Source organism: Streptomyces sp. WMMC500, from assembly GCF_027497195.1.
Classification (GTDB): domain Bacteria; phylum Actinomycetota; class Actinomycetes; order Streptomycetales; family Streptomycetaceae; genus Streptomyces.
On sequence record NZ_CP114905.1, the window covers coordinates 4,278,462 to 4,335,610 of the forward strand.

General features: G+C 73.1%; 49 protein-coding genes and 3 pseudogenes (2 of these 52 cut by a window edge). 19 read left to right on the top strand and 33 right to left on the bottom strand.

The window, feature by feature from the left end; genetic code table 11:
* Positions 1–176, bottom strand: the 5' end (the start) of a protein-coding gene (locus O7599_RS18260; RefSeq protein WP_281623222.1) for a hypothetical protein. 271 nt of this gene lie to the left of the window's left edge; 176 of the gene's 447 nt are visible here — the first part of the coding sequence; it begins with the start codon at positions 174–176; the stop codon falls past the left edge of the window.
* Positions 177–810: 634 nt separating this feature from the next.
* Here O7599_RS18260 and O7599_RS18265 point away from each other — a divergent pair.
* Positions 811–1,242: pseudogene (locus O7599_RS18265) on the top strand (transposase family protein); the annotation flags it as partial.
* 612 nt (positions 1,243–1,854) lie between these two features.
* Here the strand turns inward: O7599_RS18265 and O7599_RS18270 are convergent.
* A complete protein-coding gene (locus O7599_RS18270; RefSeq protein ID WP_281623223.1) occupies positions 1,855–2,532 on the bottom strand; it encodes a hypothetical protein in 678 nt (225 codons plus the stop codon).
* 144 nt (positions 2,533–2,676) lie between these two features.
* Here O7599_RS18270 and O7599_RS18275 point away from each other — a divergent pair.
* Positions 2,677–3,180, top strand: a pseudogene (locus tag O7599_RS18275) (DUF234 domain-containing protein); the annotation flags it as partial.
* Positions 3,181–3,265: 85 nt separating this feature from the next.
* Here the strand turns inward: O7599_RS18275 and O7599_RS18280 are convergent.
* The 4 genes from O7599_RS18280 to O7599_RS18295 all read right to left on the bottom strand — a co-directional run bounded on the left by O7599_RS18280 (position 3,266) and on the right by O7599_RS18295 (position 9,862).
* Positions 3,266–3,655 (bottom strand): VOC family protein, encoded by a 390-nt coding sequence (locus O7599_RS18280; RefSeq protein WP_281623224.1) that lies wholly within the window; start codon positions 3,653–3,655, stop codon positions 3,266–3,268.
* Between the two features lie 38 nt (positions 3,656–3,693).
* A complete protein-coding gene (locus tag O7599_RS18285; protein WP_281623225.1) occupies positions 3,694–3,990 on the bottom strand; it encodes an Imm53 family immunity protein in 297 nt (98 codons plus the stop codon).
* Positions 3,977–8,449: a DUF6531 domain-containing protein gene (locus tag O7599_RS18290; protein ID WP_281623226.1), complete on the bottom strand. Its 4,473-nt coding sequence runs from the start codon at positions 8,447–8,449 to the stop codon at positions 3,977–3,979. Before O7599_RS18290 ends, O7599_RS18285 begins: the two co-directional genes overlap by 14 nt.
* A gap of 297 nt (positions 8,450–8,746) precedes the next feature.
* Positions 8,747–9,862, bottom strand: a complete 1,116-nt coding sequence (locus tag O7599_RS18295) for a pentapeptide repeat-containing protein (RefSeq protein WP_281623227.1) — start codon at positions 9,860–9,862, stop codon at positions 8,747–8,749.
* Positions 9,863–10,482: 620 nt separating this feature from the next.
* Between O7599_RS18295 and kdpF the strand changes: the two genes are divergently transcribed.
* From kdpF to O7599_RS18325, 6 genes are all read left to right on the top strand, one after another.
* Positions 10,483–10,572, top strand: a complete 90-nt coding sequence (gene kdpF, locus O7599_RS18300) for a K(+)-transporting ATPase subunit F (RefSeq protein WP_281623228.1) — start codon at positions 10,483–10,485, stop codon at positions 10,570–10,572.
* Positions 10,572–12,233, top strand: a complete 1,662-nt coding sequence (gene kdpA / locus O7599_RS18305; protein WP_281623229.1) for a potassium-transporting ATPase subunit KdpA — start codon at positions 10,572–10,574, stop codon at positions 12,231–12,233. The genes kdpF and kdpA overlap by 1 nt, the downstream gene beginning before the upstream one ends.
* Complete coding sequence (gene kdpB, locus O7599_RS18310) at positions 12,230–14,299, top strand: potassium-transporting ATPase subunit KdpB (protein WP_281623230.1); 2,070 nt, start codon at positions 12,230–12,232, stop codon at positions 14,297–14,299. The genes kdpA and kdpB overlap by 4 nt, the downstream gene beginning before the upstream one ends.
* 49 nt (positions 14,300–14,348) lie before the next feature.
* Positions 14,349–14,945: a potassium-transporting ATPase subunit KdpC gene (gene kdpC / locus O7599_RS18315; RefSeq protein WP_281623231.1), complete on the top strand. Its 597-nt coding sequence runs from the start codon at positions 14,349–14,351 to the stop codon at positions 14,943–14,945.
* Between the two features lie 8 nt (positions 14,946–14,953).
* Positions 14,954–16,108, top strand: coding sequence for a universal stress protein (locus O7599_RS18320; protein WP_348652616.1), 1,155 nt, complete (start codon positions 14,954–14,956; stop codon positions 16,106–16,108).
* A 170-nt stretch (positions 16,109–16,278) separates the two neighbouring features.
* A complete protein-coding gene (locus tag O7599_RS18325; RefSeq protein ID WP_281623232.1) occupies positions 16,279–16,473 on the top strand; it encodes a hypothetical protein in 195 nt (64 codons plus the stop codon).
* 7 nt (positions 16,474–16,480) lie between these two features.
* Here O7599_RS18325 and O7599_RS18330 read toward each other — a convergent pair whose 3' ends face one another.
* The gene (locus O7599_RS18330) at positions 16,481–17,200 is read right to left on the bottom strand and encodes a TrkA family potassium uptake protein (protein WP_281623233.1); all 720 of its coding nucleotides are present in this window, start codon (positions 17,198–17,200) and stop codon (positions 16,481–16,483) included.
* Positions 17,201–17,209: 9 nt separating this feature from the next.
* Positions 17,210–18,583, bottom strand: a complete 1,374-nt coding sequence (locus tag O7599_RS18335; protein WP_348652617.1) for a potassium transporter TrkG — start codon at positions 18,581–18,583, stop codon at positions 17,210–17,212.
* 215 nt (positions 18,584–18,798) lie between these two features.
* Here O7599_RS18335 and O7599_RS36900 point away from each other — a divergent pair.
* Positions 18,799–18,909, top strand: a pseudogene (locus O7599_RS36900) (DUF1048 domain-containing protein); the annotation flags it as partial.
* 20 nt (positions 18,910–18,929) lie between these two features.
* On the opposite strand, the gene O7599_RS18345 reads toward O7599_RS36900, so the two are convergent.
* Positions 18,930–19,850: a hypothetical protein gene (locus O7599_RS18345; RefSeq protein WP_281623234.1), complete on the bottom strand. Its 921-nt coding sequence runs from the start codon at positions 19,848–19,850 to the stop codon at positions 18,930–18,932.
* Positions 19,847–20,251 (bottom strand): hypothetical protein, encoded by a 405-nt coding sequence (locus O7599_RS18350; protein ID WP_281623235.1) that lies wholly within the window; start codon positions 20,249–20,251, stop codon positions 19,847–19,849. The genes O7599_RS18345 and O7599_RS18350 overlap by 4 nt, the downstream gene beginning before the upstream one ends.
* 189 nt (positions 20,252–20,440) lie before the next feature.
* On the opposite strand from O7599_RS18350, the gene O7599_RS18355 reads away from it, so the two are divergent.
* The 3 genes from O7599_RS18355 to O7599_RS18365 all read left to right on the top strand — a co-directional run bounded on the left by O7599_RS18355 (position 20,441) and on the right by O7599_RS18365 (position 23,754).
* Complete coding sequence (locus tag O7599_RS18355; protein WP_281623236.1) at positions 20,441–20,863, top strand: tetratricopeptide repeat protein; 423 nt, start codon at positions 20,441–20,443, stop codon at positions 20,861–20,863.
* A gap of 6 nt (positions 20,864–20,869) precedes the next feature.
* A complete protein-coding gene (locus O7599_RS18360) occupies positions 20,870–21,583 on the top strand; it encodes a hypothetical protein (RefSeq protein WP_281623237.1) in 714 nt (237 codons plus the stop codon).
* An 827-nt stretch (positions 21,584–22,410) separates the two neighbouring features.
* A complete protein-coding gene (locus tag O7599_RS18365; protein ID WP_281623429.1) occupies positions 22,411–23,754 on the top strand; it encodes a CHAT domain-containing protein in 1,344 nt (447 codons plus the stop codon).
* A 21-nt stretch (positions 23,755–23,775) separates the two neighbouring features.
* Here O7599_RS18365 and O7599_RS18370 read toward each other — a convergent pair whose 3' ends face one another.
* From O7599_RS18370 to O7599_RS18410, 9 genes are all read right to left on the bottom strand, one after another.
* Positions 23,776–26,724: a glycoside hydrolase family 2 TIM barrel-domain containing protein gene (locus tag O7599_RS18370; RefSeq protein ID WP_281623238.1), complete on the bottom strand. Its 2,949-nt coding sequence runs from the start codon at positions 26,722–26,724 to the stop codon at positions 23,776–23,778.
* 140 nt (positions 26,725–26,864) lie between these two features.
* Positions 26,865–27,872: a LacI family DNA-binding transcriptional regulator gene (locus O7599_RS18375; protein ID WP_281623239.1), complete on the bottom strand. Its 1,008-nt coding sequence runs from the start codon at positions 27,870–27,872 to the stop codon at positions 26,865–26,867.
* A gap of 89 nt (positions 27,873–27,961) precedes the next feature.
* The gene (locus O7599_RS18380; RefSeq protein WP_281623240.1) at positions 27,962–30,022 is read right to left on the bottom strand and encodes an alpha-L-fucosidase; all 2,061 of its coding nucleotides are present in this window, start codon (positions 30,020–30,022) and stop codon (positions 27,962–27,964) included.
* Positions 30,023–30,031: 9 nt separating this feature from the next.
* Positions 30,032–31,594, bottom strand: a complete 1,563-nt coding sequence (locus O7599_RS18385; RefSeq protein WP_281616682.1) for a GxGYxYP domain-containing protein — start codon at positions 31,592–31,594, stop codon at positions 30,032–30,034.
* Between the two features lie 6 nt (positions 31,595–31,600).
* Positions 31,601–32,656 (bottom strand): ABC transporter ATP-binding protein, encoded by a 1,056-nt coding sequence (locus tag O7599_RS18390; protein WP_281616683.1) that lies wholly within the window; start codon positions 32,654–32,656, stop codon positions 31,601–31,603.
* A complete protein-coding gene (locus O7599_RS18395; RefSeq protein WP_281616684.1) occupies positions 32,640–33,779 on the bottom strand; it encodes an ABC transporter ATP-binding protein in 1,140 nt (379 codons plus the stop codon). The genes O7599_RS18390 and O7599_RS18395 overlap by 17 nt, the downstream gene beginning before the upstream one ends.
* Positions 33,769–34,686 carry an ABC transporter permease gene (locus tag O7599_RS18400; protein WP_281616685.1) on the bottom strand — a complete coding sequence of 306 codons (918 nt, stop codon included), beginning with the start codon at positions 34,684–34,686 and terminating at the stop codon, positions 33,769–33,771. The genes O7599_RS18395 and O7599_RS18400 overlap by 11 nt, the downstream gene beginning before the upstream one ends.
* 6 nt (positions 34,687–34,692) lie before the next feature.
* Complete coding sequence (locus O7599_RS18405) at positions 34,693–35,673, bottom strand: ABC transporter permease (RefSeq protein ID WP_281623430.1); 981 nt, start codon at positions 35,671–35,673, stop codon at positions 34,693–34,695.
* Positions 35,674–35,797: 124 nt separating this feature from the next.
* Positions 35,798–37,429, bottom strand: a complete 1,632-nt coding sequence (locus tag O7599_RS18410) for an ABC transporter substrate-binding protein (RefSeq protein ID WP_281616686.1) — start codon at positions 37,427–37,429, stop codon at positions 35,798–35,800.
* Positions 37,430–37,760: 331 nt separating this feature from the next.
* Between O7599_RS18410 and O7599_RS18415 the strand changes: the two genes are divergently transcribed.
* Complete coding sequence (locus O7599_RS18415; RefSeq protein WP_281616687.1) at positions 37,761–40,799, top strand: glycoside hydrolase family 38 C-terminal domain-containing protein; 3,039 nt, start codon at positions 37,761–37,763, stop codon at positions 40,797–40,799.
* On the opposite strand, the gene O7599_RS18420 is transcribed toward O7599_RS18415, so the two are convergent.
* On the bottom strand, positions 40,796–41,581 hold the full coding sequence (locus tag O7599_RS18420) for an AraC family transcriptional regulator (RefSeq protein ID WP_281616688.1): 786 nt from the start codon (positions 41,579–41,581) through the stop codon (positions 40,796–40,798). The genes O7599_RS18415 and O7599_RS18420 overlap by 4 nt on opposite strands.
* A gap of 70 nt (positions 41,582–41,651) precedes the next feature.
* Between O7599_RS18420 and O7599_RS18425 the strand changes: the two genes are divergently transcribed.
* The 3 genes from O7599_RS18425 to O7599_RS18435 all read left to right on the top strand — a co-directional run bounded on the left by O7599_RS18425 (position 41,652) and on the right by O7599_RS18435 (position 43,202).
* Positions 41,652–42,470, top strand: coding sequence for a phytanoyl-CoA dioxygenase family protein (locus O7599_RS18425; protein WP_281616689.1), 819 nt, complete (start codon positions 41,652–41,654; stop codon positions 42,468–42,470).
* Positions 42,467–42,739 carry a hypothetical protein gene (locus O7599_RS18430; RefSeq protein ID WP_281616690.1) on the top strand — a complete coding sequence of 91 codons (273 nt, stop codon included), beginning with the start codon at positions 42,467–42,469 and terminating at the stop codon, positions 42,737–42,739. Before O7599_RS18425 ends, O7599_RS18430 begins: the two co-directional genes overlap by 4 nt.
* Positions 42,740–42,848: 109 nt before the next feature.
* Complete coding sequence (locus O7599_RS18435; RefSeq protein ID WP_281616691.1) at positions 42,849–43,202, top strand: hypothetical protein; 354 nt, start codon at positions 42,849–42,851, stop codon at positions 43,200–43,202.
* Position 43,203: 1 nt separating this feature from the next.
* Here the strand turns inward: O7599_RS18435 and O7599_RS18440 are convergent, their stop codons facing one another.
* Both O7599_RS18440 and O7599_RS18445 read right to left on the bottom strand, forming a co-directional pair.
* Positions 43,204–43,854, bottom strand: a complete 651-nt coding sequence (locus tag O7599_RS18440) for a response regulator transcription factor (RefSeq protein WP_281616692.1) — start codon at positions 43,852–43,854, stop codon at positions 43,204–43,206.
* Positions 43,845–45,062: a histidine kinase gene (locus O7599_RS18445; protein ID WP_281616693.1), complete on the bottom strand. Its 1,218-nt coding sequence runs from the start codon at positions 45,060–45,062 to the stop codon at positions 43,845–43,847. The genes O7599_RS18440 and O7599_RS18445 overlap by 10 nt, the downstream gene beginning before the upstream one ends.
* Before the next feature lie 110 nt (positions 45,063–45,172).
* Between O7599_RS18445 and O7599_RS18450 the strand changes: the two genes are divergently transcribed.
* The gene (locus O7599_RS18450) at positions 45,173–46,420 is read left to right on the top strand and encodes a serine hydrolase domain-containing protein (protein ID WP_281616694.1); all 1,248 of its coding nucleotides are present in this window, start codon (positions 45,173–45,175) and stop codon (positions 46,418–46,420) included.
* Between the two features lie 74 nt (positions 46,421–46,494).
* Here the strand turns inward: O7599_RS18450 and O7599_RS18455 are convergent, their stop codons facing one another.
* Entirely contained in the window at positions 46,495–47,079 is a 585-nt protein-coding gene (locus tag O7599_RS18455; RefSeq protein WP_281616695.1) for a TerD family protein, read from the bottom strand.
* A gap of 150 nt (positions 47,080–47,229) precedes the next feature.
* Entirely contained in the window at positions 47,230–48,651 is a 1,422-nt protein-coding gene (locus O7599_RS18460) for a BTAD domain-containing putative transcriptional regulator (protein WP_281623431.1), read from the bottom strand.
* Positions 48,652–48,761: 110 nt separating this feature from the next.
* Between O7599_RS18460 and O7599_RS18465 the strand changes: the two genes are divergently transcribed.
* Complete coding sequence (locus O7599_RS18465; protein ID WP_281616696.1) at positions 48,762–49,292, top strand: hypothetical protein; 531 nt, start codon at positions 48,762–48,764, stop codon at positions 49,290–49,292.
* Positions 49,293–49,363: 71 nt separating this feature from the next.
* Here the strand turns inward: O7599_RS18465 and O7599_RS18470 are convergent, their stop codons facing one another.
* Complete coding sequence (locus O7599_RS18470) at positions 49,364–49,651, bottom strand: type II toxin-antitoxin system RelE/ParE family toxin (RefSeq protein ID WP_281616697.1); 288 nt, start codon at positions 49,649–49,651, stop codon at positions 49,364–49,366.
* A complete protein-coding gene (locus O7599_RS18475; protein WP_281616698.1) occupies positions 49,648–49,935 on the bottom strand; it encodes a type II toxin-antitoxin system Phd/YefM family antitoxin in 288 nt (95 codons plus the stop codon). Before O7599_RS18475 ends, O7599_RS18470 begins: the two co-directional genes overlap by 4 nt.
* Positions 49,936–50,218: 283 nt before the next feature.
* Here O7599_RS18475 and O7599_RS18480 point away from each other — a divergent pair, with 283 nt between their 5' ends.
* Positions 50,219–50,878: a hypothetical protein gene (locus tag O7599_RS18480; RefSeq protein WP_281616699.1), complete on the top strand. Its 660-nt coding sequence runs from the start codon at positions 50,219–50,221 to the stop codon at positions 50,876–50,878.
* Between the two features lie 81 nt (positions 50,879–50,959).
* On the opposite strand, the gene O7599_RS18485 is transcribed toward O7599_RS18480, so the two are convergent.
* From O7599_RS18485 to O7599_RS18515, 7 genes are all read right to left on the bottom strand, one after another.
* Entirely contained in the window at positions 50,960–52,111 is a 1,152-nt protein-coding gene (locus O7599_RS18485; RefSeq protein WP_281616700.1) for a BTAD domain-containing putative transcriptional regulator, read from the bottom strand.
* 110 nt (positions 52,112–52,221) lie between these two features.
* Positions 52,222–53,019, bottom strand: coding sequence for a trypsin-like peptidase domain-containing protein (locus O7599_RS18490; protein ID WP_281616701.1), 798 nt, complete (start codon positions 53,017–53,019; stop codon positions 52,222–52,224).
* On the bottom strand, positions 53,016–53,345 hold the full coding sequence (locus tag O7599_RS18495; RefSeq protein ID WP_281616702.1) for a CU044_2847 family protein: 330 nt from the start codon (positions 53,343–53,345) through the stop codon (positions 53,016–53,018). Before O7599_RS18495 ends, O7599_RS18490 begins: the two co-directional genes overlap by 4 nt.
* 1,014 nt (positions 53,346–54,359) lie before the next feature.
* Positions 54,360–54,902, bottom strand: coding sequence for a GNAT family N-acetyltransferase (locus O7599_RS18500; RefSeq protein WP_281616703.1), 543 nt, complete (start codon positions 54,900–54,902; stop codon positions 54,360–54,362).
* 81 nt (positions 54,903–54,983) lie between these two features.
* The gene (locus O7599_RS18505) at positions 54,984–56,009 is read right to left on the bottom strand and encodes an oligopeptide/dipeptide ABC transporter ATP-binding protein (protein WP_281616704.1); all 1,026 of its coding nucleotides are present in this window, start codon (positions 56,007–56,009) and stop codon (positions 54,984–54,986) included.
* A complete protein-coding gene (locus tag O7599_RS18510) occupies positions 56,006–57,025 on the bottom strand; it encodes an ABC transporter ATP-binding protein (RefSeq protein ID WP_281616705.1) in 1,020 nt (339 codons plus the stop codon). The genes O7599_RS18505 and O7599_RS18510 overlap by 4 nt, the downstream gene beginning before the upstream one ends.
* A gap of 17 nt (positions 57,026–57,042) precedes the next feature.
* On the bottom strand, positions 57,043–57,149 hold the 3' end of the coding sequence (locus O7599_RS18515; protein ID WP_281616706.1) for an ABC transporter permease. Its footprint extends 802 nt past the window's final position; only the last 107 of its 909 coding nucleotides appear in the window; its start codon lies off the right edge, out of view; the stop codon is at positions 57,043–57,045.

Below are 57,149 nucleotides of genomic sequence, written 5' to 3' on the forward strand. Positions count from 1 at the left end.
GGCTGGTGGTACGGGTACCCGTACTGGCCGGGGGTGTCGGTGAAGCTCTGGCCGTAGGCGGCGCTCGGGTGGAAGGTGAGGTCGGCCGGATTCACGTACACAGGGTTCTGCGGAACGTGAGGCAGCGCCGGCGCGGCGGGCGCGGCGATGGACATCTCGCTGAACTGCTGCGACATCGCTGTCTGCCACGCGGGCGGAGGCGGTGGCACGGCCCGGGACGGGCCCGCAACAGCCGTCCCAGGCGCGCCCGTCGCTGAGGGCTCTGCGGAAGAGCCCCTGAAAAGACCGGCGAGATTCCTGTCTAGGTCTTCACTGTTCTGCAGGTAGAGTTGACCGGTTGCTTCAGCGCCCTGCCGCTTGCGTTCAGTGGCAGCGGTGTGCCGGTTACGCTCCTGCTCGGCTTTAGACGCGAGTCGCTTCGCGCGCTGCTCGGACGTCTCCGTCTCATTCCGCCTAGCCCTCTGTCGCTGTTTCCGCTCCCTCTCATACCTGCGCCGCTCCTCAGCCCCCTCGGGGGTCTCCTCCTCCCTCTTCTTGGCCCGATGCTTCTGTGAAGACCTACGTGAAGTATCGCGTCGGGTCCGCGCCCGCCGCTCTTCGGCGGTCTCCTCAGGCTGTCCGTCAACCATGGCGTGCTTGTCCCCCTCGTTCCACAGATCTGATAAGCCGTTTGCTGTACGAGTACCAACGTGCCCAGCCATCAGCCGGTTCACCGGCAAAGGGCGAGGAAGCTGTCAACTGAACGTTTCTCATCCTGTGTCGAAGGGGTGAGAGTGGGGACGTGACGCGGCAGGGCCCCTGGTCCTTGCGCTGGTGATCTCACTCATCAACGTTTCGACACAGGAGCCCTGTTGGTTCTGTATCGAGCCATGCTCGATGTCCCGCCCTGGTCCATCTGCGTACGAACACCACGCTTGCCGGAGTCGCAGCCGGGTTCGACGTGTCGACCGCGACCGCCGGCCGCTACGTGGCCGAGACCGTCGAGCTGCTCGCCGAGCGCGCGCCCAGCCTGCATGAGGCCCTGCACGACCTGCCACCCGAGGATTTCGTCATCCTCGACGGCACGCTGATCGCCACCGACGGGTGGCCGCAGATGAGCCGTACTACTCCATGAAGCACCGCAGGCACGGGATGAATGTGCAGGTCCTGGCCGCCCTGGACGGGGCACCCCTGTGGCTCGCGCGGGCCCTCCCGGGACGCACACACGACCTGACGGCCGCCCGCGCGCACGGCGTGGTCCAACGCAGGCCGGAAATTGGAGAGGAGGAAGCTGTCGACCGAGTAGGCAACTGCCAGGTAGATGAGCAGCAGCGAGGCAGTGGCGGCCGGCATCCGCCAGTCGCCGGCCTCCAGGAGGGAGGCGAGGACGAATCCGGCCGCCCTGCCATGGTCTGGTCGTACGTGACGCTCACGGCGCCCTGCTCGGCACCCGCGCGCTCGCCGAGCACGTTGCATCCGGCCCCGGGCCAAGCCTCCGAGCGGGAGAACGATGTCTGTACCCGCGCCGTGGCGTGCCGGACGAGGTCGGTGGGGGAACCGCTGCGGAAGGCCGGTCCGGGTCAGTTCTGTCGTTTGAGTTCGCGCACGGCCGCTGGCAGTGCGAGGCACAGAGCGAAGGAGGTCGCGAAGCCGCCTCCCCCTGCCAGAACGACATCTGCGGTGCCAGCGCCTGATCGGAGTACCACATGGCTCACCAGGAGGCCGACCACCATGGAGCATGCAACGCACAGCGCCAGCCACAACTGCCACGTACGTCCGGAACGGGCTGTCGATTCGGGCATGGACTCGATCCTTTCGAGGGTCATGGGTGGGAGAAAGGGAGGGACGGCGGAAGAGGCCGGCGGTGGCAGGCCGTCACAGCGGCTCGACCGACCCGTGCAGCAGGTGTTCGGCGAGTTCGGCCCGCAGCCGGCCAAGTGCTGAGACGTACGAGGCGTACGCATCGGCGCGTCGGCCAAGCCCACGGAGAAGATCCACGCTCCGCCGCTGCTGCCCGATCGGCGGAAAGCGCACGGGAAGGTGCTTCAGAGCCGCAGAGCTCAACGAGGGGGCTGCCGTGGCCGCGGCACGGTGGGACATCCACTCGCGCGCGTAGCTGAGGCCCAGGTAAGCGTGGAGGTACAGGGGGTCGATCCCAGCATCCGGACGTACGCGCAGGCGCATCACGTTCGAACTGAGCAGCCATCCAGCCTGCGGACCGCACACCAGCGCGGGTTGTTGTTGCGCGCCCGTGCGCACGCAGACGATGTCGTTCGGGAGCAACCCGAACTTCTTCTTGAAGCGCTCGGCCGTCTCCGGCGGCACGCGGTTCCGGGGCTCGTCCGCGATCTTCCCTTCGCCGAGATCCTGCGGGAAGACAAGCGGAACGCCGGCGTCTGCCGTGCGTGTCTCTGCTGGCAGGCGGGCGTACGACGGACCGGGCTGGATCTCACACAGGGCACCGAGCACCGCCTTGTTCCAGCCGCCAGGTCCCGAACCCGTGTGGTAGCCGTGCCCCGTTTCCCTCGCCCGCTGCTCCAGCAGGCGGAGCATTTCGTCTGCTCCGCCACCGCCACGCCGGCTTCGTGCAACTCGGCCGGGACCGGAGCAGCACCGTAGCTTCCGCTCCCGAGGTAGTCGGCGGGGCGGAGCGAACACTCCCCGTCGGCAACGACTGCGCGGGCCACGACGACGGCCAAACCCAGCCGCGAGACCCGCTACCGCCTCATCGACCCGTACCTGCGTTTCTGGCTCTCCTTCATCGGCCCCGGCATCACGGCGGTCGAGCGCGGCCGTGGTGACCGCGTCCTCGACACCATCCGCGCAAGCTGGACGTCCTGGCGGGGCAGGGCCGTCGAGCCCGTCATCCGCGAAGCCTTGTGGCGGCTGGGCGCCGACGAAGGACAGCTCCCCGCGGGTACCGAGGCGATCGGCGGCTACTGGACCCGCACCAACGACCCGGAGATCGATCTCGTCGGCGCTGACCGCGCCCCCATCGCCAAGAAGATCACCCTCGTGGGTTCGGTCAAGTGGCTGGAGAGGAAGCCCTTCGACGACCGCGACCTCGCCCGCCTCCTCACGCACCGATCCCAGCTTCCCGGCGCCGACGACACCACCCCCTTGCTCGCCGTCACCCGCAGTGGCCGCACAGCCGACATCCCCGCCCTCACGCCCGAGGACCTCCATGCCGCCTGGGCCTGAATCCGTGACCGGCCCTGCCGCTACGTGCCGGTCTGGGCGGTAGTCCACCGAGTCGGCCCGTGAAGTCCTCGGCGACGGCGCGCCGTTACGGCTGACGGGGTGCGGGCTCGAAGAGTTCGACCGCATTGCCGGCGGGGTCGTCGAGCAGGATCTGCCGGCCGCCTCTGCCGGTGACGACGTCGTTGCGGAATACCGCCCCGGCCGTACGCAGCGCGGCCACCGTGGCGTCCAGGTCGTCGACCGTCAGTTGGATGCGGTTCCAGCCGCCCGGCTCGGGCCGCCGCCCGTCGGGCATGGCCTGCGCCGCGCCGCCCGGGCCCGTCGGGGCGGACAGCAGCAGGTACAGATCGCCGCGGGCCAGGGCGGCGAACCCCGGCGCGGGCCGTTGGTCGAGTGTGAAGCCCAGACGGGTGGTGTAGAAGTCGACCGCGTCGTCGACGTCGTCGACGATATAGCGGACGGATACGCGACTCATGGACGTCGGTCCTTCCCGGGGGTTCAGGTCCTGGCGGTTCAGGTCGAGAGGAAGTCCAGGGTCGCCCGGACCGCTCTCTCCAGGTCCTCGGGGCCGCACGCCACCCGCAGGATGCGGCCGTCCGCGGATCTGTGCAGCCAGGAACCGTCGATGCCTTCCTCCTGTTCGGGCGCAAGGGTGACGCCGTCCTTGCTCGTGCCGGGCAGGTCGACCTGGATAAGCCATCCGGGGTTGTCCAAGGTCTCGATCTTCACCCCGAACTCGTGCTCCCAGTCACCGTCGCACTGCTCTGCATACCAGGCCCCCAGCGCGCGCAGCAGATCACGGGTTTCCACCGGGGGTTATCTCCCAGGGTTCGGCCGGCCGGGCAGAGCCGTCCGGCAGGTTGACGTGGGGTGTGGGGACGACCTGACCCGTCTTCTTGTCGAAGTGCGGCTGGCCCTGCATGTCGGCACGTTTCACCATCTCCCACGGCGCCGGGTTCTTGGGGTTGGACTGGGGAGCCCACTCCGCGTAGTGAACCACGCGGCCGGTGGAGGCGTCGCGCCGGAACGTCGTGTGCGGGCCGGTCGCGTCAGGGTCCGGTCGCAGCCCCTTCTTGCGGCCCTTCCCCCCGTTGCCGGCCGGCGGGCTGTGCGCGGCGAGGCCGAGGGGGTCGGTCCAGGTGGTGGGGTTGTGGGGGTAGGTGTACGGGTTGGGGGCGGGGGTCAGGCCCAGGGGGTCGAGGGTGGCGTAGCGGCCGGTGGCCGGGTCGTAGTGGCGGAGGACGTTGTAGTGCCAGCCGGTTTCGGCGTCCGCGTACTGGCCGGGGAAGCGCAGCGGCATCTCGTGGGCGTCACCGCTCGTCGCCAGCGGCAGTCCCCAGAGCGTGGACCTCTGCCGCCACGCCGTCGCGCCGTCCTCGTCGACGAGTTCGGTGGGTGTGCCGACGAGGTCGGTGACGATGGCGTAGAACTCGCGGTCGATCTCGTCCTGGCCCGGGGTGTGCCGGGTCTGGGTGAGCGGCTGCAGTGCGCGGTGGTTCCAGGTCAGGGTGACCGGATCCGCGGACTCGCCGCCCGCGGTGGCCTGTTCGACGAGCGTGGATCCGTCCCAGGTGAAGTCGGTGCGTTCCGCCGCCGCGCCGGTGGTGTCGAGGCGCTCCTTGGCGACGCGGCGGCCGAATCCGTCGTAGTGGTAGCGCCAGGTGGCGCCGTCGGGGGTGACGACGTGGGTGAGGCGGTTGTCGGCGTCCCAGGTGTAGCGCCAGGTCTCGGGCCTCTTCGACAGCCGGCGGCGCTGCCGCAGGACGACGCGGCCGGCGGCGTCGTACTCGTAGCGGACACGTCCGGCGCGGGTGAGGAGGGTGCCCTGGAACGCGCGGTCGCCGACGGCGTCCGCGGCGTCCGCCACGGGCGGGACCGGCGGGTCGCCGGCGGTCGGCCAGTGGGCTTCGGTCTGGTTGCCGGCGGCGTCGTAGGTGTACGTCTCCCCGAAGGCGGCACCCCCGGCATCGGTGGCGGCGAGCACCCGGCCCAGGGCGTCGAGATCATACGTCCGGACGCCGGCGAAGCCGTCGTCGCGTGCGGTGAGGTGGCCGTCGGCGCGGTAGCGGTACTCGCGTACGGCGGCGGCCCGGCCCGCGGGCCCGTCGACCGTCTGGCGGGTGAGGCGGCCCGCCGGGTCCCACTGCTGGGTGTACGTCAGCCGGTCACCGACCCTGCGCGCGGTCTCGCGTCCGAGGGGGTCGTGGTCGAAGGTGAGGGTGCGCCCGTCGGTGGTGAGGGTGGCTGCGAGGCCGTCGGGGGTGTAGGTCCACGCGCTGTGGTGCCCGGAGGGTGTGGTGCGGGTCAGCAGCCGGTCGGCGGCGTCGTAGGTGAAGGTGAGCGTGCGGCCGTTGGTGGTCTCGGTGAGGAGGTTACCTAGCCGGTCGTAGGTGCGGGCGAGTTCGACGCCCGGGGTGAGGGCGCGGGTCACGCGGCCCAGCGCGTCGTGCTCGTAGCGGCTGACGCCCTGCTCCGAGGTCGTGGCCGTCACCCGCCCCAGGAGGTCGTAGTCGTGGGACAGCTTCTGTCCCGCGGCGTTGGTGCGGGTGCGTATCTGGTCGGCGGCGTCGTGGGTGTAGCGGGTGACGCGGCCGTCGAAGTCGGATTCCACTACCAGGCGGCCCGCTTCGTCGTAGTCGTAGTCCCAGGTGCGGCCGGCCGGATCGGTGACGCGGAGGAGGTTGAGCTCGGTGTCGCGGGTGTAGCGGTAGGTGGCGCCGTCCGGGTAGGTGGTGGAGGCGAGCTGGTCGAAGGCGCCGTACGTGTACGTGGTGGTGGCCCCGCCGGGCTCGTGCCTGGCGAGCAGGTTGCCCTCCGGGTCCCAGTCGAGCGTCTCCGCGCCGCCGAGCGGATCGGTGCGCTCAAGCAGACGTCCCTCCACCGACCACCGGCTTCGGGTACGCGCGCCGAGCGGATCGGTCAGCGTGACGGGCCGGCCGAAGGCGTCCCGCGTGAGGGTGGTGGTCTCCCCGACGGGATCGGTGACGGCGATCGGCAGGCCGGCCGCGTCGCACCGGACCCGGGTTTGCCCGCCGGCGGCGTCGGTGACCGAGGTCAGCCCGCCGTGCGCGTCGTAGCCGAAGCGGCTGCGGCGGCCCGCGGGGTCGAGGGTCGTGACGCGGTTGCCGCGGGCGTCGTAGGCGAACTCCCAGCGGGAGCCGTCGGCCTCCACCAGTTCCACGGGCAGGCGCAGCTCGTTGTAGACGGCCTGCTTCCGGCTGCCGTCGGGGAGCACCAGGGCGGCCAGGTCCCCCCTGGTGTCGTACTCGTAGCGTGTGGTGCGGCCGAGGGAGTCGGTGTAGGCGCTGAGCCGCTCGTCGAGGTCGTACTCGCGCCGGATGGTACGGCCGTGGGCGTCGGTCTGCGCGACGAGCTGGAAGCCGGCGTTGAACTCGTACACGGTGCTGTGGCCGCGCGAGTCGGTCGCGGTGGTGCGCAGATGCTCCGGTTCGTAACGGTAGGAGTACTCCAGGGCCCGGTCCGTTCCCGTGGAGAACACGCAGCGGCCGGCGTCGTCGTACTCGTAGCGGTACCAGGTCCCGTTGCGGTCCTCCCAGCGGGTCAGCCTCGCCTCCTCGTCGTAGGAGAAGAGCAGGGGCAGTCCGGAGGAGTTGAAGACCTTCTCCAGCAGGCCGTCGGCGTCGTAGTCGCAGGCGAGCAGCACCGGTTCCGCAGGGTCGGACAGCAGCCGCAGGGAGGTCACGCGGCCGTCGTAGACGGCGACACCGACGCGGTAGCCGCCGGAGTGCGCGAGCTCGTGGAGCTCGCCGTCGTCGCGGTAGCGGAAGTCGAGGCGGTTGCCGTTGCGGTCGATGACCGCCGAGACCGGCAGGTCGTTGCCGGGCCGGTTCGGGACCGGCGCGAAGAGGAGGACCCGTCCGGTCTCCGGCTGGTCCACGACGAGCGGTGTGCCCGGCCTGCCGTCCCATGTGAGGCCCCAGCGCGGTCCGGCGACGGGGAAGACGGCGGTCTCCCCGTCGGCGAGAGGCGTCGGGTAGACGAGGGTCATGCCGTCGGCGGTGAGGAGGTGCACCGCGTCGTCGGTGAGGAACAGCCGCTGATCCAGCGTGGACGCCCACGAGCTGCCGAAGCAGCGGCCCTCGGTGTACGTGGTGATGTGGTGGCGCTCAAGGACCAGGGGAAGCACCCCGGGCAGCTCGACGTCGGTGGCCGAGAGGGTCATCTCGCCGGTGGCGAGGTCGACGGGGTCGCCGCAGCCGTTGCGCTTGAACATCTGCACGGCCTTCTGGCGGAACGTCTTGCCCATGCCCTTCACGCCCGCGGACATGGCCTTCAGGCCGCCCTTGGCGACCGCCTTGAGGCCGCCGGCCATCTTGCCGAGCTTGGCGAGGGAGGTGATGCCCTTCAGGCCGGGGATGCAGTCCAGGGCCGCGAAGGCGACGTCCCAGAGGCTCGCCTGGCCGTTCATGTACTTGTAGAGGGTGTCGGCGAGGACGACGAGGGCGGCGGCCAGCACGACCCAGGCCAGCGGCCCGCCGATGATCAGGACAACGATCCCCAGGACCGCGACGATCACCTTGCAGACGTTGACTATCGTGTCCCAGTTGTCCTTGACCCAGTCGACCGCCTTCTCCCACCACTTCCGGTTCTGAATACCGGCGTCGGAGGCGTCTTCGAGCTTGTCCTTGGCTTCGGAGGCGGCGTCCTCGCGCATCTTCTTGGCGTCGGCGGCCATCTTCTTGGCGGCTTCGAGGCCGGCTTCGGCGTTGTCGACGGCCGACTGCGCGGAGGACTGGGCGGACTTGGCGTCGGTGGCGTTACGGGTGGCGGCCCGTACCTCGGACTCGTCGGGCTTCTCCCTGCCCTCCTTCTCGTCGTACTCCTCGGTCTTCGCCGTCGCCCGCTCGACCCACGAGTTCGCCGAATCCAGGCGGCCGGCGGCGGCGGTCAGGTCGTTCCGCGCCTCTCGTCCGTTGGCGAGGGCCCTGTCGGCGAGGGACTGGGCGCGCTCCAGCTTCGGCCAGTACGCGGCCAGCGCGTCACCTGCCAGGTCGTACGAGCGCTGGAGCTTCTTCAGGTTCTTGGGGACTTCCTCGAACTCGTCCTGGAAGGCCTTCGCCGTCTTCCCCGCCCACCGCAGCAGCGCGTCCTCGCCCGCCATGCCCTTGATCTGCCGCAGCGCATCGGCGACATCGTCGGCGAAGTCGTGCAGCTCACGCGCCAGTTGCTTGACCCGCTCCGGATCCCCCGGCACCGGATCCTCGTCCAGATCGAGCACATGCCAGTCCGTCGGGCGATTCCCCACCATTCGCCACCCCTCCATGCCACCAGGTCAGCGGTTGCACGAGCATCGGGACAGGCTACTTCGCCACGGCCGTCAGTGGCGGGACGCGTGGGCGAAGCGGTGGGCGAGGGTGTGGAACGCCTCCTTCGGTTCCCAGTGCCAGGGGGACGCCGGGTCGTCCCGGTCGTCGCGGATCGATTTCACGAGGGCGTAGCTCGCCTTGTCCTCGTCGCGGGCCGGGTCCGCCGACCTCCGCCTGGTCCACCCCCGCCCCGCCTGACCGGCCAGCCGGCGGGCCTTGCCGAGGGACGCTCCCCGTCTTCACCCGTCGTCGGGGCGCGGCGTCGTTTCGGCTTCCACTTCGTCGATCCGTGCCTGCACCGCCGGGTCCTCCCGGATGTGCGGCGGCAGCCCGGTGAGCGAGGTGATGCGAGCGGACACGACCTGCCGTACGGTCACCTGCGTCCCGGCGAGGTTCGCGAACCGCAGGTCCGCCCCCGTGAAGTCCGCCCCGGTGAGGCGCGCGCCCTTCAGGTTCGCGAGTCTGAGGTCCGCGCCCCGCAACGTCGCACTCCGCAGGTCCGCGTGCGTGAGGTCCGCCTCGGACAGGACAGCGCCGGTCAGGTTCGCCCTGGGGGCGATGGCGCGCTTCAGGTTCGCGTCGGTCAGGGCCGCACGCGTCAGATTCGTGCGGGCCAGGAACGCCCCGTTCAGGTTCGCTTCGTACAGGAACGCGCCGTACATGTCGGCTTCCCCCAGGTACGCGCCCTTGAGGTTCGCCCCCCACAGGTCCGCCCGCCGCAGGTTCGCCGTGACCGGTGACGTACCGCTCCGGTCCTCTTCCGGCTCGTCGCGTCCCCGCCCGCTCAGCTCCCCCAGGAACGCCCCCTCCAGGTTGGCCTCGTTCAGGCTGGCGCCCCTCAGGTCGGCCCCGGCCAGGACCGCGTCCGTCAGATCCGCGCCGCCCAGCTTCGCGTGGGCGAGCCGTGCGCCGTGGGCTGCGTTCGCGCCGTCCAGAACGGCGCGGGGTAAGTGGGCACCGGTCAGGTCGACCCTTGCGGTGCCGTCGTGTGCGGAGTCGCGGGTGGTCAGGATGGTCAGGGCCGCATGGACGTCGGTCGGGACGTCCTCGTCCTCGGCGAGGGGTTCGTCAGCGTGGGTGCGCACGTATGCGGACAGGACGTTGACCAGGGTGGGGTGGTCGCGAGGGGAGTCCTCCATGATGCGCTGAAGGGCGTACAAGCCACCGAGGCGGACGTCGATCGCGTCCTCGCCGAGGTTGGCGATGGCGGCCGTGTAGCGGTCCGTGATCTGCCCCTCCTCGGAGAGGGACAGTTCCTGCCGCACCTGGTTGACCTGAACGTTGGAGTACCACAGGCCGGCCACGGCCACCACGGCGGTGACCAGCACCGTCACCAGCTCGATTCTGCGCAGCATGTCCGGTCCCGACCCGGCGGCCCCCGCCGCCACCGGCCGGGCGGGCGTACGGGCGCGAGCGCGTCGGCCCGCACGGGTCCACGGCGGCCGGCCGGAGGATGGCCAACCGCGCGCGGCGCGACGTGCCCGGGCACGGCGGAGTTGCTGACTGCGGCGGTACGACATAGCCCTATTCGACCGGCCCCGAACAGCCGCCGGGGACGGTTTGGCTCACCTGGAGGGAGTCAGCACGCGGTCGGCACCTCTGCGGTGACCCCGGGCACGATGCCCGGCCCGATGACCGGCGTCAGGTTCTTCCAGGCCACGGCCACGTCGATCCGCACGCGCGCCGGCCGCCACCGCGCCGGGGCGCGGGTCCGCGACGTGCCGGTGTGGCCTGCCGCGGGCGGCGGGCACGCGGACCGTACGCCTTGCCGGTGACGGCGCCCGGCTCCGCGGCGGCGTCTGGCCTGGACCGCGGCCCGGGCGTGGTACGGCTGGGCCTGGTCGTCGGCGTGTGCCGGGCGACACGTGCCGGCACCGTCCCTCAGGAGATCGCCGATGGCCGATGTGGTCTTCGTCGCCGTGACCGTCGCGTTCTTCGGTCTGCTGGTCCTGGTGGTGAAGGGGGCCGAGCGCCGGTGAACGCGGAGAACACGGTCGGCCTGATCGCCTCGGCCGGCCTGCTGCTCTACCTCGTCCTCGCCCTGCTCTTCCCGGACCGGTTCTGATGAGCGACGCCGCCGCCGGTCTGACGACGATCGGCGTGCTGGTGGTCGCGCTGGCGGTGGCCCACGTGCCGATGGGCGAGTACATGGCGCGGGTGTACACCGGCCGGCGGCACCTGGCCGTCGAGCGGCTGGTGTACCGGGTGGTGCGGGTCGCTCCGGACAGCGAGCAGCGGTGGACCGCGTACGCGCTGTCGCTGCTGGGGTTCTCCGCGGTGTCGGTGCTCTTCCTGTACGCCTTCCTGCGGGTGCAGGGCGTGCTCCCGCTCTCGCTGGGATTCGGGGCCGTCCCGGCCGCCGGGGCGTTCAACACCGCCGTGTCGTTCGTGACGAACACGAACTGGCAGTGGTACGCCGGAGAATCCACGCTGGGCCACCTGGTGCAGATGGCCGGTCTCGCGGTGCAGAACTTCCTGTCGGCGGCGGTCGGCATGGCGGTGGCCGTCGCCCTGGTGCGCGGGCTGGCCCGGTCCCGGACCGACCAGATCGGCAACTTCTGGGTCGACCTCGTGCGCGGCACGGTGCGCATCCTGCTGCCGCTGGCGTTCGTGGCCGCGGTCGTGCTGGTCGCCGGGGGCGTGGTGCAGAACTTCGCCGGCCCCGAGGAGGTGCGTACGGCGGGCGGCGGGGTGCAGGCGCTCGTCGGCGGGCCGGTCGCCTCGCAGGAGGCGATCAAGGAGCTGGGGACGAACGGGGGCGGGTTCTTCAACGCCAACTCCGCGCATCCCTTCGAGAACCCGAACCCGTTCACGAACCTCTTCGAGATCTTCCTCCTGCTGCTCATCCCGAGCGCGCTGCCCCGGACCTTCGGGCGGATGGCCGGCAGCACCCGTCAGGGATGGGCGGTCCTGGCCGCGATGGCGGTCCTGTGGGCGGGCGGGCTGGCGGCGGTGACCGCCGCCGAGGTCGCGCATCCGGGCAGCGTGCCGCAGGCCGTGGGCGCGTCCCTGGAGGGCAAGGAGCAGCGCTTCGGCGTGTGGAACTCGGCGCTGTTCGCCCACGCGACGACCATGACCTCCAGCGGGGCGGTGGACTCGGCCCACGACAGCTACACCGCGCTCGGCGGCGGGGTGCTGCTGCTGAACATGCTGCTGGGGGAGGTGTCGCCGGGGGGAGCGGGATCGGGCCTGTACGGAATGCTCGTCATGGCCGTGCTGGCGGTGTTCCTGGCGGGGCTCATGGTGGGCCGCACGCCCGAGTACCTGGGCAAGAAGATCCGCGGCCGCGAGATCACGTACGTCGCGCTGTACGTGCTGGCGATGCCGCTCGCGGTGCTGCTGGGCACCGGACTGGCCCTCGGTTTCCCCGGGCCGCGCGAGTCCCTCCTCAACCCCGGGCCGCACGGCCTGTCCGAGGTGCTGTACGCCTTCGCCTCGGCCGGCAACAACAACGGCAGCGCCTTCGCCGGGCTGAGCGCGGACACCGACTTCTACAACGCCGCGCTGGGTCTTGCCATGCTCGTCGGCCGGTTCCTGCCGATCGTCTTCGCCCTCGCCCTCGCGGGCTCCCTGGCCCGCGGGCGGCCGGTCCCGGTCGACGAGGGCACGCTGCCGACCCACCGGCCGCTCTTCGTCCTCCTGCTGGTCGGCGTCGTGGTCATCGTGGCCGGGCTGGCCTTCTTCCCCGCGCTCGCGCTCGGCCCGCTCGCGGAGGGGCTGTCATGAGCCCGGGCACACCCCCGCCGCCGGGAGCGGGCCGGGTCACGGCCGGTCTCTTCCACCCGAGGCAACTGCTGGTCTCACTCCCGGACGCGTTCCGGAAGCTGGACGTACGGCACGTGGTGCGGGCCCCGGTGATGTTCGTGGTGTGGGTGGGCTCCGTCCTCGCCACGGTCTTCGCCATCCGGCACGCCAGTGCCTTCTCGGTGGCCACCGCGGTGTGGCTGTGGGCCACGGTGGTCTTCGCCAACCTCGCGGAAGCGGTCGCCGAGGGGCGGGGACGCGCGCAGGCGGCCACGCTGCGGAAGGCCAAACAGGAGACGGTGGCGCGGCGGCTGAGCGCCGACGGCACCGAGGAACGGGTGCCGGGCGCGGAGTTGCGCGTGGGCGACGTGGTCGTCGTCGAGGCCGGCCAGGTCGTGCCGGGCGACGGCGAGGTGACCGAGGGCATCGCGAGCGTCGACGAGTCGGCCATCACCGGGGAGTCGGCACCCGTCATCCGCGAGTCCGGAGGCGACCGTTCGGCGGTCACCGGCGGCACCAGGGTCCTCTCCGACCGGATCGTGGTCCGTATCGCGGTCAAGCCCGGCGAGAGCTTCATCGACCGGATGATCGGCCTGGTGGAGGGTGCCGTCCGGCAGAAGACGCCCAACGAGATCGCCCTCAACATCCTGCTGGCCTCGCTGACGATCGTCTTCCTGCTGGCCGTGGCCACGCTGCAGCCGCTCGCGGCCTACTCCGGGCGGCAGCAGCCGATCGTGGTGCTCGTCGCCCTGCTGGTGTGCCTGATTCCCACCACCATCGGCGCCCTGCTGTCCGCGATCGGGATCGCCGGCATGGACCGGCTCATCCAGCGCAACGTGGTGGCCATGTCCGGCCGCGCCATCGAGGCGGCCGGGGACGTGAACACCCTGCTGCTCGACAAGACCGGCACGATCACCCTCGGCAACCGGGAGGCCGCCGCCTTCGTGCCGGTCGAGGGCGTCTCGCGGACGGACCTGGCCGACGCCGCCCAGTTGGCCAGCCTCGCCGACGAGACCCCGGAGGGCCGGTCCGTCGTCGTGCTGGCCAAGGAGCGCTACGGCCTGCGGGCACGCGAGGAAGGCGCCATCCGGGACGCCCACTTCGTGCCGTTCTCCGCCCAGACCCGCATGTCCGGCGTGGACCTGGACGACCGCCGCGTACGCAAGGGCGCCGCCTCCGCCGTGATGCGGTGGGTACGCGAGAACGGCGGACACCCCGCGGCGGACGCCGGTGCCGTCGTGGACGCGATCAGCGCCGAGGGCGGCACCCCGCTCGTCGTCGCCGAGCACCCGGCGGCCGGACCGGCGCGGGTGCTGGGCATCATCCACCTCAAGGACATCGTCAAGACGGGCCTGCGGGACCGGTTCGGGGAGCTGCGCGCCCTCGGCATCCGTACGGTGATGATCACCGGGGACAACCCGGCCACCGCCAAGGCCATCGCCCGCGAGGCCGGCGTCGACGACTTCCTCGCCGAGGCCACGCCCGAGGACAAGCTCGCCCTCATCAGGTCCGAGCAGAGCGGCGGCCGGCTCGTCGCGATGACCGGCGACGGCACGAACGACGCCCCGGCGCTCGCCCAGGCGGATGTGGGCGTCGCCATGAACGCCGGCACGACGGCCGCCAAGGAGGCCGGGAACATGGTCGACCTGGACTCCAACCCCACGAAGCTCATCGAGATCGTGGAGATCGGCAAGCAGCTCCTCATCACCCGCGGCGCACTCACGACGTTCTCCATCGCCAACGACGTGGCGAAGTACTTCGCGATCATCCCCGCGATGTTCGCCGCCGCCTACCCGCAGCTCGACGACATCAACGTGATGCGGCTGGGCACCCCCGAATCCGCGATCCTGTCCGCCGTCGTCTTCAACGCGCTGGTCATCGTCGCGCTGATCCCGCTCGCGCTGCGCGGCGTCCGCTACCGGCCGACCAGCGCGGGGGCCATGCTGCGCCGCAACCTCGCCCTGTACGGACTCGGCGGCATCGTCACGCCGTTCGTCGGCATCAAGCTCATCGACCTCGTCGTCTCCCAGCTCCCGGGTCTGGGCTGAGTCCCGTGACGCCCGCCGTGTCCACCTCAGACCACCAGGGGGTCCACGCGTGATCACCGGTTTCCTCCGGCAGGCGGCGGCGGGTCTGCGCGTCCTGCTCGCCCTCACCGTCGTCGTCGGCGCGGTCTATCCGCTGGCCGTCTGGGCCGTCGCCCGCCTCGCCTTCCCGGGGCAGGCCGACGGCTCGAAGGCCACCGCTCACGGCCGTACGGTCGGCTCCTCGCTGCTCGGGCAGGACTTCACCGGCCCGCGGTGGTTCCACCCCCGGCCCTCGGCGGCCGGCCCCGGCGGCGGCTACGCCGCGCTGGCCTCCGGGGCCTCCAACCTCGGGCCGCGCAACGAGGAGCTGCTGACCCAGGTCCGGCAGCGCCGGGCGGCGGCGGCCGCGCGGGACGGCACGGACCCCGCGCGCGTACCGGCCGACGCCCTCACCGCCTCCGGCAGCGGCCTCGACCCGCACATCTCCCCGCCGTACGCCCGCCAGCAGGCACCCCGGGTGGCCACGGCCCGGGGGCTGGCCGAGCGGCGCGTCCGCGCGCTGGTGGACGACCACGTGGCGGGAAGAGTCCTCGGCTTCCTGGGCGAGCCGCGGGTCAACGTCCTCGAACTCAACCTCGCGTTGGCGCGACTCGCCCGGAAGGGATGAAGGCGACCGTGCCGCAGGGAACGCTGCGCGTCTACCTCGGGGCCGCCCCCGGGGTGGGCAAGACGTACGACATGCTGGCCGAGGGCCACCGCCGGGCCGACCGGGGCACGGACGTGGTCGTCGGGTTCGTCGAGGACTACGGGCGGACCCTCACGCGGAGGATGGCGGAGGGACTGGAGACCGTACCCCGCAGGACCCTCACCTACCGCGGCAGCGCCTTCACGGAGATGGACCCCGACGCCGTGCTGGCCCGCCGCCCCCGGCTCGCCCTCGTGGACGAACTCGCCCACAGCAACGTCCCCGGCTCCCGCCACGAGAAGCGCTGGCAGGACGTCGAGGACTTCCTCGCCGCGGGCATCGACGTCATCTCGACCGTCAACATCCAGCACCTCGAATCGCTCAACGACGTCGTCGAGCAGATCACCGGCATCCGGCAGCACGAGACCATCCCCGACGAGATCGTCCGCCGCGCCGACCAGATCGAGTTCGTCGACATGTCCGCCGAGGCGCTCCGGCGCCGCATGGCCCACGGCAACGTCTACCCGCCCGAGAAGATCGACGCCGCCCTCGCCCACTACTTCCGCGCCGGCAACCTCACCGCGCTGAGGGAGATCGCCCTGCTGTGGGCGGCCGACCGCGTCGAAGAGGCCCTGCTGCGCTACCGCCGGGACCACGCCATCCACGAGCCCTGGCACACCCGCGAACGCCTCCTGGTCGCCCTCTCCGGCGGCCCGGAGGGCGACACCCTCATCCGCCGGGCCAAACGCATCGCCGCCCGCGGCGCCGGCGGCGAGTTCCTCGCCGTCCACGTCCGCCCCGGCGACGGCCTCGCCGGCTCCTCCCCGCACCTGCTGGCCGACCAGCGCAGGCTGGTGGAGGAACTCGGCGGCACCTTCCACACCGTCACCGGCGACGAACCCGCCCGGGCCATCCTCGCCCTGGCCCGGGAGGTCGACGCCACCCAGATCGTCGTCGGCGCCACGCGGCGCAGCCGCCTCAAACAGCTCGTCCGCCGCGGCATGGACGAGATCCTCATCGAGGGTTCCGGCGACGACATCGACGTCTACGTCGTCACCCACGCCGAAGCCGCCCACGGCCGCTGGCTGCGCCGCCACACCCGTACACGGGAAAGCGCACCGGACGACGGCTCCGACGGATCGTGACCACGCCGACCGCGGCGCCTGCCGGCCACCGCGGGGTCAGGGACGTGTCAAAGGTGCCCGGGGGTGCGTCAGGGACCCGCTAAGGGCCCTCGCGGGCGCAGCTCCTCAGGGGTTGTCTGTCGGTATCCGCTCTGTTCGTCGGCCGCCCGGTGCCGCGGAGGTGCCTCGCCATGGATGACCCCGCCTTTCGTGTGACGGGTCGTGGTCGGCGGCGCAAGGCCGCCCGCCGTGTCCTGCCCGGCCTGTGGATCGCCACGGCGGCCCTGCTCGTCACCGGTTTCGCCCTGGAGAGCGTCTGGATCTTCTCGCTCGGGGCCTGGGCGTTCATGGCCGCCCTGGTCACCCGGTGGTTCCTGGACCCCTGAGGGCGGCTCAGCTCATCGCCGCGAACCTCTCCACGTTCTGGGTGCGTCCGGTGATGATGATGACGTCGCCCTTCTCCACCACCGTCTCGGCCGTGGCGTACGTGAAGTCCTGCCCGGGCCGCTTGATGCCGACGACCGTGACGCCGTACTCGCTGCGCACCCGGGTCTCGCCCAGCGGGAGTCCGGTGGACGCCTGCGGCGCCACCGTCTTGGCCAGCGCGTAGTCGTCGTCGAACTGGATGAAGTCCAGCAGGCGGCCGGTCACCAGGTGGGCGACGCGCTCCCCCATCTCGTGCTCCGGCAGCACCACGTGGTGAGCGCCGATGCGTTCGAGGATCTGGGCGTGCTGCCGGCTGATGGCCTTGGCCCAGATGTTGGGGACCTCGAACTCCAGGAGGTTGGAGGTGACCAGGATGGACGCCTCGATCCCGGTCCCGATGCCGACGACCACGTGCGTGAACTCGTGAATGCCGAGCTGCCGCACGGCCTGCGGGTCGGTGCAGTCGGCGACCACCGCATGCGTGAGCTGGTCGCTGAAGCGCTGGATGCGCCGCGAGTCGGTGTCGACGCCCAGGACGTCCCAGTCGCGGCGCATCAGCTCGGTGGCCAGGGAGCCGCCGAAGCGGCCCAGGCCGATCACCGCGATGCGGGCGTCGGAGGGGAGTGCGTACTGTGCGGCGAGACGCCTGCTGCGGCGCCGGCGCAGATGGTGCAGATAGGTACTCATGGCCGTCCGTCATCCGATAATCGGGCGTTCTTCGGGAAGTTGGTAGCGGCGGGTGCGCTCGCGCAGGGCCAGCGCCGAGACGAGGGTGATCGGTCCGATCCGGCCGATGAACATGAGCAGGATGAGGACCACCTGCCCACCCCCGGGAACCTCCGCGGTGATCCCGGTGGACAGCCCGACCGTGCCGAAGGCCGAGACCACCTCGAACAGCACCCGCTCGAAGGCGGCGTCCATCATCGTCAGCAGGGTGAGGGTCGCCGCTATGACCAGACCGATGCCCAGCAGGGCCACGGTCAGCGCCTGCCGCAGCACGCTGGGCGCGAGCCGGCGCCCCATCGCCTCCGCGGCCGGCTCACCGCGTACCTCGGCGAGGATGGCCACGCCGAGCACGGCGAAGGTGGTCACCTTGATGCCGCCCGCGGTGCCCGCGCTGCCACCGCCGATGAACATCAGCACGCAGGTCACCAGCAGGGTGGAGGAGTGCAGCGCGCCGATGTCGAGGGCGTTGAAGCCGGCGGTGCGCGACATGGCGGAGTGGAAGAAGCCCTGCAGCAGCTTCTCCCCCGCGTCGTACGGACCGAGGGTCCCCCGGTTGGACCATTCGAGGCCGAACGTCAGCACGGTGCCGGCGGCCAGGAGCACCGCCGAGGTGAGCAGGGTGAGCTTCGTGTGCAGCGACCAGTTGCGCCGCCCGGTGCGCCGGCGGCGCTCGCGGTGGCGCAGCACTTCCAGCAGGACCGGAAAGCCCAGGCCGCCGAGGATCACGGCGGCGGCTACGGGGAGGAGGATCCAGGGGTCGTCGGAGTAACCGCTGAGGCTGTCGGCGTGCAGACCGAAGCCGGCGTTGTTGAAGGCGGAGACGGCGTGGAAGAAGCCCGAGTAGACGGACTCGCCGATACCGCGGTCGTAGCCGAACCGCAGCCGCAGCGCCAGCAGCGCACCGACGGACAGCTCCACGATGAGCGTGGTGCCGGCGACGCCGAGCAGCACCCGGCGTACGTCCCCCATGCCCAGCGACTTCGTCTCCGCCTGCGCGGTGAGCTGCAGCCGCAGCCGGAGCCGCCCGGAGACCAGCAGCGCCAGCAGCGAGGCCAGCGTCATGATCCCGAAGCCGCCGACCTGGATCAGCGCCAGGATCACCCCCTCGCCGAAGCCGCTCCAGTGCGTGCTGGTGTCGACCACCGCCAGCCCCGTGACGCACACCGCGGAAGTGGCGGTGAACAGCGACGTGAGCAGGCCGCTGCCGGTACGGTCCTCGGCGGCCACGGGCAGCGAGAGCACCACCGCGCCGAGCAGGATCACGACTGCGAACGCCACCGCGACCATGCGGGCCGGATGCGCGGCCAGCACCGTGCGCCAGAACGCACCCGGGCGCTTCAGCACGTCGCCGCCACTTTCTCTCCCGCCACGAACGGATCCCGGCATGCACCGCCACCCCGCCGGCGCCACCGGCAGGACTCCCGCGCACCCTAACCCGCGTACTCGACGGGCACCCCGATGGCGGCGACGCGGGCCGCGCGGAACTCGCGAGGTTCTGGGCGAAATGGAAGTACGTCTCCACACGCATCGACAAGCTCAGGGAGGCCGGGAGATGAAGAATCGGGGAGACCCTCACAGGCAGCGATCTCACCAGGGAATGGAAGGCGTTCGAGGCCCGCGCCGAGGCGCTGCCGGACGACTACCGGGCGGCGTGGGATGAGATCAAGGCCGGGAACCGACCTCGCGCCGGTCAGGTGCCCTTGCGGAGGACGCGGGTGACGGCCTGGCCCGTGGGGTGGGTGAGCGGGCCGGGGGTGGGCAGGCCGACGGCGGTGGCGAGTCTGCGGCCGTAGAGGTCGACGCTGGACTCGACCAGTTCGGCCAGTGCGTCCGTAGCCGCACGGCCACGTCGCCATCCGGCCAGGAACGTCCCGGCGGCGATCAGCGCCGCCGGCCACCACCACGCGGCGAGCACGCCGTAGGGGACGCTCCACGCCAGCAGGCGCAGCGCCGCGTCGTACGCCTCGCGCGCCGTCCGCAGTTCGGTGCGTGCCGCTTCGGGGAGGATCAGCCACAGGCGTGACCAGCCGGAGTCCAGGTCGAGGCCGTACGTGGCGAGCACCCGTTCGTCGACGGCGTGGACGCGGTCGCCCGCCCAGGTGGGGCGGGTGGGCTCCACCAGGGCGATCCGGTTGCGCGCGGCGTTGAGCCGGTCGATGCGGGCGCGGTCGGCGGGGGCGAGGTGTCCCCGGGACGCCGTCGGTGCCGTGGCCGCCTCCTCCACGGCTCGCTGGAAGGCGGCCTCGGCCGCCGTCCACCTGTCGTGACGCCGGGCGGTGCGGCGGCGGGTGAGGGGGGCGGCGGGGCGCGGCCAGGAGCCGGTCCACCAGTCCTCCACGACGGTCGCGAACGCCTGCACCGCCAGGGCCGTTCCCGCGGAGGCGAGCAGCACCGCCGTCGCCGCGAGGGCCACGCCGCCCGCCGAGCGCGCGGCGGAGCTGCCGGCCAGGGCGTCCACCCGCTCGGCGGCGGCGGTGACGTCGTACCAGTCGGCGTGGCCCAGCAGCGTCCCCAGGGCGACCGTGCCGAGGAAGAGCAGCCCCGCGGGCACGAGATGGCTCGCCCAGCGGGACGCGAGATTTCTCCCGAGCTCGGTGAGGAAGGCGTTCATGACAGCGTGCGCCCGCGCAGGGGTTCGTCGTAGAGCCGGCAGGTACGCGCCTCCGGCGCCCGGCTGCGGGCGGAGACGGCACGGGCGCAGAGGTCGCGCGGGCACACCAGGACGTCCAGCACCGGGTGGCCGTCGAGCGGCGGGAGGCCGCCGACGCCGGCGCCCCGCGTGGCGGCGGTGAGCCCGCCCGCCACGCCGCTGCGGCGCAGCAGCTCGTTCAGCGCGCCGAGCGCCGCGCGGGTGCGCTGCCGCGTCCCGTCGTCGCCCTGCCGCAGCTCGGCGACGATCCTGTCGAACTCCGCCTCTTCGTCGGAGGCGACCGCCGCGCGCAGGTTGTCCAGTTCGCCGCACACGCGGGCCAGGGTCTGCATGACGGCGTCGTCGGCTCGGGCGCCCGCCATGCCAGGTACCTCCCCCTCGCCGGTCCGGCGCTCGCACCCCCCGTGGCCACGCGCAGTCAGCATGACACGGCCACGGCGTCCGGATGAGGTGTTCGGGTCTCGTTTTGTTCTCACCCCCGCAGGGCGGGGCGTGCCAGACTTGTCGGAACTGTGCACGTGCTCAACTCGACTACCTGAGGAGCCGGTTGCATGTTTCGGCGAAGGCGCAGGCAGAAGCGGGCCGAGGCCGGTAACGCGCCGGCGGGCAACGCGCCCGCGGGTGACGCGACGGGCGGAGGCGTGCGGTTCTCGACCCTGCCCTCCGAGACGGCGGCGCGCCAGGAAGCCGCCACCGGCGACCCCGTGGCGATGAACCGGCTGGGCATCATCCTGAAGACGAACGGCCGGGCGGACGAGGCGGCCGACTGGTTCCGCAGGGCGGGCGAGGCGGGCAACAACGACGCCATGGCCAATCTCGCCATGTACTTGATGAGCCAGGGGCGCAACGAGGAAGCGGCGCAGTGGTTCGAGCGGGCGGGCGGCCCGCTGGGCGAAGGGCTCGCGAGCAGGCTGCGCGCGGAGTCCGACGGCGACGGAGGGCCACCGGGCGCCCCGGGACACCGGGCCGGGTGAGCGGACTTGCTCGACGGCTGGGGCACTCCCGGCTATCAGATGCTGGCCGCGGCCTGCCAGCAGGGCAGCGACCACCACACGGAGTACGAGCGCACCGGGGACGTGCGCGCGCTGGACCGTGCCGTCGGCCTCTTCGAGTCCGTCCTCGGCACCGCGCAGAACATCGACATCAGAGCCACCGCGTCCAACGGCCTGGGCACAGCGCTGTGGTCACGGTACGAACGCTCGGGACTGCCCGCCGATCTGGACGCGGCCATCGGCCTGTTCCGCACCGCCATCGGGCTGTTCCCGCACGAGCGCGCGGCGATGCTCCCCGCCTTCCACGCCAACCTCTGCGGCGTCCTGCAACTGCGGTGGCTCCGTACCCGGTCCGAGGAGGATCTCACCGGCGCGCTCACGGCGGCCCGCGCCTCGCTCGCCGCCACGTCCGACGGCGATCCGCGGCGGGCGAGCCGGCTCAACAACCTGGGCTTCGTGCTGCTGAGCGTCCACGGCCAGCGCCACGACGCCGCGGCGCTGCCGAGGCGGTGGAGGTGCTGCGCCGCGCGGTCGGCTGCGCGGCTCCCGGCACGGACGTCCACACCTGGGTCCGCTCCAACCTGGCCGAGACGCTGTGCCACCGGTGCGCCGAGGAGGGCTACCGGGACGCCGGGCTGCTGCACGAGGCCGACCGACTGGCGCGCGAGGTCCTGCGCGTCACGCCGCACGGCCACCCGCTGACCCCCCGCTTCCAGTCGAACCTCGCCCTCGTCCTGCTGCACCGCTTCCGGGCCGAGGGCCACGGGCAGGGGCTCGCGGAGGCGGCCACGCTGTCCCGGCGCGCCCTGGCGGCCACCCCGAAGGGGCACCCCAACGCAGCGGAGCGGCGCACCGCGCTGGCGGAGATCGAGCGCGCGCTCATCCTGCACCGACTCGGCGTGGACGCGACGGCGCTCTCCCACCCCGGGGCCCTCGACGCGCTCGACGACGGTGACACCGCCGGGACCGCCCGTACCGTACGCGCGGGACGTGGCGCCCGGCGCCGGCGGCCCGGGCTCAGGCTGCGGCGAGCGCTTCGCCGGCTGGTACGTGTCCACGAACGAGCCGTGCTCTCCGTCCCGGAAGGGCATCGCCTGCACCCCGCCGTCCTCCAGCAGCTCGGCGGCGCGCACGCGCTCAGGTCCGCGGTTCTGGGGAACCGGGCGGCCGGTGCCGCCGCCGTCGCGTGCTTCCGCCGCGTGGCCCTCGACCCGACGGCTCCCGTACGCGACCGGCTCCACGCGGCCCGCCGCTGGGCGATGACCGCCGTGGACACCGCGGGCGACGCGGCCGGCGTGGAGCCGTTCGCCCTCGCGGTCACCCTGCTGCCCCGGGCCGCGTCACAGCAGATCGACCGCTCCCAGCGCGAGCGCCACCTGGCCGAGGTCCCGGGGCTCGCCTGCGACGCGGCCGCCTCCGCCGTACGTCTTGGCCGGCCGGAACGGGCCCTGCGGCTTCTGGAGCAGGGCCGCGGCGTCCTGCTCGGCCAGGCCCTGGACGCACAGACCGAACTGTCCGGGCTCCGCGCCATGCACCCCGCGCCGGCCGACCGCTACGTGGAGCTGAGCACCGCGCTGGACCGACCGCCGGGCCCCGGCTTCAGCTCCGCCCACAGGCTGTTGACGGACAGGGCGGCCACCGCCACCGATCCTCTCCAGAGCGAGGACCGCTACGCCCTCGCCGAGGACCTGGACGCGCTGCTCGCCGAGATCAGGGGCCGCCCCGGCTTCGCCGACTTCCTGAGGCCCCCGCAGGTGGAGGACCTGCTCTCGGCCGGATCAGCCGAGCGCCCCGTCGTCGTGGTGAACGCCTCGCGGCTCGGCTGCCACGCGCTGCTCCTGAACGGCGAGGCCCCCCGGCCCCTCCCCCTGCCCCTGGAGTACGCGGACCTGCTTCGCCGGGTCCGCGACTTCCACGCCGCCGTCCGTACCGCGGGCGACGGCGCGGCGTCGCTGACCGAACAACAGGACGCGCAGGGCACGGCCCGCGCCACCCTGGAATGGCTGTGGGAGGCGCTCGCCCGGCCGGTGCTCGACGCCCTCGACCTGGCGGCGCCCTCCGCGCGGCAGGACCCCGGCCCTTTGCCCCGGCTCTGGTGGGTCCCCACCGGCCCGTTGACCGCACTGCCGCTGCACGCGGCGGGCCCCGGCGGCGCGACGGCCCGCGACGGCGTCCTCGACCGTGTCGTGTCCTCCTACGCACCGACCGTCCGCTCCCTCATCCACGCACGGCGGCACGCGGGTTCCCGGGACCCGGGCCAGCCCGGCGCGCGGCCCCGCCCCCTCGTCGTCGCCATGCCCGAGACCCCGGGCGCGGCCGACCTGCCCGGGGTGGCCGAGGAGACCGCCGTGCTGACCGCCCGCTTCCCCGGAAGCCGGGTGCTGACGGGACCGCGAGCGATCCGCCCCGCGGTGCTGGCGGCACTTCCCCGACACGGCTGGGCGCACTTCGCCTGCCACGCCGTCGGAGCGGCCGACGCCGTCTCCGCCGGCCACCTCCTGCTCCACGACCACGGGACAGCCGCCCTCACGGTCACGGACGTGGCCCGGCTGCGGCTGCGTGACGCCCGGCTCGCCTACCTGTCCGCGTGCGAAACGCACCTGGGGCCACGGGCGCTCGCCGACGAGGCCCTGCACGTCGTCGGCGCCTTCCACATGGCGGGGTTCACCCACGTCATCGGCACCTTGTGGCGCGTCGACGACCACATCTCCGCGACCGTGGCGGGGCACTTCTACGACACCGTCGACGGCGCGTCCCCGGTCCCGCGGGACGACGAGCCGGCACGGGCGCTCCACGCCGCGGTCCGCACCCAGCGCGGCCGCTACCCGCTGACGCCGACCCTCTGGGCCGCCTACCTCCACGTGGGGGCGTAGGCGGAGTCCAAGGCCCGGGGTTCATGCGTCGCCTGTGCCGGGGCGGGCGCCTCCGGCGGCCGACAGCCGGACACCCCACGACGCCGCAGCGGCTTCCAGGCGGTGCTGCGGCAAGGGCTCCGGGCCGCACGAGGCCGAGCCCAGGCCGTAGTGGGCGGCGTCCAGGTGGACGTGCAGGCGGTCGGACGGGGTGAGGTCGGTCGGGTGGCGGGCCGTGTCCAGGGCCGCCGTCGTCCAGCGGCGGGCGGTGAGGGACAGGCGCGGGGAGCCGGTGGACGCGAGGCGCAGGCCCGTGCCGTCCGGGGCCGTCAGCTCCGCCCAGCGGATGCCGGCGCGGGCGCCGTTCTCCTGGGGCACGACGTACGCCGTCTGCAGACCGGCCACGGAGGAGCGGTAGCGGCCGACGCGCGCCGCGGACCGGCTGTCCGGGTACGCCTCGCCGGGGCCGCGGCCGTACCACTCGACCCGGTCCACGGCCGGCGGCAGCGCCAGGCGTACGCCGAGACGCGGCAGTCCGCAGGACCAGTCGCCCTGCGGGACCACGTGCACCGCCAGCAGCAGGGACTCCTCCTCCGCCGACCAGTGGAACTCCGCCGTCATGCCCGCGGCCTGGGCCGCCGCCGCGAGACGGGTCCGCACCAGCAGACCGCCGCCCGTGACCGTCACCTCGTCCACGCGGTGCTGCAGCCGGTCGAGGCCCGCGGCGCGCCAGCGCTGTTCGGCGGAGGTGCCGTCGGGCGCGTAGAAGGACGGGTTGCGGTCGTTGTCCGTCGGCGCCCGCCACAGGTCCAGCACCGGTCCTTCGAGTTCCAGCGGCCCCAGGCGGACCAGCCGTCCGGTGCGGCCGTCGAAGACGCCCGGGCCGAGCCGGACGGTCCCGTCGGCCCGCCGGGAGGGTGCGCGGGGCGCAGCCCCGCGGCGGGCGGGCGGCGGCGGTGCGGGCAGGGCCAGTTGCGTCCACGCCACCTCGTGTCCCGCCGCCGCCCACGGCTCGTCCGCGGCCAGCAGCACCCGCACCGTGACCAGGCCCTCGCCCGCCACCGACGGCATCTCCGGCAGGCCGACCTCCGCCGACTCCCCCGCCGCGAGCGCCGGCAGGTCCAGCGGTTTCGAGAGCACCGGCACCCCCTCGTCCGTCAGCTCCCACACGCAGCGCAGCGCCGACAGGTCGCGGAAGTCGTGCAGGTTGGCGACGCGGATCCGGCCGCCGGCCGCGGGGGTGACGCGGACGGGCTCGTACACCTTCTTCAGCTCGATCAGGCCGGGCGACGGCGTGCGGTCGGGGAACAGCAGGCCGTCCATGTTGAAGCGGCCGTCGTGGTACTGCTCGCCGAAGTCGCCGCCGTACGCGTAGTACGCGCGGCCGTCCTCGGTGCGCCGCGCGATGCCGTGGTCGATCCATTCCCAGACGAAGCCACCCTGCAGCCGCGGGTAGCGTTCGAAGAGCTCCTGGTACTCGCGCAGCCCGCCCGGGCCGTTGCCCATGGCGTGGGCGTACTCGCAGAGGATGAAGGCGCGTTGACGGCGGTGGGCGTCCGCGGCCGGGTCCGCCAGCGGGGCCTCGGCGTGGCGGCCGACGGCCTCGACCTCCTCGTGCGGCGGGTACATCCGGCTGTAGACGTCCGTGAAGCGGCACGCCTGGTCGCCCTCGTAATGGATCATCGGCCGGCCGGGATCCCGCTCGCGGGTCCACGCGGCCATCGCCTCCAGGTTGCGGCCGGTGCCCGACTCGTTGCCGAGCGACCACATGATCACGGACGGGTGGTTCTTGTCGCGTTCGACGGTGCGCCGCATCCGGTCCAGGCAGGCGTCGGCCCACTCGGGGGCGTCGGCCGGGTTGCCCGCCCAGTCGGAGTAGCAGAAGCCGTGCGTCTCCAGGTCGCATTCGAGCACCACCCACAGCCCCAGCTCGTCGCACAGCTCCAGGAACCTCGGGTGCGGCGGGTAGTGGCTGGTGCGGACCGCGTTGATGTTGTGCCGCTTCATCAGCAGCAGGTCCTCCAGGTGCGTCTGACCGGGCAGCGCCCGGCCGTGCTCCGCGTGGTGCTCGTGGCGGTTGACGCCCTTCAGCAGCAGGGGGCGGCCGTTGACCGCGAGCAGGCCGTCCTCGACCGTGAGGGTCCTGAAGCCGATGCGCAGCGCCACCCGCTCGGTGTCCGTGGCCAGTTCGGCGTCGTACAGGCGCGGTGTCTCCGCCGTCCACGGCTCGACGGCGGCCACCTCGGTCTCCGTCCCGGCGGGGACGTCCGCGACGCCCAGCTCCGGAACGCTGAGGCGGGCGGTGGCGCCGTCCCGGGTGGCCGCGTCGACGCGCAGCGTGCCACGTCCCGTGCCGGCGTCGTAGCCGGCGTGGACGAAGGCGTCCTCGATCCCGCCCGCCGGCCGGCGGATCAGCGTCACCTCGCGGAACAGGCCCGGCATCCACCACATGTCCTGGTCCTCCAGGTAGCTGCCCGAGGACCACTGGTGGACGCGCACCGCCAGGGTGTTGCGCCCGGCGCGCAGGTGCGGTCCGGCGTCGAACTCGGCGGGGAGCCGGCTGCCGCGGGTCACGCCCAGCTCCCGGCCGTTGAGCCAGATCCGCGCGCAGGAGTCCACGCCCTCGAAGCGCAGGACGGCGGGGTGGGCGGTCCAGTGCGCGTCGAGGTCGAACGTGAGCCGGTGGTCGCCCGTCGGGTTGTCGTCCGGCACGTGCGGCGGGTCCAGCGGAAAGGGGTAGCCGATGTTCGTGTACGCGGGTCCCTCGCCGTGCCCGTGCATCTGCCAGTGCGAGGGCACCGGGAGCTCGCTCCACGCGCTGTCGTCGTACCCCGGCTCCCAGAACCCCTCCGGAGCCCGGTCGGGCGACGGGGCGAGGTGGAAGCGCCAGACGCCCGAGAGGTCCCGGGACTCCGCGTCCGTACGCAGGTGGGCGCGGGCGGGGCGGGCACCGTAGCCGGGGGAGGTGTCTTCGTAGTACGGCGAAGGCATAGAGCAGTCAGTCCTGTCGGTGGGGTGCGCGAGCAGAGGTCGGCCGTCCGCGCGGCGGCGTCCACGCGGCGCTACGGCAACTGGTCAGGGGTGACGGACGAATGGCGGCGCCGGGCGCCGCGGGCAGCGGGGACCGGGCCTCAGGTGGACGAGCGCACCACGAGGTCCGGGCGCACCCACGCGCCCTCGCCCGTGGTCCGCTCCTCGCCCGCCAGCAGCCGGGCGACCTGCTCGACGGCGAGCCTGCCGACCTGCCGCTTGTCGATCCGCAGCGTGGTGAGGGGCGGTTCGACCAGCTCGCCCAGGGCCAGGCCGTCGAAGCCCAGCACGGCGACGTCCCCGGGGATGCGCAGGCCGCGGGCGCGGGCCGCGCGCATGGCGCCGATCGCGATCAGGTCGTTGAAGCCGACCACGGCGGTGAGGTCTGGGTGCAGGTCCAGCATCCGGACCATGGCCTCCCCGCCGGCCGCCACCGTGTGCTGGTCGCAGCAGACGATCCACTCCTCGTCCACCGGCAGCCCCTGGCCGCGGGCCTGCGCGAGGAACTGCCGGGCGCGCGGGCTCAGCCTGCCCGGCGGGGCGCCCTCCAGCATGCCGATCCGCCGGTGGCCGCGGGAGACGAGGTGCGCGACGCCCTGCTGCAGGCCGGACGTCACGTCGATGCCGACGGACCCGAACCGGGTCTGGTCCGGGCCCCGTTCCAGCAGGACGACCGGCAGACCCCCGGTGTGCCTGGCGAGTTCGTCGTCGTCGCCGTCGCAGTAGCCGACGATCGCGTCGGCCTGGTGGGAGAGGAGGTCGAGCGCTTCGCGTTCGGCACCGGCGCCGCTGCTCTCGCTGACGATGACGTGCCAGTCCAGCGGCTTGGCCACCTCCAGCACGCCGGAGGCGACTTCGGGGAAGTACGGGTTGGTCAGGTCCGAGACGATGAGCCCCAGGGTCACCGACCCCTGCCGGCGCAGCGCCCGCGCGTGCCGGCTCGGCCGGTAGTCGAGCCGGCGGGCCGCGGCGAGGACCCGTTCCTTGGTGGCGGGGTCGATGTCTTCCTTGTCGTTGATCGCGCGGGAGACGGTCTGCCGGGACACTCCGGCCATCTGGGCCACGTCGAGGATCGTCGCGCGGCTCGTTCTCGCCTGCTTGCCCGGCACTGCTACCGCCTTCTCGTCTTCATGCCGCCCCGCGCGCCGTGGCCGCAAACTGTAGCGACCAGGGGGCGCGGTGCGGCGCTCGGGTGTGCTCAGGTGTACGGGTCTTCGGCCCGGCCCAGGGCGATCGCGAAGAGATGCGCTCCGGGCACTTCCGGATGGGTCCCGTCCCCGTAGCGGGGCAGGGTGAGGGACTCGAGGGTTCTGCCGGGGTCCAGCGGGACCTGGCAGAAGCCGACCCGGGCGGGCGCGGCCGAGCGTCCGCCCGGCCGGTTGTGGTACGGCATGGCGACCGCCACCTCCGCGCCGGGCGGGTAGACGCCCTCGCCGAGGACGTCCAGCGCGAGCAGCGGCACGTCCTGTTCCGTGCCGTCGGCGTAGCGGGCCAGGGCGGGGCCGTAGCTGCGGTCGGCGGTGCCGGCCAGCAGGAAGCCGATCCGGCCCGCCCTGCCGTGCAGCGCGATGGTCTGGCCCGCGGCCCGGACGTTGTCGGGCGCGCCCGGCGGCACGTCCGGCCAGGTGAACTCCAGGCCCGCGTGCTCGATCCGGGCCCCCGGGGTGAACCCGGCCGCGGCGAGGGCCTGCGCGGACAGGCTGGTCCCGGTGGGGTCGAGCGCGGCGCCGGCCGGGTCGTCGTCGTCGCTGATCCCGGTGTTGTCGCGCGCCGCGGCCAGCGACTCGTACCGGCGGGGCGCGGGGACGGACGGGTCGAGGAAGAGCGAGAGGCCGATCCGCGCCTTCGCCCGGGCGGCGAGCACCCGCACCCGGACGGCGTCGGCGGTGACCGGCTCGGGGAGGGTGACCAGCCGCTTGTGGCCGACGGTGGTGCCGGTGGCGGTCTGAGTCCAGGTTCCGCCGCGCCGGGTGTCGACGGCGAAGGACTCCACCTGCTGGCCGGCCGTGATGTCCTCCTGCAACCCGACGACGTTGAAGGTGCGCGGCTCGGGCAGCGCGACCTCGTGCGGCCCGGGGCGGGCGGCGCCCGCGGCCAGGTCGTTGCCGTACGCCTCCCGCAGCACCCGCCCGAAGCCCTCCAGTGCCGTCACGTCGGGCTCGGCGAACAGCCCCCGCGGGTCCGGCGGCACGTTGAGCAGCAGCACGGCGTTGCGGCCCACCGAGTTGCGGTACAGCTCCAGCAGCCTGTCGGCCGTCTTCACCGCGGTGTCCTGCGAGGCGTGGTGGAACCAGCCCGGCCGGATGGAGACGTCCACCTCCGCCGGGTACCACGCCAGGTGCCCGGCGCGCCGCGCCACCTCCGGACCGGCCAGGTCGTGCGCCTCCTCGCCGGCGACCGGGGTCTGCGCGTACGGGCCGGGCTCGCCGGCGAGCGGGACGACGCTCCACTCGGTGTAGCGGGCGTAGCCGCTCTCGTTGCCGACCCAGCGCACGTCGGGGCCGCCGACCGCGCAGGCGGCGTCCCGCGCGAGGGCCCGCACCAGGCCGAACCAGGCGTCGTGTGCGTACGACTGCTCGGTGCCGGTCGGGTCGGCGCCGTCCAGCCATACCTCGTCGACCGGGCCGTACTCGGTGAGCAGTTCGTACAGTTGGTTGAGGTAGTAGCGGTTGTAGTCGTCCACCGTGTACGTGAAGGAGGGCAGCTCGCCGTCACGGACCCGCCCGGCCCGGTCGTCGCCGGCGGCGAGGGTGGGGATCGCGGACTCGACGGCCGGGCTGCCGTTGCCGTAGAAGCCGCCGGGGATGCGGGCGTGGTGCAGGTCGGCGGGCGAGAGGTAGAAGCCGACGCCGAGCCCGTGCGCGCGGGCGGCGTCCACCACGTCGCGTACGACGTCGCCCTTGCCGTCGCGCCAGGGTGTGGCCGCCACGGAGTGCCCGGTGTAGCGGCTGGGCCACAGCGCGAAGCCGTCGTGGTGCTTGGCGGTGAGGATCACGGACCTGAAGCCCGCGCCGGCCAGCGTGCGCGCCCACTGGCGGGCGTCGAGCTCCGCCGGGTCGAAGAGGGAGAGGTCGTCGGTGCCGGTGCCGTGCTCGCGGCCGGTGAAGGTGTTGATCCCGAAGTGGACGAAGGCGACGAGCTCCTGCCGCTGCCAGGCGACCTGGCGGCCGGACGGGCGGACCAGGGACGCCTTCCGGCGCAGTTCCTCGTCGCCGTCGCCCGGCGAGACGGCGATCCGCAGGGTCGGGGAGGTGGTCATGGGCGTCCTTCAGCTCGCGTGGTTCTGGTTGACCAGGTGGACGAACTCCGCCGGGGTGACCACCTCGACCTCCTGGCGCAGCCCGTCGACGACCGTCCTGACGTCGGCCATCGACTTGCTCCAGCAGTGCACCAGGACGAGGGTGTAGCCGTCGGCGGACGCGGGTGCCGCGGGGCGGGCGTTGATCTCCCGGATCAGCTCGTCCTGTTCGGTCAGCCCCTCCCACAGCAGGCTCCGCTGGGCGATCACCGGCTTGCCCGCCACCCAGTTGATGCCGCCGGCCGCTCCGGGGCCGAAGTAGAACAGGGCGTCGACGGCCGGGTGGCGGAGGTAGGTCTGCCACAGCGCGTCGTCGGCGAAGCAGTCCTGGTCGTCGAGGATCTCGCAGATGCCCATGTCCGCGGTGGCCATCAGGGTGTTCAGCCGCTCGGTGTAGCGGTTCAGCTCGGCGCGCGGCATCCGGCTGGGGAAGGTGTAGCCGTTGCCGCTGGGTCCGGCGATGAAGTGGTCCTTCGCGCTGCCGGCGCGGGCGTTGTCGTAGTACCAGCGCAGCGCCGCCGGGGCGAGGTCGACCAGGGAGGGGCTGAGGCCGTAGCCGAGGCTGAAGTCGCCGCGGTCGGGGCTGGTGAAGTACTCGTGCTGGCTCCACAGGTTGGCGGCCACGTTGTCGCCGTCGCTGATGACGAACGTGACGTAGTGCTTGTTCCGCGTCGCCGGGGCGGGCTGCGGCTTCTGCCTGAGGCCCGCGGTGCTGTGGATGCTGCTGAGCGCGGAGAGGTTGGGGGCCAGGTCCGACGGGATGGAGGTGATGCCGATGCCGGACGCCTGGGAGATCATGTCGATCTCGCTGTCGCCGTAGCCCATCAGCGTCGCGCCGGGCGCCATGCCGGCGAGCACGTCCGCCCGCCAGTCGCTCACCCCGTCGTAGAAGGTGAAGGCGTCGGTCAGCGAGAGGTAGTCGCGCAGGTGGTAGGCGACGTTCGGGTTCAGCTCGGCGGCCGTCGTGCGGGAGAAGCTGCCGCCGTACGTCTCGTACGCCCAGCGCTCGTCCCTGCCCGAGACGTCGAGCAGCATCCGGGTCAGGCCGAGGGCCTGCACCTCGGCCTCCTGGCTGCGATCGACGGGGAGCGCGGACAGCGGGCCGCTCAGGGCGGAGGCGACGTTGACGGAGTCGACGTTCGCGGCGCGGTCGTAGCGGACGTAGCCGCGCAGCCGGTCGCGGAAGTGGGTGAGCAGTCCCTGCCAGGTGGTGAGGGAGTCGTCGAGTCCGATGCCGTAGTACGTGTGCAGGCTGTTCTTCCAGACCGCGCCGGGGCCGCCCTCGTCGATGAAGATCTGCTCCGGGGAGGTGCGGGCGACCAGGCCCTGCAGCGAGCTGACGAGGATCCGGTCGGCGTCGGTGGTCAGGTTGCCGGACGGGATGACCTTCAGGGCCTGCAGCGGGGTGCCCTTGGGGAGGGAGGCGCGTACGCGGTGGCGGCGCGCGGGCGCCGCGCCGGCCGAGCCGGGCGCGAGGGCGAGCGCGGTGCCGGTCGCCAGGGCGGCCTTGCCGAGCGTTCTCCTGCGTATCAAGGTGACTCACTCCTGTTCGTCTGCGGGGTGGAGCCAGCAGTGCACCCACTGGCCGGTGGCGTGCGAGGTCCGTGCGGGGAACTCCGCCCGGCAGCTCTCCCGGGCGAACGGGCAGCGCGGGTGGAAGCGGCAGCCGGACGGCGGATCGGCGAGGTCGGGCGGCTCGCCGGCGTCCGCCACGTCCGTGAAGGCGGAGGCGCCGGTGCGGGTGAGCGTCCGCGCCGGGTCGGGCGAGGCGCCCAGCAGCAGCCGGGTGTAGGGGTGCTGCGGGTTCTGGATGACCTCCTCGGTGGGGCCGCCCTCGACCATCTGGCCCGCGTACATCACGTAGATCTCCTCGGCGAGGTACCGGGCGCTGGCGATGTCGTGCGTGATGTAGAGCAGGGCCAGGTCCTCCTCGTCGCGCAGTTGCGCGAGGAGGTTGAGGATGTCGAGCCGCATCGACACGTCCAGCATCGAGATGGGCTCGTCGCCGAGGACCACCTTGGGTCCCACGGCCAGTGCGCGGGCGATGGCGACGCGCTGGCGCTGCCCGCCGGACAGCTCGTGCGGCAGTTTGTCGACGAAGTCCCGCGTCGGGGTGAGGCTGACCCGCTGCAGCAGGTCGAGGATGTGCGCTTCGAGGGCGTCCTTGCCGCGGCCGTGGCCGTGCAGGCGCAACGCCCGGCCCAGGGTGTGCCGCACCGTGTGCATGGTGTTGAGCGAGGCGAACGGGTCCTGGAAGACCATCTGGACGTCGGAGTAGTACGCGCGGGCGGCCTTGCCGCGCAGCGGGCCCACCGGCTCGCCGCGCAGCCGGATCTCCCCGGACGTCGGCCGGTACATCAGCGAGAACAGCCGCGCCAGGGTCGTCTTGCCGCTGCCGCTCTCGCCGACCAGGGCGACGATCTTCCCCCGGTGGAGCCGCAGCGAGGTGTGCTCCAGGGCGCGCACGGTCGACGTACGGCCGATGCGGCTGCGGACCGTGAAGTGCATGGACACGTCGACGGCCTCCAGGACCGGAGCCGCGCCGGCCCCGGGGCCGGGGCCGGTGGCCGGTGTCGCGTCAGTGGCTGACCGCATCGTCGCTCTCCTCTCGGTGCCGCGCCGGCTGCCACCGCGGGTCGTGCAGCAGGCAGGCCGCCTGCTGCTCCCCGATCCGCAGCAGCGCCGGGGTCTCGGTGTCGCACGGCTCGAAGCGGTGCGGGCAGCGGGGGTGGAAGGCGCAGCCGGCGGGCGGGTTGCGCAGGTCCGGCGGGGTGCCGGGGATGCCGCTGAGGCGGCGCACGGGTTCCCGCAGCGGCGGGAAGGAGGCGCGCAGGCCCTCGGTGTAGGGGTGCTGGGGGTGGTGGTAGATGTCGTACGCCGTGCCGATCTCCACGATCCGGCCGGCGTACATGATCGCGATCCGGTCGGCGAGTTCGACGAGCAGCGACAGGTCGTGGGTGACGAACACGACGGCGAAGCCGAGCTGTTCGCGCAGCCGCAGCACGTTGGCGAGGATCTGGCGCTGCATGACGACGTCGACGGCGGTGGTGGGTTCGTCCATGACGACGAGGTCGGCGCCGCAGGCCAGCGCCAGCGCGATGGTGGCGCGCTGGCGGGTCCCGCCGGACAGCTCGTGCGGGTAGGCGCCGGCCTGCCCCGCGGTGAGGCCGACGAGCGCCAGCAGTTCGTCCGTGCGAGCGCGCGCCGCCTGCCGGGTGAGGGTCCTGTCGTGCTGGCGCAGGACGTCGGTGAACTGCGCGCCGAGCCGCACCACCGGGTTGAGCGCGTTCATGGCGCTCTGCAGCACGATCGACAGGTCCCGCCAGCGCAGGGCCCGCAGTTGCTTCTCGGACATGGCCGCCAGATCGACGGGCTCGTCGGCGTGGCCGGGCAGGAAGCGGATCTCGCCCGCGGTGGTCACGGCCGGCGGGCGCTCCAGCCGGGTCAGCGCGGTGATCAGGGTCGACTTGCCGGAGCCGGATTCGCCGGCGACACCGAGGATCTCGCCGCGCCGGACGGTGAAGGAGACGTCGGCGCAGGCGCGCACGGAGCCGCTCTCCGCGAGGTACTCGACGGTCAGGCCGCGGACGTCGAGCAGGGGGCGGCCGGCGGGGGTGCCGGGGGCGGCGGTGTCGGTGGGAGCCGTTTCGGGGGGAGCGGTGGAAGCGGGGGGAGCGGTGGAAGCGGGGGGAGCGGTGGGAGCGGTGTCAGCGGGCATCTGCCACGTCCTTCTCGTGCGTGGCCGCGCCGGTGTTCCGCGCCGCCTTCACCAGGGCGCGCTGGGCGTTGCGCAGCCGCGGGTTGGAGACCTCGTCGATGCCGAAGTTGACGAGGGTGACGGAGGCGCCGAGCAGCGCGATGCACAGACCGGGCGGGGCGAACCACCACCACATGCCGGTGATCAGGGCGTTCCCCTGCTGGGCCTCGCTGATCATGATTCCCCAGCTCGTGGTCGAGGCGTCCGCGATGCCGAGGAACGCCAGGCCCGACTCGGCCAGGACGCCGCCGACGAAGCCGCCGAGGAACATGGCGGAGATCCAGCCGACCAGATGCGGCAGCACCTCGACCATCGCGAGCCGCCAGCGGCTCTCGCCCAGCATGCGCGCCGCGGTCACGAAGTCCCGGTTCCGCAGGCTGAGGGTCTGCGCCCGGATGGCCCGGGTGCCGCCGGCCCAGCCGAAGGCGCCGATGATGACGCCGATGACGATCGGCCCACCGCCCTGGACGTACCCGCTGATGACGAAGATCAGCGCGAAGCCCGGCATGGTGAGGAAGACGTTCGTCAGGCCGGTCAGCACCGTGTCCACGGCCCCGCCCGCCAGGCCCGCCGTCACGCCGACCACGACGGCGATGAACGTGCCGAGCACGGAGGCGACCAGGCCCGCGAGCATCGACTGGCGGGCGCCCACGACGACCTGGGCCAGCACGTCCTGCCCGCTGGCGGTGGTGCCGAGGAGGTGGTCACCGCTGGGCCCCGTGGCCACGGCGTCCAGGTCGATCGCCGTGGGGCTGGTGTGCAGCAGATGGTCGGTCACCCAGGGCCCGGCCACGGCGGCCAGGACGAACAGGCCGAACACGGTCAGGCCGAGGCGTACCTTCCAGCCGCGCGTCAACCGCTTGAGCACGTCGGTTCACCTCGTCTCTCGGGTACGGGGGTCCAGCAGGACGTACAGGGAGTCGGCGAGGAAGTTGGCGAACAGGACCGCGAGGGTGATGAGGAGGAACACGGCCTGCATCGTCGGGTAGTCGCGCTTGGAGACCGCGTCGAAGAGCAGGAAGCCCATGCCCGGATACGAGAAGACGATCTCGGTGAGCATGGCCCCGCCGACCAGGGCGCCGATGGCGAGCGCGAAGTTGGTGACGCTCGGCAGCATCGCGTTGCGGGCGGCGTAGCCCAGCATGACCTTCCAGCCCGGCAGGCCCTTGGCCCGGCCCAGCAGCACGTAGTCCTCGCTGAGCGTGGTGACCATCATGTTGCGCTGGCCGAACACCCAGCCGCCGAAGGACGAGAACACGATGGTCGCCACCGGGAGCAGCCCGTAGTGCAGGGTGCTGGTGACGAACGCCGCGTTGAAGCCGGGCATGACGTCCGGGCCGTAGCCGCCGGCGACCGGCGCCCAGCCGAGCTGGACCGAGAAGATCCACACGGCCAGCAGCGCCACCCAGAAGTAGGGGACGACGCCGACGACGGTGGACAGCGGCGTGACGACGCTGTCCAGCCGGCGGCCGGGCCGCCAGCCGACGTAGATGCCGATGCCGATGCCGATGACGAACGCGATGACGGTGGCGCTGCCCACGAGGGCCAGCGTCCACGGCAGCGCCGTCGTCACCAGTTCGGTGACGGGCACCGGGTACTGGCTGATGGACAGGCCCAGATCGCCGCGGAGCAACTGGCCGAGGTAGCCGAAGTACTGCGAGAGGAGGGACTCCTCGGTGCCGCCGAAGAGCAGTTGCACGGACTCCACGGTGGCGGGTGGCGGCGGCTGGCCGGTGCGCTGGGTGAACTGCTGGAGGATCGACGTCGCGGGGTCGCCCGGCATCAGCCGCGGGATGAAGAAGTTCAGGGTGACGGCGACCCAGGTGACCAGGAGGTAGAAGCCGAACCGGCCCAGGAGGAAGGTGAGCCGGGCCCGGCGCCGGCTGTGGTCCGGCCGCTTGGCCGGGCCGGTGCCGGACTGCGCGGCGGCGGTGGCCGGCCGGGTCGCGGTGAGGGAGTCGGTCACGGGAGTCGTCCTCTCAGCCCTCGGCGGGCTTGAGGTGCTTGAGCGTGGTGATGAACTCCGTGCCCGAGCCGGTGTTGGCGAGGTAGTCCGGGTTCTCGGCCTCGGGCCAGCCGGTCCAGCGCGCGCTGTTGGCGACGCCCGCGGCCCCGGAGACGAACAGCGGGACGGTCGGGACCTGGTCCACGAAGACGTCCTGCGCCTGTGCGCCCAGCTTCTTCAGCTCGGCCTCGTCGGCCGTGCCGGCCATCTTCGCCAGCAGGCGGTCGAAGTCGTCGTTGCGGAACCGCACCGGGTTGTTGATGGCCTCGGTGCCCAGCGGTTCGGCCTTGGTGCCGTCGAACTGGCGCAGCGCGGCGTAGATTCCAGAGCCGCTGGACATCCAGTTCGCGGCGAGGTCGAAGTCGCCCTTGGCGATGGTGGGGCCGGTGTTCGCGCCCGGCCCGCTGACCAGCTTCACCTCGATGCCGAGCGACTCGCGGATCTGCTCGACGACGAGCTGGGCGATCGTCTTGAGGAACGGGGTGTCGCTCGGTACGACGTACTCGACCGGGATCTTCTTGCCGTCCTTGACGAGGGAACCGTCCTGGACGCTGTAGCCGGCGTCCGCCAGCGTCGCCTCGGCGGCGGCGGGGTCGTGGGCGCGCGGCTTCGCGTACGCGGGGTCGATCCAGTCCTCGTACACCTTGCTCGACAGACCGGTGGGGCTCGCCTGCGGCTGCTGGATCGGCAGCTTGCTGGAGCTCAGCTCGGCGATCTGCGCGGTGTCCACGGCCTGCGCGAACGCCCGCCGGACCGCGACGTCGCTGAACGGGGCGCGGGCGTTGTTGAGCTGGAGCGAGACGACGGCGCCGTCCCAGGCCATGATGAAGTGGTGGTTCTCCGGGTCCGCCTTGAGGTAGCTCTTGGCGTCGACGTCGCAGGTGCAGAAGTCGACGGTGTTGCTCTGGAGCTGCGTCTGGATGTTGGCGCTGGTGGCGGCCGTGTACTTGAGGTGGGGCATCGCCATCTTCCCGCCCCAGTAGCCGGCGCGGGAGGCCATCGTCACCGCCTGCGGTGAGAACGTTTCGAGGGCGAACGGGCCGGTGCCGACCGGCTTCTTGTCGACGTGCGTCAGCGGGTCGCGCCCGGACCACAGGCCGGCGCGGACGATCCGGACGATCTCCAGGTCCGGCAACTGCTGGTACGCCGGGTCCTGCCAGGTGACGGCGACGGAGTCGTCGCCGACGACCTCGACCTTCTCGTAGGAGGCGCCGCCGACCTTGGGGTTCTTCAGCAGCAGGTCGAGGCTGAAGTGCACGTCCTTCGCGGTGAGCGGGGAGCCGTCGGAGAACGTGACGCCGGGGCGTAGCCGGAAGGTGGCGGTCCTGCCGCCGTCCGACCAGCTCCACTTCTCCGCCAGCCAGGGGACGACCTCGCCGCCCTTGGCGCGGTTGGTCGCGACGAGCGGCTCGTACATGACGTTCAGCCCGGGGGCGGTGCCCGTGAACGGGTTGAAGTTGTTCGTGAACGTCGGCGCGCTGTTGGGCGCGGAGACGGTGAGCATGTCGGCCGCCGCGCCCTGCTGCGCGGTGCCTCCGCCGGTACACGCCCCGAGCGAGAGGGCGGTGGCGAGGACGATGGCGCACGGCCATAGCTGCTTCTTCATGTCCGTTCCTTCCTGAGAGGCGACGGGGGCTCCGTGCGGCGGCTCGGGGAGCGCGGGGTGGCGCTCGGCGGTGCGTGAGGAAGCGGCCAGGATTCATCGGAGCTATGGCGGCGAAACGGTTCGACGTACGGCCACCAGCTACTGCCTCGGGATCGATCCCGAGATCGATCCCGGGATCGTTCACGAGGCGATGGGTGACTGAACTATGGAGCCAGGTACAAGGCTTGTCAACAGATCGCGCAGCGCCGCCGCTTCGCCCCGTGCGTGCCTTGACAGCCCCTGGGGCTGGTGCCAGCCTGCAGAGCTCCGAGGAAACCGAGGAGTAACCACGATGCATGACGACCGGAGCCTGATCGAGAGCCGCATCGGGCAGGCGCTCGAACACCGCGTACGGCCGGCCGTCCACCCGCGGTCGGTGCCGCTGGCGGTCGAGGTCTGGAACGCCCCGGGCGAACCCGTGCCGGTGGCGGAGGGACTTGCCGCCGCGTACACGCCGACCCGCACCGGGGAACCCTGGGGCCGGCCGTGGGGGACCTCGTGGTTCCGCGTCCGGGGCACCGTCCCCGAGGACTGGGCGGGGCAGGCCGTCGAGGCGGTGCTGGACATCGGCTTCACCGGTGCCGGTCCCGGCTTCCAGGCGGAGGCGCTGGTGTACCGCCCGGACGCCACCGCGATCAAGTCCCTCAACCCGCGCACCCGGTGGGTGCGGATCGCCGACGAGGCCAAGGGCGGCGAGGAGATCCTGCTGTATCTGGAGGGGTCCTCGAACCCCGAGTTCTCCTGGGTCCCCACGGGCCTCGGCGACTGGGACACCGCCGACCCCGCCCCCCTCTACCGGTTGCGCACGATGGACCTCGCCGTCGTCGACCGCACCGTGTGGGAGCTGGTCCAGGACTTCGACGTGCTGACGGGGCTGATGCGGGAGCTGTCCACCGACGACCCCCGCCGCTGGGAGATCCTGCGGGTCCTGGAGCGCGCCCTCGACCTGCTCGACCACCGCCGTGACGTGGGCGCCGCGGCCCCCGCGGCCCGGGAGACGCTCGCCGGGGCGCTGGCGAAACCCGCGCACGCCTCGGCGCACCGGATCAGCGCGGTCGGGCACGCCCACATCGACTCGGCGTGGCTGTGGCCGCTGCGTGAGTCGGTGCGCAAGGTGGCCAGGACCGCGTCCAACGTCACCGATCTGATGGACGACCACCCCGAGTTCGTCTTCGCCATGTCCCAGGCCCAGCAGCTCGCCTGGATCAAGGAGCACCGGCCCGAGGTGTACGCGCGGGTGAAGGAGAAGGTGGCCGCCGGTCAGTTCGTCCCGGTCGGCGGCATGTGGGTGGAGTCGGACACGAACATGCCGGGCGGTGAGGCGCTGGCCCGCCAGTTCGTGCACGGCAAGCGGTTCTTCCTGGAGGAGTTCGGCGTCGAGACCGACGAGGTCTGGCTGCCCGACTCGTTCGGCTACTCGGCGGCCCTGCCGCAGTTGGTACGGCAGTCACGCTCCACGTACTTCCTTACCCAGAAGATCTCCTGGAGCCAGTTCAACAAGTTCCCCCACCACACGTTCTGGTGGGAAGGGCTCGACGGCACCCGGGTCTTCACCCACTTCCCGCCGGTCGACACCTACAACTCGGACCTGGGCGGCCGGGATCTGGCACACGCCGTACGCAACTTCCAGGACAAGGGGTCCGCCACCCGCTCACTGGTGCCGTTCGGCTGGGGCGACGGCGGCGGCGGCCCCACCCGCGAGATGCTCGCCGCGGCCCGGCGCCTCGCCGACCTGGAGGGCGCGCCCCGCGTGACGATCGAGAAGCCGTCGGAGTTCTTCGCCAAGGCGGAGGCGGACTATCCGAACGCGCCGGTGTGGCTCGGCGAGCTGTATCTGGAGCTGCACCGCGGCACGTACACCTCCCACGCGAAGATCAAGCAGGGGAACCGGCGCAGCGAGCATCTGCTGCGCGAAGCGGAGCTGTGGTGCGCGACGGCCGCCGTGCGCGGCGGCGCCCCCTACCCGTACGAGCAACTGGACCGGATCTGGAAGACCGTGCTGCTGCACCAGTTCCACGACATCCTGCCGGGCTCGTCGATCGCCTGGGTCAACCGCGAGGCGCGCGCCACCTACCGGCAGGTCTTCGCGGAACTGGAGGAGATCATCGACCGGGCCCAGGGGGTGCTGGCCGGGGACGCGACGGCCGACACCACCGTCGTCTTCAACGCGACCCCGCACGGCCGCGCCGGGGTGCCGGCGCTGGGGGCCCGGCCCGCCGAGCCGCCGGGGTCCGTGAGCGCGGAGGAGGCGGACGACGGGTCGTACGTCCTCGACAACGGCCTCCTGCGGGTCGTGATCGACGGCAACGGCCTGATCACCTCCGCCCGCGACGCGGCGACCGGCCGCGAGGCCATCGCCCCCGGCGGCTACGGCAACCTGCTGCAGGTCCACCCCGACCTGCCGGGCAACGGGGGCGACGCCTGGGACGTCGACCAGTACTACCGCAACACGGTGACCGATCTGACGGCGGCGGACGCGGTGACGCTGCTGCCCGACGGCCCGCACCGCGCGCAGGTCAGGGTCGTGCGGAGCTTCGGCACGTCAAGGGCCGAGCAGACGCTGACGCTGGCGCCGGGCGCGCGCCGCCTCGACATCGACACCCGCGTGGACTGGCACGAGACCCAGACGATCCTGAAGGCGGCGTTCGCGCTGGACGTCCACGCGGACACGTCCCTGTCGGAGACGCAGTTCGGGCACGTACGGCGTCCCGCGCACACCAACACGTCCTGGGACGCGGCGAAGTTCGAGATCTGCGCGCACCGCTGGATCCACGTCGCGGAGCCCGGCTACGGCGTGGCCGTCGCCAACGACTCGACGTACGGCCACGACGTCACCCGCTCCCGGCGCGACGCGGACGGCGGGATCACGACGACCGTGCGCCTGTCGCTGCTGCGGGCCACCACCTTCCCCGACCCCCACCCCGACGAGGGCACGCACCGGCTGCGCTACGCCCTGGTGCCGGGAGCGTCCGTCGCGGACGCGATCCGGGAGGGCTACGCCCTCAACCTCCCGCCGCGCGCCCTGCCGGGCGACGCCGAGGTCGAACCGCTGGTCGCGGTGGACGGCGAGGGTGTCGTGGTGGAGTCGGTGAAGCTGGCGGACGACGGCTCGGGGGACGTGGTGGTCCGCCTGTACGAGTCGCTGGGCGGCCGGGCGGAGGCGGTGCTGGTGCCGGGGTTCGCGGCGGCGGAGGCGGCGGAGACGGATCTGCTGGAGCGCAGGTGGCCGGAGGCTCCGCGTCCGGCCGCGGTGTCGGCGGCGGGTGACGGGCGGATCGGGCTGAGCCTGCGGCCGTTCCAGATCGTGACGCTGCGGCTGGGGCGGCGCTAGGTCCCGCCCCGCGCCTGCCGGACGCGCCGCGGGGACTCCCCGAGTTCCCGCCGGCACGTCTTGTTGAACGCCTGCAGGTCCGGGATACCCACCGCCGCCGCCACCGAGGGAATCGGCAGGGTCGAGGCCGTCAGCAGGTGCCGGGCCCGCTCCATGCGCCGGCGGCGGATGTGGGCCACGACCGTGCCGCCCGTTCCGGCGCGGAACAGCCGGGTGAGGTGATTGTGCGAGACGCCCGCGGCTCGGGCGACCTCCGGCACGGTCAGCGGGCCCGCCAGCCGCTCCTCGACGTACGCGAAGGCCGCCACCAGCGCCGGGTGGGGCCGCCCGGCCTCCTCCCGCGCCCCGCCCAGCGCCACGGTGTGCCACAGCGCCGCCCACACCTGCGCCGCCGCCCGGCTCGGAGACACCGGCATCGCGGCCACCGCGTGCCGCAGCAGACCGGTCAGCAGCGGGGCCTCGGCGCCCGCGTCCTGCATCGCGGGGACGGTCCGCCGCTCCCCCTGCCCGGGCAGGCGGAAGTGCGCGTAGAGGTGCTCGCAGCGGCGCCCGTGGTAGAGGAAGTGCACCTCCGTGTCGGGCGGCACCAGGCTCACGTGACCGGGGCGGATCGGGAAGCTGCCGCCGTCGAAGGCCAGTTCGCCGGAGTAGCCGTACAGGTGCAACTGCCACAGGCCGGGGAGCCGGAAGACGTCGTGAGGGCCGACGGTGCCGTGCACGCCCACCCCCGCGCTCGCCACCCGGGGCGGCTCGTCCAGACAGAGCACCAGCTCGTCGGGCATGGTGAAAAACTACCAGCACTGGAGGAATGCATCCCACGACGACCAGGAGGGCTTCGCCTAACTTGGCCGCGTGCCTACCAGAAAACAGCTTCTCACCTCGGTCCAGACGGCCCGCTTCCTCGCCCACGGCTTCCACCGGCTCGACGCCGTCGTGCCGCGGGAGATGAACGAGCAGGCCATCGACGTCCTCGACGCGGGAATACCGCACGCGCCGTACGGCAGCCCCGTCCCCGCGGCCTTCCCCGCGGGTACGTTCGCCCGGAGGCTGATCGAACTCCCCGCCGTCGCCGGCGCCCTGGAGAGCCTGGTCGGGCCCGACCCGACCGTCGACCACCACGCCGTGCACATCCGCGAACCGCACGAGGGCGCCGCCCAGCACCTGCACGGCGACGCGATCATCGACGTCCGTCCCGACGCCTTCGACGTCCAGCTCATGTACTACCCGCACGACGTCACCGGCGACATGGGCGGCACGCTCAGCGTGCCCGGCAGCCATCTGCGGCGCACCAACGAATCCGACACCGGCCGCTACCAGAACCTGCGCGGCCAGACCCGCCTCACCTGCCCGGCCGGCACCGTCATGCTGCTGCACCACGGCCTCTGGCACGGCGGCCGGCGCAACGACAGCGACGTGCGCCGCTACATGTTCAAGATCCGGTTCAACCCGACCGTGCCGCAGGTCCGGCTCTGGGACACCGCCGACCTCGACGAGCCGGCGGTCGCGGAGGAGCTCAGCCGGACCTTTCCCTGGTACGAACCGGCCACGGGCCGGCTGGAGATCCACAACAGGGTGCGGCTGTGGCGGGCGCTGACCGGCGACGACGCCTTCGACATCGACCACTGGGTGACCCGGGTCACCAACCGTCCCGCCCACGGGAGCCGCGCGTGAAGCAGCACGTCCTCGTCCTCTATCTGGCCACCTCCGCGCTCGATTCGCAGGTGGTGGGCTGGTCCCGCTACGACGGCACCGGCGCCACCAGGCCGACCACCGGTGACGGCGACGTACCGCCGTACGAGACGGGTCTGGACGCGCTGCGGGCCGGCTGGCGGCTCTTCCAGGCTTCACAACTGATCCCGCCGTACCCGGCGCACGAGTACGACACGTCATTCCTGAAGCACGAGTTCTTCTTCGAGAAACTGGAGTCCGAGGGGGAGTAGCCCGGCGGGCGACGGAGCTCGCCTTTGAGTACCCGTACTCATGCCGTGCCGGCCGGTGCCACCGCATACTCGGCGCAACACCACCGAATCCGGCTCACGGAGGCCCGTCGTGGAGCCCACTCCGTCCTGGCACGCCCCCGATCCGACCCCGCCCGAGCGTCTGTCCGTGACGTGGCGCGAGCCGTCCACCGCGGAGACCGTGCTCTTGGTGGCCACCGTCCTGTTCCTGGACGCGGTCGTCATCGCCTGGATGGTGTTCTCCATCAGTTTCTCCGGCGGCTGGCTGCCCGGGTCCACCGACATGTCGGAGTCGGCGCGGGCCGAAGCCGCGTGGGTCGGCGCCGCCGCCATCGGGTTCTGGGCGCTGGTTCTCGGCGTCGGCCGGCAGTGGCGCATGCTCGCCTTCCAGGTGGTGGCGCTGGGGACGGCGACGCTGGTGCTGTGGCGGAGTGACTTCCCCTGACCTACGGTCCGCCGTGGCGGCGCAGGTACGCGAGGACGGCGCGGACGCGGCGGTGGCCGCTGTCGCCGGGGGGCAGGCCGAGTTTGAGGAAGACGTTGCCGACGTGCTTGTGCACGGCGTTGCCGGTGATGACGAGCCGGCGGGCGATGGTCACGTTGTCGTGTCCCTCGGCCATCAGCGCGAGCACCTCGCGCTCACGCGCGGTCAGGGCGTCGACCGGATCGCCGCGCCCGGCGAGGAGCTGGGCGACGGCCTCGGGGTCCAGGACGGTGCTGCCGGCGGCCACCCGGCGCAGCGCGTCGGTGAACTCCGCGACGCGGCTGACCCGGTCCTTGAGCAGGTAGCCGATGCCGCCGCCGGTGCCGGCGAGGAGGCGGCCCGCGTACTCCTGCTCCACGTACTGGGACAGCACCAGGACCGGCAGTCCCGGGTGGTCGCGGCGGGCCTGGGCGGCGGCGCGGATGCCCTCGTCGCGGAAGGCCGGGGGCAGGCGTACGTCGACGATGGTGACGTCCGGGCGGTGGGCGCCGACGGCGGCGAGGAAGCCGGGGGCGTCGGCCGTGGTCGCGACGACCTCGAACCCCTGGGAGTTGAGGAGGAGTTCCAGTCCGGACGAGAGCAGGACGTTGTCCTCGGCGATCACTACGCGCACGGCAGCTCCACGGTGACGACCGTCGGCCCGCCCGGCGGACTGCTGATCCCCAGGGAGCCGTCCAGGGCGGCGGCGCGGCGGCGCATCCCGTCCAGTCCTGTCCCCCTGGCGGCGTCCGCGCCGCCTGCCCCGTCGTCGGCGATCTCCGCACGGAGCAGCGCGCCGTCGCGGGTGACGCGCACCGACGCGCGGGTCGCCCGGCTGTGCCGGGCGACGTTCGCCAGCGCCTCGGTGACGGCGAAGTACGCGACGGCCTCGACCGCCGCGGGGACCTCGCCGAGCGGGCCGACCTCCATGCGGGTCGGCACCCCGGCCCGGGTGGTCAGGGTGCCGAGTGCGCCGGGGAGGCCCTGGTCGGCCAGCACCGGCGGGTAGATGGTGCGGATGACGGAGCGGAGTTCGCTCATGGCGTCCTCGGTCTCGGCGTGGGCCTGCCGGACGAGGACGGCGGCCCGCGCGGGGTCGTCGGCGAAGCTCTCGCCGGCCACGGCGAGCCGCATCGCGATGGCCACGAGCCGGGCCTGGGTGCCGTCGTGCAAGTCCCGTTCGATCCGGCGGAGTTCCGCGCTGTGCGCCTGGAGTACGTCCGTACGTGTCCGGGTGAGCTCGGTGACGCGCTCGACCAGGTGCTCCGCGGGCGAGGGCGCCAGGACCGCGAGGCAGCAGCGGGCGTGCGCGCGGGCGAGCGGCGGGAGGACGAGGGCGGCCAGGGCCGCCAGGACCGCGAGGTTCACCAGGCCGTGCGCCAGCGCGGTGCCCCAGCCGGTGAGGCGCACGCTCATCACGGGCAGCCACGGCGCCGCGGGGAAGGCCCACCACAGCGCCGTGATGACGGGGGTGAGCAGCAGGCAGCCCAGGAGGAGCAGGGCGAGGCCGCCCGCCGGAAGACCCGTGCCCACCTGCGTCACCAGCCACCCGAGGTTGCGGCGGGCGGCGCGCGGGTGCGGCTCGACGGGCTGTCCCAGCAGCGCCCCGGCGCGCCGGCGGTGCCGCTCCGCCCAGCGCTGCGCCAGCGGCGGCACGCACAGCGCGGGCGCCGCGAGAAGAGTCAACGCCGCGTCCACCAGGGTGCCCAGCAGGTAGCGCCCGCCGCGGCGCGCTCCGGCCCACCGGGCACGGACCGCGCCGCGCAGGCCGGGCAGGCCGGGCGTACGGGCCGCGCGGGGCGCTGTCCCTGTGTCGTACGGGAAGACCGCGGGAGGCTCCACGCACGTCACCGTACGTACCGGGCACTCCGCGGGCACTACAGCTAGCTGTAGCTTTCCTCCGGGAGTCCGGGGTACCGACCCGCCCCCCGCCGCCCGCCTAGCGTGCGGCCATGGAAACCACCCACCCCGCAACCGCCCCGCCGCGCCGCCGCGTTCGCCGGCGGTGGACCGCCGTCGCCGCGGCCGTCCTCGTCACCGCCGGCGCCGCCCTCGCCGTCCACCTCCCGGCCGGTGCCCACGACGCCGCCGCCCCCGGCTACGGCCGCGACGACCTGCGCCGGGACGCCGACGCCATCCGGGCGCTGGGGGTCACCGGCGTCCAGGCCCGGGTGACCGCGGGACCGGGCCGGGATCTGGTCGCCACCAGCGGCGTCGCCGAGGCCGGTACGGACCGTCCGGTGCCCCGCAACGGCTACTTCCGGATGGCCAGCACCGGCAAGGCGCTGGTCGCCACCGTGGTCCTGCAACTGGTCGACGAGGGCAGGCTGTCGCTCGACGACACCGTGGCCCGCCGGCTGCCCGGACTCGTCGCCGGCAACGGCAACGACGGCCGCCGGATCACCGTCCGCCACCTCCTCCAGCACACCGCCGGCCTCCACGACGACCTCCCCGGCTACGCCACGCCGCGCGAGTACTACGCGCACCGGTACGACACCTACACGCCCCGGCAGATCGTCGCGCGGGCCATGCGGCACCGCCCGGACTTCGCGCCGGGCACCGGGTGGGGCTACTCCAACACCGGCTACGTCCTGCTCGACTTGATCATCGAGAAGGTCACGGGCCGCCCGTGGCACGAGGAGGTCGAGGCGCGGGTCCTGGCACCGCTCGGCATGGACCGCACCTATCTGCCGGGCGGCACGCCCACCCTCCGCACGCCGCACGCACGCGCCTACCAGGTCTTCCCCTCCGGCGCCCGCGTCGACGTCACGAAGGTGCTCGTCCCCGACCCCGGCGGCTACGTCTCCACCACCGCGGACGTCAACCGCTTCTTCCGGGGCCTGCTCGGCGGCGAGTTGCTGTCCCCGGCGCGGCTGGCCGACATGCGGGACACCGTCCCGGTGGACGAGGAGACGCGGAAGTTCTGGCCGCACGGACGCTACGGCCTCGGCCTGGTCCACCGTCCCCTGTCCTGCGGCGGCGGCTACTGGAGCCACGAGGGCGGCGAGGCCGGCTACATCACCCTGAACGGCGCCACCGACGACGGCGGCCGCGCCGTCACCGTCTCCATGTCCACGGCGCTGGGCGACTCACCCGGCAGCGTACTCAGGCAGGAGCGGGCGGCCAGCGCACTGGTCGACCGTGCGCTGTGCGGCATCCCCGGCACGGAGCGGGACACGTCGCGGCCGGTTGCGGGCTGACCGGCCGCGGGTCGGACTGACCGGCGGCTGACCGGCGGCCGGGCCGGCGGTGGGGCGCAGGCCCGGGACGGCCGTCACCTGCCGGCGGCGAAGCGCATGAGCGCGCGCTCGTCACCCTGCTTGATCTTCCCCGTCTCGTTGATCACCTGCAGCGTCCAGGCCGCGCCGGCCCGGGTCGCCTTGGCCACGGCACAGCCGTTGTCCGCGGAGAGGAGGCTCGGCCAGATGTCGGCGACCTGCTGCGCGCTGCCGCCGGACGCGTCGTACACCTTGAAGCTGATGTTCCGCGCCTTCTGGAAGCTGCTGCCCTTCTTGTACGCGGCGGCGACGAACACGATGGCGGTGATCTGGTCCGGCACCCGGGAGAACTCGACGGTCACCACCTCGTCGTCCCCGTCGCCCTTGCCGGTCTGGTTGTCCCCGCTGTGCACCAGCGCGCCGTTGCCCAGCGGGTCCAGCGAGTCCAGGCCGGCCAGCCGGACCGGGTCGGCGCCCGCCATGGCGATGGCGATCAGGTCGAGGTCGGTGCCCTTGGTCTGCCGCAGTTTGCCGATGAGGCCGCCGCTGCTGCCGACCGTGGGGTCCCAGGAGACCCCTATCGACAGGTGGGTAACCCCGGCCAGGTCCGCCGGTTCGTCATCCTTGCTGAGCGTGATCATTCCCGGTCCCTTGGTGGTAAGAACGGATCCTCTGAAGCTGCTCCGGTGCCGGTGACGCGGACGTCGGGCGCCGGTCCCTCCGTAGGGGAACATACCTCGCCACGCGGGACGCAGGGCCGGGCTCGCCGTCGGATCCCGCGTCCGCGCAGCTCACGAGGCCGGCCGGGCGAGACAGCCCGCGCTGTCCCGGGCCGCGCAGGTGCCCAGGGAACACCAGCGGCGGCGGCCCGGGGCGTCGAGGAACAGCCAGCCGCAGTCGGGCGACGGGCACGCGGTCACGGTGAAGCGCTGCGGGTCGGCGAGCAGGTCGGCGGCGCTGCGGGCCACCGCGAGCACCGGCAGCCGCAGGCCGGTCGAGGCGGGCAGCCGCCAGCGGCCCAGGCCGTCCTCGTCGCGTACGAACTCGGCCGCCCGGGCGGCGGCTTCGGCGGCACGCGCGACCTGCCTGAACGCGCGCCGGTCGGCCGGGGCGACGAAGCAGGCGTGCATCGCGCTCCGCAGTTCGCGGGCCTCCGCGAGCGCCTCCCGGGCGGCGGCGGGCCGCTGTTGCGCCTGCTTGAGGAGCTGGGTGACCAGCCAGTCCTCCAGCAGGCCGAGGTGGCCGGCCCACACCGCCAGCGCCCGGTAGCCGGTCAGCCACTCCGCGCCGCTCTCGCGGGCGCCGTCCCAGCCCGCGAAGGTGTTGCAGAACTCCAGGGCCGGCTGGCCGCTGGTGTGCAGCGGCAGCCGTACGTCCCGGACCTGCACGGCGTACGCGGGCAGCGGCGGATCGTCGAGCGCGGGGTCGGCGGCGAGCACCCTGTCGTGGACGTCGCGCAGGGCCGGGCCGGGGGCGACGCCCAACTCGGCGGCCAGGGCGAGGCGGGTGGTGCGGTAGACGTCGAGGGCCTCGGCCTGCCGGCCGGCGCGGTACAGCGCGGTCATCAGCGCCGCCACGAGCCGCTCGCGCAGGGGGTGGCGGGCGACGAGGGGGCGGAGTTCGGCGGCGAGCGTGCCGCCGTCGGCGGGTACGTGACCGGGGGCGCGGGGGTGGAGGTGGAGGTCGCGGGGGTGGCCGTCGCGGCCGGTGCGCAGCCGGTCCTCGGCGCGCTGCTCCAGGGCGCAGAGCCGCAGTTCGGCCAGCTCCCCGCCGAGCCGGGCGCGCAGTTCGCCGTCCGCGAGCCCGTCGAGGAGTTCCCCACGCCACAGGGCCAGCGCCTCCTCCGTACGGTGCAGCCGCTCCACGGGGTCGCGCAACGCGGCGGCGGCCCGGGCCCGTTCGGCGAACTCGGCGGCGTCCGTCCGCCACCCGCCCAGCTCGGCGGTGTACCCGTCGCCGCGGGTGATAATCCCTACCCCGTACGGCCGGAGCGCCATCCGCAGCCGGCTGATGTAAGTGTGCAGGGTGCCGCGGCCCCCGCCGCCGTCCCCGCCGCCGTCCCACAGCAGCTCCGCCAGCCGGCCGGCGGCCACCGTACGCCCCGGGCTCAGCAGCAGCACCGCGAGCAGCAGCCGCTCCTGGCGCCGCCGGCTCAGCGAGACGGGGGCGCCGTCGCGTACCGCCTCGAAGGGACCGAGCAGGCGGAACTCCAACACAGGGGCAGCGTACGCCCGTCGCGACGAGCGGGTGGTGAGCCGGTGGTCAGCCGGGCAGACCAGGCTCGGGGACGAGCACGCGACCCGATCCGAAGGAGCACACAGCCATGCGCCGTTATGCAGCAGCCACCGCCGCGGCACTCTGCCTGGCCGCCACCGTCGCCGCCCCGGCGGCGGCGTCGGCCCGGGGCGGCGACGGGGCCGACGGGGGCTGGCGCCCCGTCACGTACCCCCCGGTGAACTACCCCGCCGGCGAACGCTGCGCCTTCCCCTTCCGCACGGAACCCCTCCTCGACGAGGTCATGGTCAAGACGGTCGACACCTACCCCGACGGCTCCCCGAAGACGGAGCTGTACAAGGGGGCCCTCATCGTCCGCGTCACCAACCTCGACACGGGCGCCGCGTACGACGCGGACGCGGGCGGCAGCTCGCTCGTCCGGTACGCCCCGGACGGCGGGCACGTCTACTACGCCACCGGCCCGTTCCTCATCGGCTTCGCGGAGGGACAGGGGAACCTGCCGCGCGGCGAGTACGTGGTCGACGGCGTGTACACGGTAGAGATCACCGCGGCCGACCGGCGGACGGTGCAGTGGGCGGGAGAGAAGAAGCTGACCGACGTCTGCGACCAGATCGACTGACAGTGACCAAGGCGCAGTCCACAGGCCCGGACGGCCCGGAGGACACCCCGACCGCCGGTGCGGGCGGTGGCCTAAAGGGCGCGGTACACGTCGCGACGATCACCGACGGCGACGACCCAGACGACGAGTGCGCCGTTGTCGACCGTGTACACGACCCGGCAATGGCCGACGCGCAGTCGGGACATGCCGTCTTGGCCGGTCAGAGGCTTGATGTCGAAGGCCGAGGTGTCGCCCTTGTCCATCGCGCGCTGAAACTCCCCGAGACGGATGAGGATCCTGCGCGCCTCGGGAAGGGGGACGGCCCGCATCTGGCGCTGGGCGGCGGGGGTGAACCTCGTGACGTAGACGCCGTCGGTCATGCCTGGGCGGTCTCCCCCACAATCTCAGCGGCGAGATCTTCCAGCGTGACGGCGGGCTCACGCCCCTCGGCCAGGGAGTCTGCGGCCAACCGGGAGAGCCAGGCATCCTCGATGCGCTCCTCAAGCTTCGTGAGGCGCTCGTACTCGTCCAGGTCGAGAAGCACGGCCTCGGCCTTGCCACGCCGGGTGATGATGGTGGGGGTGGCTTCGCGGCGGGCACGATCGATGCTGTCGGCCAGGTGGGCCCGCACCTCGGCCATGGCTTCGACGATGGGCTCATTCATGCAACCAGTGTACCAGATGTACATCTGACCCCCGCGCGATCACGCGGTTGCCGTGGGGCAACAGAGACCCCGCTCGGCTCCGGCCTCCACCACAGCGCAAGCCCGGACCGGGGTGGCCACCCCAGGCGGCGGCCGAGGTCAGCGGGCGGGCGGGGAAAAGAAGCCGAGCGACGTCTGCGACCAGATCGACTGACGAGTCGGACGACTACTTTCTGCATTCCATCAGATACAGTGCGTGGCGAAGATCACCGACTCGCTCTCCCCTGACCACGGAGGATCCCCCATGCACGCCCGTCTGCGACGCACACTCGCCGCCACCACCGCCGCCCTCGCGCTCGCCGCACTGCCGGCCCTGGCTCACACCCCCGCGACCGCCGCCCCCGGCCTCGCCCCCGCCGCCGCGGCGGCCCAGCCGGGGCTGCCGCCGATCGGGGCCGAGATCCCGCAGTCGATGCTCGCGGCCGACACTCCGATGCTCATCGGCGAGGAACTGGTCAGCGTGGACTTCCGGGGCGGTATCAGGCAGCGCGCCGACGTCAATCCGGCCGATCCGATCAACAGTGTCCGGATGCGGACCGTCGGGTTCAGGGTCACCGCGGACCTGCCGTCCGCGGACGGCGCGGAGTCCCCGGGGACGATCACCCTCGAACAGAGCGACGTCGACGTCGAGGCGGAGAGCACCCTGACCCGGACCCAGCAGTTCCCGCCGCGCTACGAGCAGCGGGACGTGATCCCGTTCACGGCCGCCATCGAGAGGGAGGGCTCCGACCCGGTCGTGCTGGAGGCAAGGAAGCCGATGGTGCTCCTCGGCCGGCTCACGCAGTTCCCGCCCAGGGGTGACCTGTACCAACTGGCGGAGCCCGTGGAACTGGTCGACCCGGAGAACCCCGAGACGGTCGTCGCCGTGCTGGAGAAGTTCCCCGCCAAGCGGGGCGGCCTGTAACGGACACGGGGGCCGGGCAGGCAGTTCCCAGAGGGCTGCCTGCCCCGGCCGGCGGCGGACTGCCCCGGCCGGCGGCGGAGGTCAGCGGGGGCGGCGGTCTGGGTCCTCCGCCCGGAGGCGGTGCTGGGCGACGGTCAGCAGTTCGCGCAGGTGCTCCCGGAGGGGGTTCGCCGCGGTGAGCGCTGTCAGCTCCGCCGCGGCCTCCGCGTAACGGCCCGTTTCGAGGTCCAGTGCGACGCGCCGCTCCAGCAGCGTCTGCCGCCACTCCGACAGCCGCGTACGGTGCCGCTCGGCGTACAGTCCGGGCACACCGGCGAGCGGCTCGCCGCTGAACTCCGCCAGGGCGGCGGCGTACAGCGCCCGGCCTCCTTCCGCGTCCCCCTCGGCGACGGCGGTCTCGGCGGCCGACGCCGCCGCTTCCGCCCTGGCGAGGTCCACGTCGGTGTCCCGGATCCGGAGCGTGTACCGGCCGTGCTTGTTGACGAACACTTCGTCGCCGAGGCACTTGCGCAGCCGGTGGGCGTACGTACGCACGGCGGCCTCCGCCCGTGCAGGCGGGTCCTCGTCCCAGATGGCGGCGGTCAGCTCCTGCGCGGTGGCGGCGTGGTCACCGCGTAGCAGCAGCATGGCGAGCAGTGCGCGCTGCCGGGGCGAGCCGGTCGGCAGCACCCCTTCCCCGCGCCGGGCGCCGACCGGCCCGAGCACCGAGAAGCGGAGGGCGTCGGCATCCTCCGGCGCGGGTGCCTCGGCCGATTCATGGGCCGCCCGCAGGTTCCGGGAGCGTGCCGCCACCGACTCCACCAGGGCGCGCGCGTCGGCGCGCCGCCGCTCCGGGCCGAGCAGCGCGGCCGCCTCGTACTCCGCACCGGCGAAGGCGCGCAGGGTGGCGAGGGCCTGGGGGTGGGTCGCGCCGAGGGTGGCCGAGGTCTTCTGCGCCGCCAGGGCGAGCACGTCGACCGCCCGTTCCATCCGGTCGCGGTCGCGGGCGGCCGTCGCCGCCGCGAACTCGGCCGACGCGAGCGCCACCAGCGCGGAGCCCGACGTCGGGTGGTCCTCGCCGAGGAGATCCACCACGCGCCGCGCGAGAGTTTCGAGTTCGCCGAGCAGCCGGTCCGCCACCCGGTCCCGGTGGCCCCGGCGGGCCACCTCGGCGAGGACCGACACCGCCGACAACTCCAGGTCCAGGCGGTCGTCCTCGGGTCCCCGTCCCGATCGGAGAAGCGATCGGGCCACGGTCGCCTGCCTGGCGGCTTCCCCGGCATCGCCCGACCGCAGTTCACGGACCGCGCGGCCCACGGCTGTCCGGGCGAGGACGAGGGGGTGCTGTCCCTGCCTGGCGTCGTTCAACCGTCGTCACCTCCCGCGAAGTCGCGGCTGATGGCCTGCTGGGCGACCATGAACCTGAGTTCCGCGATCTGCGTGGCGTCCATGTACCCCTGATCCGACCACTGCTGCAAGCGGTCGAACCACGCCTGGGCCTTCTCGTCCGGCCGCTTCACCTCCCGGGCGCCTTCGCGCGGGCGCAGCACGTCGATGAGGTGCGAGACCTGGAGGTGGTCGAAGCGGGTGATGGCCTCGGCGATGGTGGCCGCGTACAGCACGTTCCCCGCCCGCTTCTCGTCGGCACGGTCCGGTGCCTGCTCCAGAAGGATGCCCACGACCGCCGGGTCGTGCCCCTCCGCGGGAGACCCTTCCACCGGGCCGCCCGAGTACCCGGAGTAGTCACCCAGGATCTGGTCCACGGACAGTTGCAGCGCCTCGATCGAGCCGCCACCCGCACACGGGTACCCGTCCGCCGCATGGTGCACCGTCCCGCTGAGCCTCGCTTCTGCAGGTGACGGGCGGTACGGGCCGCGCCAGTGCCAGCCGGGGAGGGCGTGACCGGCGTTGGGGATGCGCGGGGAGAGCCGGTGGTGGGCGGCGATCTCGATGAGGGCCAGGTCGGCGTCCCGGTCCTGTCTGCACAACCGGCCGTCCAGGCGCTCGCCGTCTGCCAGGACGATCTCCACCGCGCCGTCGTCCGGCGCGAGTTCGCGCAGGCAGTGCAGGGCGGTCAGCACGTAGCGCCGGGTGAGGAGGAACCCCCCGCCCAGCCGCCTGTGCGCCTGGTACAGATCCACCCAGTACCCGGCGTCCGTCACGGCGTCTCCGGGACCCGCTCGATGGTCAGGGTCACCGCAAAGGAGGCTTCTGCCGACGCCTTGGAGAGCACCACACCCGCCTCCGCGGCGAGCGTCAGCCCGAAGCTGACCTCCATGGTCGACACCCGCCACCCGTCCCGGGCGGGCGCCTCGGCCAGCGACCGCTGGGCGATCGCGGACGCCTGGACGATCGCCGCCTCGATCTCTGGGCCGCGGTCCTCCAGGGCCGCGGTCGTGCGGCTCCGTGTGCCGATCTGACGGCCGCCGCCCGCACCGGCGTCGAGGTCCACCGTCTCCACTCTGACCCGGGAGGTCGAGCCCGCCACCGTTTCCCCTCTCTGCGCGCGCCGTTGGGAACCGGTTCCCAGCATGTCACCCCTGGCACAGCCGCGCCCCCTCCAGCGCGCTCCCGCCGCGGCGAAGAGGCCCGGTGCCGGGGTGGAGGGCGGTATCGGGGTGGCCCCGGGCGGCGAGTGGCCCGGCGACGGGGTCGCCCGGTGTCGGGGTGGGCGGTCGTGCGTGCGGGGCCGCGGCGACGGGGGGTTGGAGCATTGGCCCCCCGGGGGGCAGGCGGCCCGGTTCCCCGGAGACGCCGGCCTCCGGGCCTGGCCGGCGATATGACGGAGCGGGCCGCGATGCGCCCCCGTATCCCGCCCGCACCGAGGGCGTTCAGGCAGCGCACACAGCCCCGGCGCAGCAAGGAGCCCGCCACGTGCGCGTCTTCGGGCGAAAGTCGGCCTCCGGGGGTGATTTGCCCCGATCTGGAGGCGGGTTGGAGCAAGTTTCTACCGGCTGCGTTCACCCGGGGCGGCCCGCAGCGCAGACGACGCACGCGGGGGCGGGCGCGCGCATGCCGGCGGGCGGAACCGGATACCCGCCGGTGTCCCCGGATTCGTCACGGCGAGACGCACACGGAACGCCCCAAGGGGCGGATGCGGCCCGGCAGGCGCCCGCGTGGACGCCGCGAGGCGAAACTCGGCCTCGGTGGGCGATTTGACCTGGTTCGGGAGTGGGGTTAACGCGAGTTACGGCCGTTTCTCTCCCCGGGGAGCGGCGAGCCGCAGGCGGGCGGGCGCCGCGGGACGCAAGTACCCCGGGGCCATCGGTGCGGGCGGGATACGAGGGCGCATCGCCGCCCGCGCCGTCATATCGCCGGCCAGGCCCGGAGTCCGGCACCCTGGGGAACCGGGCCGCCTGCCCCGGGGGGCCCAATGCTCCAACCCCCCGTCGCCGCAGTCCCCACGCACGACCACACACCCCGACACCGCCCCCACCCCGGCACCGGGCCAGCCGACGACAGGGGCCACCCCGACGCAGACCCCCCGTCCACACGCCCTGCCTCAGTGCAGTCGGAGGACCATGACGTCGTAGCGCGGTGAGTCCGGGAACGGCTGCGCCTCTCCGACCTTCCGGTAGCCCCAGCGCTCGTAGAGCGACCGCACCTTCGGGTGGGCGGTCTCCACGGTCAGCGACGCGCGGTCTTCCGGGCGTTGCTGCATCAGCTCGTCGTGAATGCCGCGGGCGACCTTGGTGCCACGCCAGGGGGCGCGCACCATGATCTCGCAGAGGCCGAAGACGGCGCGGCGGCCGTAGTCGCGGACCTCGGGGCTGACCGGATCGAGCACGGCCTCCCACTCCTCGGGGCTGTCCGGCCGGCCGTACGCGTAGCCGACGGCCTCGCCGTCGACCTCCCCGACGACGCACGCCCAGCCCGGCGTGGAGGTGTGGCCGTCGAGGCGGCGTTCGAACCTGTCGACGGAGAAGAAGGGGTCCGCGGCGGCCTCGGCGGCGTAGACCTCCGCGTACACCTCGATCAGCGTGTCGCGAATCTCGGCCAGTCGGCCACGGTGGTAGGTGCTGAGGGTGAGCACCTCGCGGGTCATGCTGTGACCTTCCGGTTGCGTTCCATGGACGCGCGCCATTATGGCGGAGGACAAGAGCCCCGCCGGGCGCCCGGTCGGCCGTCAGACCGCCGCCGCCGCGTCCCGGCCCGCGTAGTGGCACGCCGCCGGGTGGTCGCCGCCGTCCCGTACGCGCAGCTCCGGGGTCTCCGCCGCGCAGCGGTCCGTCGCCAGGGGGCAGCGGGTGCGGAAGCGGCAGCCTGTCGGTGGGGAGGCGGGGGAGGGGACCTCGCCGGTGAGGGGGAGGGGGTTCGCGGTGCCGGGGCGGTCGTGGACCGAGGGGGCCGCGGCCAGGAGGGCCTGGGTGTAGGGGTGCTGGGGGGACTCGAAGACCTGGGCCGCGGTGCCGTGTTCCACGATCGTGCCCAGGTACATCACCGCCACCTCGTCCGCGATGTGGCGGACCACGTCGAGGTCGTGGGAGATGAAGAGGTACGCGATCCCCAGGTCGCCCTGGAGCTCCGCGAGCAGGTTGAGGATCTGGGCGCGTACGGACACGTCCAGGGCCGAGACCGCCTCGTCGCAGACGATGAGCTTCGGCCGCAGCGCCAGCGCCCGCGCGATGCTCACCCGCTGGCACTGCCCGCCCGACAGCTCGTGCAGCCGGCGGCCCGCGTACGAGGCGTCCAGACCCACCTGGTGCAGGAGGCGTGCCACCTCCGCCGCGTGGTCCGCGAGCGCGACCAGGTCGCGATGGATGTGCCAGCCCTCCGCCACGATCTCCGCCACCCGCATCCGCGGGTTCAGGGACGTGTACGGGTCCTGGAAGACCATCTGCAGGTCGTACGCCACCCGCCGCCGCTGGCGGCGGCCCGCCGTCGCCAGGTCCAGGCCCGCGAAGGAGACCGAGCCGGCGAAGGGTGCGAGGAGGCCCACCACCGAGCGGGCCAGCGTCGACTTGCCGCAGCCGGACTCGCCCACGATGCAGACGGTCCGCCCGGCCCGTACCGCCAGGTCGACGCCCGCGACCGCGTCGACGCGGCGGCGGCCGAGGCCGGAGCGGCCGGGGACCGTGTAGCCGGCGTGCAGGCCGCTGATGCGGAGCAGGGGCTCTTCGGCCGCCGCCGGGCCGGTCTGCGTGGTGCTCATGACGCTGCCTCCGTGCCGGTTGCCCGGGCTTGCACCTTGTCGCTGTGGTGGCAGGCCGCCGCGTGGCCGGTCCCGACCGCCCGCAGCGCGGGGTCTTCCGTGCCGCACACCTTCGTCGCGTACGGGCACCGCGGCGCGAACGCGCAGCCCGCCGGGAGGGTCCCCGGCGCCGGCGGCTGGCCCTCGATCGGGACCAGCCGCCCCGGCCGGGCCGGGTCCGGTACCGCGTCGAGCAGGCCGCGCGTGTACGGGTGCGCCGGTGCCGTGTAGACGTCGTCCAGCGCGCCGGTCTCCACGATCCGGCCCGCGTACATCACCGCCACGTCCTGCGCGACGCGGGCCACCACGCCCAGGTCGTGCGAGACGAGCAGCATCGCCATCCCCGCGTCCGTCTGCCGGGCGGCGAGCAGCCGCAGGATCTGCGCCTGCACGGTGACGTCGAGCGCCGTCGTGGGCTCGTCGGCCAGCAGCACCGCCGGGTCCAGGGTGAGCGCCATCGCGATGACGGCCCGCTGCCGCATGCCGCCCGAGAACTCGTGCGGGTACGCGCCGTACTTGGCCTCCGCGTCGGGGATGCCGACCGTCCGCATCAGCTCCACCGCCCGCTCCCGGGCCGCGCGGCGGCCGGTGCCGCGGCGGCGCAGCGTCTCGGCGATCTGCCAGCCCACCGTGAACGACGGGTTCAGCGCCGCCATCGGGTCCTGGAAGACCATCGCGACCCGCGCGCCCCGCAGGTGCCGCCACTGCGCGTCGGTGAACCCGGCGGTGTCGCGGCCCTCGATCTCGACCGTCCCCGCGCTCACCCGCGCGCCCGCGGGCAGCAGGCCCATCAGGGCCAGCGACGTCAGCGACTTGCCGCTGCCCGACTCCCCCACCAGGGCGGTGACCCGGCCGGGTACGAGGTCGAGGTCGACCCCGCGGACCACGGGCCGGGCGCCGCCCCGGCCGTCGCCGAAGCCGATGTGGACGTCCCGCAGGCGGGCGGCGGGTGCCGGAGCGGCGACCGTGGCAGCCATCGTGCTCTCCTGTCTGCTCATATCTGCGACCGCGGATCCGACACGTCACGGAAGCCGTCGCCGATCACGCCGACCGCGGTGACGACCAGCGCCAGCGCCGCCGCCGGCATCGTGGAGATCCACC

Excerpts from the sequence above, each read along its gene's own strand:
- O7599_RS18270 (WP_281623223.1), bottom strand. The coding sequence starts at position 2,532 with ATGCTCCGCCTGCTGGAGCAGCGGGCGAGGGAAACGGGGCACGGCTAC.
- O7599_RS18280 (WP_281623224.1), bottom strand. The coding sequence starts at position 3,655 with ATGAGTCGCGTATCCGTCCGCTATATCGTCGACGACGTCGACGACGCG.
- O7599_RS18290 (WP_281623226.1), bottom strand. The coding sequence starts at position 8,449 with ATGGTGGGGAATCGCCCGACGGACTGGCATGTGCTCGATCTGGACGAG.
- O7599_RS18295 (WP_281623227.1), bottom strand. The coding sequence starts at position 9,862 with ATGCTGCGCAGAATCGAGCTGGTGACGGTGCTGGTCACCGCCGTGGTG.
- kdpA (WP_281623229.1), top strand. The coding sequence starts at position 10,572 with ATGAGCGACGCCGCCGCCGGTCTGACGACGATCGGCGTGCTGGTGGTC.
- kdpB (WP_281623230.1), top strand. The coding sequence starts at position 12,230 with ATGAGCCCGGGCACACCCCCGCCGCCGGGAGCGGGCCGGGTCACGGCC.
- O7599_RS18325 (WP_281623232.1), top strand. The coding sequence starts at position 16,279 with ATGGATGACCCCGCCTTTCGTGTGACGGGTCGTGGTCGGCGGCGCAAG.
- O7599_RS18330 (WP_281623233.1), bottom strand. The coding sequence starts at position 17,200 with ATGAGTACCTATCTGCACCATCTGCGCCGGCGCCGCAGCAGGCGTCTC.
- O7599_RS18345 (WP_281623234.1), bottom strand. The coding sequence starts at position 19,850 with ATGAACGCCTTCCTCACCGAGCTCGGGAGAAATCTCGCGTCCCGCTGG.
- O7599_RS18350 (WP_281623235.1), bottom strand. The coding sequence starts at position 20,251 with ATGGCGGGCGCCCGAGCCGACGACGCCGTCATGCAGACCCTGGCCCGC.
- O7599_RS18355 (WP_281623236.1), top strand. The coding sequence starts at position 20,441 with ATGTTTCGGCGAAGGCGCAGGCAGAAGCGGGCCGAGGCCGGTAACGCG.
- O7599_RS18365 (WP_281623429.1), top strand. The coding sequence starts at position 22,411 with ATGCACCCCGCGCCGGCCGACCGCTACGTGGAGCTGAGCACCGCGCTG.
- O7599_RS18370 (WP_281623238.1), bottom strand. The coding sequence starts at position 26,724 with ATGCCTTCGCCGTACTACGAAGACACCTCCCCCGGCTACGGTGCCCGC.
- O7599_RS18380 (WP_281623240.1), bottom strand. The coding sequence starts at position 30,022 with ATGACCACCTCCCCGACCCTGCGGATCGCCGTCTCGCCGGGCGACGGC.
- O7599_RS18390 (WP_281616683.1), bottom strand. The coding sequence starts at position 32,656 with ATGCGGTCAGCCACTGACGCGACACCGGCCACCGGCCCCGGCCCCGGG.
- O7599_RS18395 (WP_281616684.1), bottom strand. The coding sequence starts at position 33,779 with ATGCCCGCTGACACCGCTCCCACCGCTCCCCCCGCTTCCACCGCTCCC.
- O7599_RS18410 (WP_281616686.1), bottom strand. The coding sequence starts at position 37,429 with ATGAAGAAGCAGCTATGGCCGTGCGCCATCGTCCTCGCCACCGCCCTC.
- O7599_RS18415 (WP_281616687.1), top strand. The coding sequence starts at position 37,761 with ATGCATGACGACCGGAGCCTGATCGAGAGCCGCATCGGGCAGGCGCTC.
- O7599_RS18420 (WP_281616688.1), bottom strand. The coding sequence starts at position 41,581 with ATGCCCGACGAGCTGGTGCTCTGTCTGGACGAGCCGCCCCGGGTGGCG.
- O7599_RS18450 (WP_281616694.1), top strand. The coding sequence starts at position 45,173 with ATGGAAACCACCCACCCCGCAACCGCCCCGCCGCGCCGCCGCGTTCGC.
- O7599_RS18455 (WP_281616695.1), bottom strand. The coding sequence starts at position 47,079 with ATGATCACGCTCAGCAAGGATGACGAACCGGCGGACCTGGCCGGGGTT.
- O7599_RS18465 (WP_281616696.1), top strand. The coding sequence starts at position 48,762 with ATGCGCCGTTATGCAGCAGCCACCGCCGCGGCACTCTGCCTGGCCGCC.
- O7599_RS18470 (WP_281616697.1), bottom strand. The coding sequence starts at position 49,651 with ATGACCGACGGCGTCTACGTCACGAGGTTCACCCCCGCCGCCCAGCGC.
- O7599_RS18475 (WP_281616698.1), bottom strand. The coding sequence starts at position 49,935 with ATGAATGAGCCCATCGTCGAAGCCATGGCCGAGGTGCGGGCCCACCTG.
- O7599_RS18480 (WP_281616699.1), top strand. The coding sequence starts at position 50,219 with ATGCACGCCCGTCTGCGACGCACACTCGCCGCCACCACCGCCGCCCTC.
- O7599_RS18500 (WP_281616703.1), bottom strand. The coding sequence starts at position 54,902 with ATGACCCGCGAGGTGCTCACCCTCAGCACCTACCACCGTGGCCGACTG.
- O7599_RS18505 (WP_281616704.1), bottom strand. The coding sequence starts at position 56,009 with ATGAGCACCACGCAGACCGGCCCGGCGGCGGCCGAAGAGCCCCTGCTC.
- O7599_RS18510 (WP_281616705.1), bottom strand. The coding sequence starts at position 57,025 with ATGGCTGCCACGGTCGCCGCTCCGGCACCCGCCGCCCGCCTGCGGGAC.